The 40,849-nt window shown below is 69.2% G+C and carries 38 protein-coding genes and 1 tRNA gene (1 of these 39 cut by a window edge); 12 read left to right on the top strand and 27 right to left on the bottom strand.

What is annotated here, in order from left to right:
- Positions 1–265 precede the first annotated feature (265 nt).
- The 6 genes from ACFTWF_RS37770 to ACFTWF_RS37745 form a co-directional block, all read right to left on the bottom strand.
- Positions 266–1,231 (bottom strand): sulfite exporter TauE/SafE family protein, encoded by a 966-nt coding sequence (locus ACFTWF_RS37770; RefSeq protein ID WP_378466186.1) that lies wholly within the window; start codon positions 1,229–1,231, stop codon positions 266–268.
- A gap of 261 nt (positions 1,232–1,492) precedes the next feature.
- Complete coding sequence (locus tag ACFTWF_RS37765; protein WP_378466185.1) at positions 1,493–2,737, bottom strand: saccharopine dehydrogenase family protein; 1,245 nt, start codon at positions 2,735–2,737, stop codon at positions 1,493–1,495.
- Positions 2,738–2,773: 36 nt separating this feature from the next.
- Positions 2,774–3,184: a DUF2784 domain-containing protein gene (locus ACFTWF_RS37760; RefSeq protein ID WP_378466184.1), complete on the bottom strand. Its 411-nt coding sequence runs from the start codon at positions 3,182–3,184 to the stop codon at positions 2,774–2,776.
- Between the two features lie 75 nt (positions 3,185–3,259).
- Positions 3,260–3,676: a universal stress protein gene (locus ACFTWF_RS37755; protein WP_378466183.1), complete on the bottom strand. Its 417-nt coding sequence runs from the start codon at positions 3,674–3,676 to the stop codon at positions 3,260–3,262.
- Positions 3,677–3,781: 105 nt separating this feature from the next.
- Positions 3,782–5,236 carry an SDR family NAD(P)-dependent oxidoreductase gene (locus ACFTWF_RS37750; protein ID WP_378466182.1) on the bottom strand — a complete coding sequence of 485 codons (1,455 nt, stop codon included), beginning with the start codon at positions 5,234–5,236 and terminating at the stop codon, positions 3,782–3,784.
- A 72-nt stretch (positions 5,237–5,308) separates the two neighbouring features.
- Positions 5,309–5,394 (bottom strand) — tRNA-Leu (locus ACFTWF_RS37745).
- Between the two features lie 111 nt (positions 5,395–5,505).
- On the opposite strand from ACFTWF_RS37745, the gene ACFTWF_RS37740 reads away from it, so the two are divergent.
- Both ACFTWF_RS37740 and ACFTWF_RS37735 read left to right on the top strand, forming a co-directional pair.
- A complete protein-coding gene (locus ACFTWF_RS37740) occupies positions 5,506–6,858 on the top strand; it encodes a M20/M25/M40 family metallo-hydrolase (RefSeq protein ID WP_378466181.1) in 1,353 nt (450 codons plus the stop codon).
- Positions 6,859–6,892: 34 nt separating this feature from the next.
- On the top strand, positions 6,893–7,423 hold the full coding sequence (locus ACFTWF_RS37735) for a YbhB/YbcL family Raf kinase inhibitor-like protein (protein WP_378466180.1): 531 nt from the start codon (positions 6,893–6,895) through the stop codon (positions 7,421–7,423).
- A gap of 67 nt (positions 7,424–7,490) precedes the next feature.
- Here ACFTWF_RS37735 and ACFTWF_RS37730 read toward each other — a convergent pair whose 3' ends face one another.
- The 3 genes from ACFTWF_RS37730 to ACFTWF_RS37720 are packed head-to-tail and all read right to left on the bottom strand — an operon-like array spanning position 7,491 to position 9,828.
- The gene (locus ACFTWF_RS37730; RefSeq protein WP_378466179.1) at positions 7,491–8,561 is read right to left on the bottom strand and encodes a quinone-dependent dihydroorotate dehydrogenase; all 1,071 of its coding nucleotides are present in this window, start codon (positions 8,559–8,561) and stop codon (positions 7,491–7,493) included.
- A 10-nt stretch (positions 8,562–8,571) separates the two neighbouring features.
- The gene (locus tag ACFTWF_RS37725; RefSeq protein WP_185724252.1) at positions 8,572–8,817 is read right to left on the bottom strand and encodes a DUF5703 family protein; all 246 of its coding nucleotides are present in this window, start codon (positions 8,815–8,817) and stop codon (positions 8,572–8,574) included.
- Positions 8,818–9,828 (bottom strand): hypothetical protein, encoded by a 1,011-nt coding sequence (locus ACFTWF_RS37720; protein WP_378466178.1) that lies wholly within the window; start codon positions 9,826–9,828, stop codon positions 8,818–8,820.
- Positions 9,829–10,012: 184 nt separating this feature from the next.
- Here ACFTWF_RS37720 and ACFTWF_RS37715 point away from each other — a divergent pair, with 184 nt between their 5' ends.
- On the top strand, positions 10,013–10,366 hold the full coding sequence (locus ACFTWF_RS37715) for a hypothetical protein (RefSeq protein WP_378466177.1): 354 nt from the start codon (positions 10,013–10,015) through the stop codon (positions 10,364–10,366).
- 9 nt (positions 10,367–10,375) lie between these two features.
- On the opposite strand, the gene ACFTWF_RS37710 is transcribed toward ACFTWF_RS37715, so the two are convergent.
- From ACFTWF_RS37710 to ACFTWF_RS37690, 5 genes are all read right to left on the bottom strand, one after another.
- Positions 10,376–11,254 (bottom strand): heme ABC transporter ATP-binding protein, encoded by an 879-nt coding sequence (locus ACFTWF_RS37710; RefSeq protein ID WP_378466176.1) that lies wholly within the window; start codon positions 11,252–11,254, stop codon positions 10,376–10,378.
- Positions 11,251–12,324 (bottom strand): FecCD family ABC transporter permease, encoded by a 1,074-nt coding sequence (locus ACFTWF_RS37705; RefSeq protein WP_378466175.1) that lies wholly within the window; start codon positions 12,322–12,324, stop codon positions 11,251–11,253. Before ACFTWF_RS37705 ends, ACFTWF_RS37710 begins: the two co-directional genes overlap by 4 nt.
- Complete coding sequence (locus ACFTWF_RS37700; protein ID WP_378466174.1) at positions 12,321–13,358, bottom strand: hemin ABC transporter substrate-binding protein; 1,038 nt, start codon at positions 13,356–13,358, stop codon at positions 12,321–12,323. The genes ACFTWF_RS37705 and ACFTWF_RS37700 overlap by 4 nt, the downstream gene beginning before the upstream one ends.
- On the bottom strand, positions 13,355–14,041 hold the full coding sequence (locus ACFTWF_RS37695; RefSeq protein WP_378466173.1) for a heme oxygenase (biliverdin-producing): 687 nt from the start codon (positions 14,039–14,041) through the stop codon (positions 13,355–13,357). The genes ACFTWF_RS37700 and ACFTWF_RS37695 overlap by 4 nt, the downstream gene beginning before the upstream one ends.
- Before the next feature lie 97 nt (positions 14,042–14,138).
- Positions 14,139–15,068 carry an aldo/keto reductase gene (locus ACFTWF_RS37690; RefSeq protein ID WP_378466172.1) on the bottom strand — a complete coding sequence of 310 codons (930 nt, stop codon included), beginning with the start codon at positions 15,066–15,068 and terminating at the stop codon, positions 14,139–14,141.
- 235 nt (positions 15,069–15,303) lie between these two features.
- Here ACFTWF_RS37690 and ACFTWF_RS37685 point away from each other — a divergent pair, with 235 nt between their 5' ends.
- The 5 genes from ACFTWF_RS37685 (at position 15,304) to mshC (ending at position 19,806) form a co-directional block, all read left to right on the top strand.
- On the top strand, positions 15,304–16,149 hold the full coding sequence (locus ACFTWF_RS37685; RefSeq protein WP_378466190.1) for an undecaprenyl-diphosphate phosphatase: 846 nt from the start codon (positions 15,304–15,306) through the stop codon (positions 16,147–16,149).
- Positions 16,150–16,189: 40 nt separating this feature from the next.
- Entirely contained in the window at positions 16,190–16,888 is a 699-nt protein-coding gene (locus ACFTWF_RS37680) for a histidine phosphatase family protein (RefSeq protein WP_378466171.1), read from the top strand.
- Positions 16,889–17,088: 200 nt separating this feature from the next.
- Positions 17,089–17,682, top strand: a complete 594-nt coding sequence (locus ACFTWF_RS37675) for a DUF3090 domain-containing protein (RefSeq protein ID WP_185724242.1) — start codon at positions 17,089–17,091, stop codon at positions 17,680–17,682.
- A gap of 3 nt (positions 17,683–17,685) precedes the next feature.
- On the top strand, positions 17,686–18,486 hold the full coding sequence (locus tag ACFTWF_RS37670) for an SCO1664 family protein (protein ID WP_378466170.1): 801 nt from the start codon (positions 17,686–17,688) through the stop codon (positions 18,484–18,486).
- A gap of 72 nt (positions 18,487–18,558) precedes the next feature.
- Positions 18,559–19,806, top strand: a complete 1,248-nt coding sequence (gene mshC, locus ACFTWF_RS37665) for a cysteine--1-D-myo-inosityl 2-amino-2-deoxy-alpha-D-glucopyranoside ligase (RefSeq protein ID WP_378466169.1) — start codon at positions 18,559–18,561, stop codon at positions 19,804–19,806.
- A 39-nt stretch (positions 19,807–19,845) separates the two neighbouring features.
- On the opposite strand, the gene ACFTWF_RS37660 is transcribed toward mshC, so the two are convergent.
- From ACFTWF_RS37660 to ACFTWF_RS37635, 6 genes are all read right to left on the bottom strand, one after another.
- On the bottom strand, positions 19,846–24,003 hold the full coding sequence (locus ACFTWF_RS37660; RefSeq protein WP_378466168.1) for a TIGR02680 family protein: 4,158 nt from the start codon (positions 24,001–24,003) through the stop codon (positions 19,846–19,848).
- The gene (locus tag ACFTWF_RS37655; RefSeq protein ID WP_378466167.1) at positions 24,000–25,394 is read right to left on the bottom strand and encodes a TIGR02678 family protein; all 1,395 of its coding nucleotides are present in this window, start codon (positions 25,392–25,394) and stop codon (positions 24,000–24,002) included. The genes ACFTWF_RS37660 and ACFTWF_RS37655 overlap by 4 nt, the downstream gene beginning before the upstream one ends.
- Positions 25,391–26,842 (bottom strand): TIGR02677 family protein, encoded by a 1,452-nt coding sequence (locus tag ACFTWF_RS37650; protein WP_378466189.1) that lies wholly within the window; start codon positions 26,840–26,842, stop codon positions 25,391–25,393. Before ACFTWF_RS37650 ends, ACFTWF_RS37655 begins: the two co-directional genes overlap by 4 nt.
- Positions 26,843–27,139: 297 nt before the next feature.
- Positions 27,140–28,303, bottom strand: a complete 1,164-nt coding sequence (locus tag ACFTWF_RS37645) for a hypothetical protein (protein ID WP_378466166.1) — start codon at positions 28,301–28,303, stop codon at positions 27,140–27,142.
- Positions 28,304–28,485: 182 nt separating this feature from the next.
- Complete coding sequence (locus ACFTWF_RS37640; RefSeq protein WP_378466165.1) at positions 28,486–29,607, bottom strand: helix-turn-helix domain-containing protein; 1,122 nt, start codon at positions 29,605–29,607, stop codon at positions 28,486–28,488.
- A 131-nt stretch (positions 29,608–29,738) separates the two neighbouring features.
- The gene (locus ACFTWF_RS37635; RefSeq protein ID WP_378466164.1) at positions 29,739–30,578 is read right to left on the bottom strand and encodes a class I SAM-dependent methyltransferase; all 840 of its coding nucleotides are present in this window, start codon (positions 30,576–30,578) and stop codon (positions 29,739–29,741) included.
- Positions 30,579–30,625: 47 nt separating this feature from the next.
- On the opposite strand from ACFTWF_RS37635, the gene ACFTWF_RS37630 reads away from it, so the two are divergent.
- Positions 30,626–31,216 carry a helix-turn-helix domain-containing protein gene (locus ACFTWF_RS37630; RefSeq protein ID WP_378466163.1) on the top strand — a complete coding sequence of 197 codons (591 nt, stop codon included), beginning with the start codon at positions 30,626–30,628 and terminating at the stop codon, positions 31,214–31,216.
- A 13-nt stretch (positions 31,217–31,229) separates the two neighbouring features.
- On the top strand, positions 31,230–31,442 hold the full coding sequence (locus ACFTWF_RS37625) for a hypothetical protein (RefSeq protein WP_378466162.1): 213 nt from the start codon (positions 31,230–31,232) through the stop codon (positions 31,440–31,442).
- Between the two features lie 18 nt (positions 31,443–31,460).
- Here ACFTWF_RS37625 and ACFTWF_RS37620 read toward each other — a convergent pair whose 3' ends face one another.
- Positions 31,461–32,261 (bottom strand): helix-turn-helix domain-containing protein, encoded by an 801-nt coding sequence (locus tag ACFTWF_RS37620; protein WP_378466161.1) that lies wholly within the window; start codon positions 32,259–32,261, stop codon positions 31,461–31,463.
- Positions 32,262–32,326: 65 nt separating this feature from the next.
- Here ACFTWF_RS37620 and ACFTWF_RS37615 point away from each other — a divergent pair, with 65 nt between their 5' ends.
- The gene (locus ACFTWF_RS37615; protein WP_378466160.1) at positions 32,327–32,767 is read left to right on the top strand and encodes a DUF3224 domain-containing protein; all 441 of its coding nucleotides are present in this window, start codon (positions 32,327–32,329) and stop codon (positions 32,765–32,767) included.
- Here the strand turns inward: ACFTWF_RS37615 and ACFTWF_RS37610 are convergent.
- The 6 genes from ACFTWF_RS37610 to ACFTWF_RS37585 all read right to left on the bottom strand — a co-directional run bounded on the left by ACFTWF_RS37610 (position 32,752) and on the right by ACFTWF_RS37585 (position 40,741).
- On the bottom strand, positions 32,752–33,345 hold the full coding sequence (locus ACFTWF_RS37610) for a carboxymuconolactone decarboxylase family protein (RefSeq protein WP_378466159.1): 594 nt from the start codon (positions 33,343–33,345) through the stop codon (positions 32,752–32,754). The genes ACFTWF_RS37615 and ACFTWF_RS37610 overlap by 16 nt on opposite strands.
- Positions 33,346–33,437: 92 nt before the next feature.
- Positions 33,438–35,621 carry an acyltransferase family protein gene (locus ACFTWF_RS37605; RefSeq protein WP_378466158.1) on the bottom strand — a complete coding sequence of 728 codons (2,184 nt, stop codon included), beginning with the start codon at positions 35,619–35,621 and terminating at the stop codon, positions 33,438–33,440.
- Between the two features lie 121 nt (positions 35,622–35,742).
- Positions 35,743–36,069 carry a Rieske (2Fe-2S) protein gene (locus ACFTWF_RS37600; RefSeq protein ID WP_378466157.1) on the bottom strand — a complete coding sequence of 109 codons (327 nt, stop codon included), beginning with the start codon at positions 36,067–36,069 and terminating at the stop codon, positions 35,743–35,745.
- Positions 36,066–38,561, bottom strand: a complete 2,496-nt coding sequence (gene nirB / locus ACFTWF_RS37595) for a nitrite reductase large subunit NirB (RefSeq protein WP_378466156.1) — start codon at positions 38,559–38,561, stop codon at positions 36,066–36,068. Before nirB ends, ACFTWF_RS37600 begins: the two co-directional genes overlap by 4 nt.
- A 90-nt stretch (positions 38,562–38,651) precedes the next feature.
- Positions 38,652–39,803, bottom strand: coding sequence for an MFS transporter (locus ACFTWF_RS37590; RefSeq protein WP_378466155.1), 1,152 nt, complete (start codon positions 39,801–39,803; stop codon positions 38,652–38,654).
- On the bottom strand, positions 39,800–40,741 hold the full coding sequence (locus ACFTWF_RS37585; protein ID WP_378466154.1) for a PAC2 family protein: 942 nt from the start codon (positions 40,739–40,741) through the stop codon (positions 39,800–39,802). Before ACFTWF_RS37585 ends, ACFTWF_RS37590 begins: the two co-directional genes overlap by 4 nt.
- 51 nt (positions 40,742–40,792) lie before the next feature.
- On the opposite strand from ACFTWF_RS37585, the gene metH reads away from it, so the two are divergent.
- Positions 40,793–40,849: the beginning of a methionine synthase gene (gene metH, locus ACFTWF_RS37580; protein WP_378466153.1), read on the top strand. The gene runs 3,513 nt beyond the window's last position; the window shows 57 of its 3,570 coding nt (coding positions 1–57); its start codon is at positions 40,793–40,795; its stop codon lies beyond the right edge, outside the window.

The raw sequence follows: 40,849 nt of genomic DNA, 5'->3' as shown, positions 1-40,849 counted from the left end.
TCGTCGATCACCTTCACCGCACCCGACCAGAAACCGTCGACGTCGATCCCGGTCCCCGGCAACGCCTCCTCGTTCACGAAGTCGTAGAGCACCTTAGCGACCTGCAGACCGCCGACCTCAACACGCTCAGTCATGAAAAGCCTCACTGTTCCGTTTTCGGAGCACCGGACAGGTGCCATGAACCAGGAGCAATGTTACCCGCTGGTAGGGATGCAGTGTGGCGATGTCCGGCGGCGGAATGCCGGAGAGCGAGCGGACGGTGTGCTCAGGCCTTCTCGCCGGTAGACGGCTCGAACTCGGGGGTGTCCGACTCCACCGGAGTCTCGCGGTCGGCGTCGATCCGGTGCAGATCCCCGGCCGCCTCGGCAGCGCTGAGACGCGAACGGCGCCATGCGACGACGAGCAACCCCGCCCAGATCGCGACGAGCGCCACGTATCCGAAAGCGGCGGCGACGCCGGCAACGTCGAACGTCTTGAACAGCTTCTGCGCGTTGGTGATGATGATGATTCCGCCGACACCGGTTCCCAGCAGGGTCGCCGGCACCCGGCTGACGAGCCACGCGGCGATGGGTGCGGCGAGCATGCCGCCGAGGGCCAGGCCCGCGATGATGGGGATGTTGTCGAAGAAGTCGCTGCCCAGACCGAAAATGAACCCGATGCTTGCCGCGGCCGACACCAGAAACTCCGATGCGCTGACCGAACCGATGACGGTGCGCGGTGCAGTCTTGCCTCGCGACAACAGCGTGCTGGTGGTGATCGGCCCCCAACCGCCGCCGCCGCTCGCGTCGATGAAACCACCGAACAGCCCGAGCGGCGAAAGGAACTTCGCCGTGTGCGGCGAGGTTCGGGCGTCGTTGACGGCGGGCGGACGGATCGAGAAGCGGAGGAGGACGTAGACGCCGATCGCCAGCAGGATCGTGGACGTCACGGGCACGGCGGCGGCCGTCGACAGCTGCGACAGCACCGTGGCGCCGAGGAACGCGCCGATGGCGCCGGGGACGCCCAGGCGAAGCACGAGGGGCCAGTCGATGTTCTTGAACCGCCAGTGCGACGCACCGGAGGCGAGGGTGGTGCCGACCTCCGCGAAGTGCACCGCCGCGCTGGCATGCGCGGGTCCGACGCCGCTGAACACGAGCAGGGTGGTCGCAGTCACGCCGAAGGCCATGCCGAGAGCGCCGTCGACCAGCTGGGCACCCACGCCGACCAGCGTGAAAATCAAGAGCTTGAACATCGAGACTCCGACCGAGAGAACGAACCGTCAGGGCAGCAACACCAGCGAGCAGGCTGGTCAGCAACATCCCTGGTCGAAGGCGTGGCCTCGGCGGGAGGGCCAGAAGGGCTCGAGGGCGAGCGAGGCCGCGGGGCCTGCCTGCGCGCTCGTGCCGTTCACTCGGACTCCCGTGTCTCTCGTCTCGCGCACGGTCATCCGCGCACAAGGGTCGACATTAGCGGGAGTAGTGGGCGCGTGTCATCTTCACACGCGCCCGATCCCTCACAATTTTCGTGCGGAAATCTCGAAGCCCGCGTCCCGCAGACGTGTCACCAGCACGTCGCCGAGTGCCGTCGCGGGAGTGAGGACGCCGGCCGCGTCCGGAAGCGCGTCGCCGCCGAGGACGAGGCTCAGCGCGGATTCACCGAGCATCACGGCGGTGGCGCTGTATCCGGGGTCGCCCTTCGCCTTCACCCGTGACGTGTAGCGCGCCCCGGTGGTGGTGGTCGTGTACAGGTCGATGGTGAAGTGCCCTTTCCGCTGGGCGTCCTCGCTGGGCCCGTCGCCCGGCGAGGGCAGGACGCGGTCGAGGAGGTAGCGCGTGGGCGGGATCGCCATCCCGACCACCATCGCGCCGAGTCCGGCGGCGACCGCACCCGCGACGACCGGTGTGAGCGGCGAGCTTCCGACGTTCATGACCTCGCGGTACTTGAACTGCCTGCCGTACGCCCAGTCCCGGAGCGCATTGCTCCGCCGCACGATCCGGGTGTTGTAGGGCCCCATGAAGAAGGGCGCTTTCCAGCCCTTCAGATCGGGCGCGATGTCCGTGCCGTTGACCACGCTCATGTCCGATTGCCTACCGAGGTCCGGTTCCTTCGCGGGGGCGGGGCTCAGCGAGTACGGCGACGCTGCGAGGCGCCGCAACGCCGGATCCTTCTTCGACACGTCCACCTGGGTACGCAGCGAATCGATCGTGCCGCCGCTGACGCCGCCGCGTACGGACGTGACCACCAGGGTGGTGTCCGTGAGCTCGCCGGCGCCGTCGGCCTGGACCTTCCCGTGGAGCACGTGCACGCCGATGTCGGAGGGAACGGAGTCGAATCCGCAGGAATGGACGATCCGGGCGCCGGTCTCGCGGGCCCGGTCGTGGTTGGCGTCGATGCTCTCGCGGGCGAACAGCACCTCCCCGGTGAGGTCGACGTAGTCCGTGCCCGCCTCGGCGCAAGCGGAGGCGAGGGCGTGGCCGTACTTGGCGTAGGGGCCGACCGTCGTCGCGACCACACGGGTGCGTCCGGCCAGGGCGGCGAGCGATGCGTCGTCGTCGGAGTTCGCGACGATGACGGGCCAGTCGGCCGCCCGCGGGCCGAGCGAGGACCGCACCGCCTCGAGTTTGGCGGCGGTCCGCCCGGCGAGCGCGATCCGCACACCGTCCGGGGCGTGCTGCGCGAGATAGTCGGCGAGAAGCTTGCCGACGAAACCGGTGGCCCCGTAGACGACGAGATCCAATTCACGTGCGCTGTCTGTCATGGCACGACCCTACTCGCCGGTAGGGAGTGGGTGGGCTCAGACTCCGGCACCGCCCGGGCGGGTGTGTTCGAGGGGCGCCCTGGTACGCACGCGGAGGACGACGTACCCGACCCAGGAGGTGACGACGGCCAGCGCGACGAGCGTCTCGACCGCGCCGGCGGCCGATTCCGGGTAGACGACCCCGGTGAGGTAATGGGCGATGAAACCGGACGAGGGGAGTGGTTCCTGCCCGGCGTGCACCCGGGCCCAGCTCTCCAGGTGCGTGAGTGGGCAGTCGATACCGACGAGGAGACCGGTGAAACCCCAGGCCACGGCGGCGAGGTGGAGTGCGATGGTGCGCGGCCAGTGCCATGCGAGGAACCCGCCGCCGACGACGTACAGGATGAAGATCAGGTGCGCGACGACCGTGACGTCGGCGCCGATCTCGTAGAAGACCACGCTCCCCATCGATGCACCCCTGACATCCGAACTGTTCCCTACGCCATCGTAGGCGTCGTCCGGCCGGGTCCGCGCGGTATCGGTTCAGGCGGTGCCGCGCGCGTCTTCCTTGACCACCAGGATCGGAATGTCGACCTCCAGCAGGAGTCGCTGCAGCCATCGTTCCAACAAGAATTTGCCGACCGGCGACATGCGCCGGGTACCGACGACGAGAAGGTCGGCGCCGCTGCGGTCGACCAGAGTGCGCAGTGCGCTCACCTGATCGCCGTCGTGTTCGTTGGTGCGCAGTTCCCAGGACGACTCGCCGACCCCGCCACTCTCGAGCGTGGCCTGGATCTCGGCACGCAGCGCGGACCGGTCGGACTCGGCGTCCTGCCCGGGGTCGTCGTCGAGGACGTGGAGGACGAGCAGCTGTTCCCGTCGTTGCACAGCCTCTCGGGCCGCGTGGACGATGGCCGCCCGGCCTTCCGGGCTGTCTCGGTGGACAACGGCTATCGCCATGAAGCGCCTCCATGCTCGCGGATCGGTACGGCTCCCATTATCCCCGTGCCGGAGAGTGCTCCCGCTGTGTCGATGCTCTCGTCGACGAAACCGGGCGGTGCTCGATCACCAGGGTGAGGGCTCGTAATCCTTCAGGAAACAGCCGTGCAGATCGACGCCCTGCTCGCCCTGGACGATGGGGTCGTAGACGCGGGCGGCACCATCGACGAGGTCGAGCGGGGCGTGGAACCCCTCGTCGGCCAGGCGCATCTTGGTGTAGTGCGGGCGCTCGTCGGTGATCCACCCGGTGTCCACGGCGGTCATGAGGATGCCGTCGTCGAGCATCTCCTTGGCGCTCGTGCGGGTGAGCATGTTCAGCGCGGCCTTCGCCATGTTGGTGTGCGGATGCCCCGGACCCTTGTAGGCGCGGCTGAACTGTCCCTCCATCGCGGAGACGTTCACCACGTACTTGCGGCGGGCGCCGGCCGCCGCCATCGTGGGACGCAGGCGGGACACGAGGATGAACGGCGCGACCGAGTTGCACAACTGCACCTCGAGCAGTTCGATCGGGTCGACCTCCTCGACCGTCTGGACCCAGCTGTTCGTGTGCGCCAGATCGGGCAACAGGCCTCCGGCGTCGATCGCGAGACCCTGGTCGATGCGTTCGGGGGACGCCGACTTCGCGACCAGCGCGAGCGAGCTCACGGCGTCGGGGGACAGCGCGGCGCCCGCCATGACGGACACGTCGGACAGCGAGCCCGCGAGTGCCGCCGGGTGGGCATCGCTCGTCTTGCCGAACGTCAGGACGTCGGGCAGGTCGCCGGAGGGCAGGGCGCCGGATTCGGCATCCGCCAGTGCGCTGTAGGCACCGGGGGAGCGCCGGACCGTCTGTGCGGCGTTGTTGATCAGGATGTCCAGCGGGCCCTGCGCTGCGACGGAATCGGCGAGCGCCACGACCTGCGCCGGATCACGCAGATCGATACCGACGACGCGCAGGCGGTGGATCCACTGGTCGCTGTCCTCCATCGCCTTGAACCGGCGGATGGCGTCGTTGGGGAACCGGGTGGTGATCGTGGTGTGGGCGCCGTCGCGCAGCAACCGCAGCGCGATGTACATGCCGATCTTGGCGCGGCCACCGGTCAGCAGTGCCCGGCGTCCGGTGAGGTCGGCGCGCGCGTCCCGCTTGGCCCGGCTCTTCGTCGCGCACTCGGGGCACAGCTGGTGGTAGAAGGCGTCGACCCTGATGTAGCGCTGCTTGCAGATGTAGCAGGGGCGGGGCCGGATGAGGGTTCCTGCGGACGCGCCGTCGGCGTTCGACGTGAGTGGGATGCCCGCGGTCTCGTCGTCGATCCGATCGGGTGACCCGGTCGCGGTCGCGGCGACGACCTGCCGGTCGGCCTCGGAGACGGCGTCCCGGGCGGCGATGCGCCGACGCTTCTTCAGCTTCTTGAAGAGGTGACCGACGGCACGCTGGACCGTGACGGAATCGGGATCCGCATCGTCGAGTTCCGCCGCCTGATCGAGAACCTTCAGGCAGATCTCGAGATCCGCCGGATCGATCGTCGTCGTTGTTTCACCCATCGAACTTCGCCCTCTCACGAAGAAAGCCCCGGTTCGATGAACCGGGGCTTTTTCGTCTGTCTCAACTCAGAGTGTCCGAGGGGGGACTTGAACCCCCACGTCCGTTAATAGGACACTAGCACCTCAAGCTAGCGCGTCTGCCATTCCGCCACTCGGACTTGCCTGCCCCCATTTCCTGGGTGCTGCAAAAGATTAACCGATGAACCGCCACGGCCCAAATCGCCCCTCTCACCGGAGCGTTTCCGCTGCTCCGGTGGTAGGAAAGTGGAGTGCCAACTACACAGGAAACCCCAGGCCAGGGTCGCGCCGAAGCCGAAGTCGTGGATCTCGTCAGTTCACTGATCCGCTTCGACACGTCCAACACCGGAGAACTCGCCACGACGAAGGGCGAGCGCGAGTGTGCGGAGTGGGTGGCGGCCCAACTGCAGGAAGTGGGTTACGAGACCGAGTACGTGGAGTCGGGGGCACCCGGCCGCGGCAACGTGTTCGCGCGGCTGAAGGGTTCGAACGCCGACCGCGGCGCGCTGCTGCTGCACGGTCACCTCGACGTCGTCCCCGCCGAGCCGGCCGACTGGCGGGTCCACCCGTTCTCCGGAGCTGTCGAGGACGGTTACGTGTGGGGTCGCGGCGCCGTCGACATGAAGGACATGGTCGGGATGATCCTGGCGGTCGCCCGCCAGTTCAAGGCCGAGGGGATCGTTCCGCCCCGCGATCTCGTGTTCGCGTTCGTCGCCGACGAGGAGGCCGGTGGCAAGTACGGCTGCCAGTGGCTGGTCGAGAATCGTCCCGACCTGTTCGAGGGCGTCACGGAAGCAGTCGGCGAGGTCGGCGGGTTCTCCCTGACCGTTGCCCGCCCGGACGGCACCGACCGCAGGCTCTATCTCGTCGAGACCGCGGAGAAGGGCCTCGGATGGATGCGGCTCACCGCCAAGGGACGGGCCGGACACGGTTCGTTCCTGCACGGCGAGAACGCCGTGACCATCCTGGCTCAGGCGGTCGCCCGGCTGGGCGCGCACACGTTCCCGCTGGTCATGTCCGACTCGGTGGCCGAATTCCTCGCGGCGGCCGGCGAGGAGACCGGACTCGACTTCGACACGACGTCGCCGGACCTCCACGGCACCCTCGCGAAACTCGGCACCATCGCCAACATCATCGGCGCCACGCTCCACGACACCGCGAACCCGACCATGCTGTCGGCCGGTTACAAGGCCAACGTCATCCCGCAGACCGCGGAAGCCGTCGTCGACTGCCGCATCCTGCCCGGCAGGCAGGCCGAATTCGAGGCAACGATCGACGAACTCATCGGGCCGGACGTCTCGCGTGAATGGATCACCAAGCTCGACTCCTACGAGACCACGTTCGACGGGGACCTCGTCGACGCCATGAACGACGCAATCCTCGCGCACGATCCCGAGGCCCGGACCGTGCCGTACATGCTGTCGGGCGGAACCGACGCCAAGGCGTTCGCGAAGCTCGGCATCCGGTGCTTCGGGTTCGCTCCGCTGCAGTTGCCGGCCGACCTCGATTTCAGTGCGCTGTTCCACGGCGTCGACGAACGGGTACCCGTCGACGCACTACTGTTCGGTACACGCGTGCTTGAACATTTCCTGCTCCACAGCTGATCCGAAAACCGATACGCGACAAGAGAGGAACCGCATGTCACACGACCCGTACGAGGCCCTTCCCGACCTGCCGAGTTTCGAGCTGACCTCCACCGACGTCACCGACGGGCAGCCACTGAACAAGGACCAGGTCAGCGGGATCTTCGGCGCCGGCGGCTACGACAACTCACCGCAGCTGTCGTGGTCGGGATTTCCCGCCGAGACCAAGAGCTTCGCGGTGACGGTGTACGACCCCGACGCGCCGACGGCGTCCGGGTTCTGGCACTGGGCGGTCGCGAACATTCCGGCCGACACGACGACGCTGGTGAACGGTGCGGGCGACGACGACGGAACCGGGCTCCCGGCCGGGGCGATCACCCTGAAGAACGACGCCGGACTGCGCCGCTTCCTCGGTGCGGCACCGCCGGCAGGTCACGGCCCGCACCGGTACATCATCGCGGTTCACGCGCTCGACGTGGAGACCCTCGACGGGGTCACGGCCGACTCGACGCCGGCGTTCCTGGGATTCAACCTGTTCTCCCACGCCATCGCGCGCGCGAAGATTCAGGGGATGTACGAGCAGTAGGTCCGGAAAACGCGGGTGGCCGGCGAATCCTCGGGATTCGCCGGCCACCGGTCTCTGCGCGGACCCGTCAGCGCACGGCGCCCGCACCGACCGCGTCGGCGACGGACGAGTACCCGGCGTCGCGGACCTTCCGCGCCAGCCCCCGGTGGATGCGGCGGGCCCAGAAGGGCCCCCCGTAGATGAAGCCCGTGTACCCCTGCACGAGGGACGCGCCGGCCAGGATCCGCTCCCACGCCTGGTCGACGGTCTCGATGCCGCCCACGGAGATCAGCACCAGACGGTCACCGACCCGCGCGTGCAGACGGCGGAGAACCTCGAGGGATCGTTCGGCGACCGGGGGCCCGGACAGCCCGCCCGCACCGATCGCCGTGACCTCGGCGTCCGGGGTGTTCAGCCCGTCGCGGCGGATGGTGGTGTTGGTCGCCACGATCCCGGCGAGACCGAGTTCGAGGGCGAGATCCGCGACCGCGTCGACGTCGTCGTCGGACAGGTCCGGCGCGATCTTCACCAGGACGGGGACGGTCACGGTGTCGAGAACGGCCTGCAGGAGGGGCCGGAGGGATTCGACGGCCTGCAGGTCCCGCAGTCCCGGGGTGTTCGGTGAGCTGACGTTGACCACCATGAAATCGGCGAGCGGGCCGAGCAGTTGCGCGCTGGCCGTGTAGTCGACCGGGGCGTCCGCGGCGTCGACGATCTTGGTCTTGCCGATGTTCGCACCGATCGGGACACCGGCCCTGCGCTGCCGCAGATGGTTGGCCGCGTTGCCCGCGCCGTGGTTGTTGAAACCCATCCGGTTGATCAGGGCGCGGTCCGCGGGAAGCCGGAACAGGCGCGGAGCCGGGTTGCCGGGCTGCGCCTGAGCGGTGACGGTGCCCACCTCCGCGAACCCGAATCCGAGAGGACCCCAGGTGTCGACGCCGGTCGCATCCTTGTCGAACCCGGCGGCCAGCCCGAGCGGCGCGGGGAAGTCGAGTCCGAACACGGTGTTGCGCAGCACCGGATCGTTCACCACGAGAACCCTCTCGACGAGGCGGCGCAGCGGCGAGAACCGCGTGACCAGGCGCATCGCAGCGAAGGCCAGGTGATGAATCCGCTCCGGAGGAAAGCGGAACATCACCCTCAAGAGCAGGTGGTACAAGGAGGTCTCCCTAGATTGCGGGGTCGGGGACATGGTGCGCGGTTTTCCTTCGCTTGAGCAGGACACGGCGGCTTCCGTCGGAGTACAGACGGACCCGCGACAGTTCCCAGCCGCCGAACTCCGCCTGGATGGCGAGTCTCATCGAGGCGCTGATCCGCGTGACGTCGGGTGGCAGCCGCAGTGGCACGTATTCGAAGTCCTCGGATTCGGTCTCCCACCCCGAGGGGAGTCGACGTGAATGGGAATGCGATGCCATCTACGAACTCCTCGTCGGGATCTGTTGCAGGCCGTCTCCCGTCGCGGATCCGATCAGGAGGTCACCGTTCACGGTATCCACAGTGACAGAGTTCGGCTGCCGGACGGTCGGATAGCGTGCAGTTTCCACGCCCACGCCGCTCGACAGATCGAACCCGACCACTTCGTTGGTCCCGGTCAGCGTGACCCACGCCCGGTCGGCGGTGTCGTCGTAGGCGACGGCGTACGGCGCAAGGCCGGCGGGAAAACGCTGGCGCAGCATCAAGGTGTCGGTGGTGTACGCGAGCAATTCGTCGCCGGTGGTGTCGGTGACGAGGATGCGCCCGTAATGATCCGTCGTGAGCTGGGTGGCACCCTCGCCGGCCCGCAAGGCGACGCCTAGCGCGGAACCGGGGACGTCGATGGCGGTGACGGACGTCTGACCACGGTCGAGTGCGGTGAGGGAGTCGCCGACGACGGCTAGCCCGTCGACGGACGTCAGGCCGTCGATCACCTGTGATTCGTTCGTCGCGCTGTTCACGATGTGAATCTCGCCATTGCTCAGACCCATGGCGAGGCGTCCGTCGGGCAACTCGGCGACCGAGCGCACATCGCCGCCTGCGGGCACGAACGTCACAGCGCCCGTCCGCAGATCCAGGCGTCCTACCTGCGTATTCATGGCCAGGAGCGCGACACCGCCGCGTGCGAGCGAGACCTGCGCCACGGCACCGTCCAGCGGGACCACCCGCGGAGCGGCGGCGAAATCCCCGGCCGGGAACAGGAGGATCTGGTTGTTCTCACCCCCCAGGACGACGGTCGTACCGGTCTCGGGGTCGTACGTGGTGGAATCGATCGGCAGGCCGACGGGGTGGACGACTCCCGCTGGCGTGGTGCTCTGGGTGGGGGACTGCGCGGCGGTCGCGGGCGCGATCGTGATCGCCTGATCCTCGTCCGAATTCGACGAACAGCCCGTGACCAGTAGAAACGCCAGTCCGATACACGAGGCGACGACGCGCGCTCCCGGTCTACCCATGTGCTGCTCCTCGGGGTTCTCTCATCGACCTACACCTGCACAACTGTCCACTAGCATCCCTGATCCGCGAAACGCCCACGAATTCGGTCGGTGCCGAGCGGGTTCGGAGGCGATACCGTGAGGATCATCGACCCCGCGCCCGGCGGTTTCCCGACCACCGGCCCAGGTCATCGAGGAGAAGGCCGTGGAAATACCCGAATCGAAGACGTTCACCGTCGAAGACATCTCGGTAGGACCGCATGCGCACGGCTTCGGCCGGACCGCGGAAGGAAACTCCTACGCTTTCCGGGTGCGCAAGAGCACGATGCACGTCGAGGTCTACCGTGCCGACGTCGAAACCGAGGTGCCGGCGCCGGACGACATCGTGGCGTCGTCGCGGCGATCGGTCCGCGAGATCGACCTGACCGACGAACGGAGCATCGTCGCCGTCGTGCGAGACGCCGTATCGCACCCCGACTCCCTGTCGGCACGACCGGAGGACGGGATGACCGTGCGGGCCGTCCTCAGCAGGCTGGGGGCTGTCATCGACGGGCTCTGACCGTCGCGCTCAGCGGTGATCGCGGCGGGGGAGGACGAGAGTCGCGCCGGTCACCGGGTGTTCGATGACCTCGACGGGATGCCCGTACACCCGGGTCAGCAAGTCCTCGGACAGGACGTCGGCGGGTGGCCCGTCCGCGGCGACGCGTCCCCGTTCGAGGACCACGATCCGGTCGGCGTACGCGGCGGCGAGCGCGAGGTCGTGGAGGACGACCACCACGGCCGTGCCCCGTGCGGCGCGCGAGCGGGCGAGACGCATCACCGTCTCCTGGTGGCCGAGGTCGAGGGCGGCGGTCGGCTCGTCGAGGAGGATCGTCTCGGTCCGCTGCGCGAGTACCCGCGCCAGCGCCACGCGGGCGCGTTCGCCACCGGACAACGCGGTGAACGGACGGTCGGCGAACGGCTCGACGTCGCAGATCCGCAGCGCGTCGGCGATCGCGGCGGGGTCCTCGTCGGCGCGGGGTGTGCGCGCCCACGGGGACCGGCCCATCGTGATCACCTGTCGTGCGGTGAACGAGAATCCGACGGTGTTCTGCTGGGGGAGGACGGCCCGGCGCTGGGCCATCTCGAGCGCCGTCCAGTCGCCGAGGTCCCGTTCGTCGAGTGTGACGCTGCCCGACCGCACGTCCTGATCACCGGACAGCGCCGCGAGGAGGGTCGACTTGCCGGCCCCGTTGGGGCCGACGAGGACGAGGACCTCACCGATCCGCACGTCCACGGACACGTCGTCGAGCACCGTCCGATCGCCACGGGTCACCGCGATGCCGGTCGCGCGGAGCGTCACGGACCCGGCGGGCTGCGGCGGGGGCACCGGATCGGTCCGCCGGAACAGGTTCTGCTCGATGGCCTCGCCGATGCGGGTGCGGAACGGGTGGGACGCGGGACTCATGCCCACCCACCCTGGCTGGCCCGGGTGCGGCGCAGCAACCAGAAGAAGAACGGTCCGCCGACCAGGGCCGTCAGCATGCCGAGCGGCAGATCCGCATTCGCCACCAGTGAGCGGGCGCCCAGGTCGGCGAGCAGCAGGACGAGTGATCCGCACAGCGCGCTCGCCGGAACGAGGGCACGGTGGCCGGGCCCGACGGCGATGCGCATCAGATGCGGGACCACCAGTCCGACGAACAGGATGATGCCGGTGAAGGCCACGCTGGACGAGACGAGCAGGGCGACGATCAGCACGGCGATCTGCCGCAGCCGTTCGACGTCGAGACCGAGGTGACGCGCCGCGCTCTCGCCGAGAGAGAGCAGGTCGAGTTTCCCGGCGATCATCATGGTGGCCGCGATTCCGGCGACGGTCATCGGCGCCACCACCGCGACGGCGTTCCAGGTGGCGCCGTTGAGGCTCCCCAGCTGCCAGAAGACGATCTGATCCCGTGCCGCGGGAGACGCGATGAACGTGAAGAAGGCGATGAGACCGCCCGCGAACGCGTTGACGGCCACCCCGGTGAGGACGAGGGTGACCACCTCGGTGCGGCCCTCGTGCCGGGCGAGGACGTAGACGGCGACGGTGGTGATCAGTCCGGCGACGAATGCGGCCGCCGCGACCGTCCACCCGGCGGCGAACGCGCCACCGACCACGATCGCGGCGCTGGCGCCGACCGCGGCGCCGGCGGACACCCCGATGACGCCGGGTTCGGCGAGCGGATTGGCGAACACACCCTGCAGCAGTGCTCCCGCGCATCCGAGCGCGGCCCCCACCAGAATGGCGAGGACCACGCGCGGGAACCGGACCTCCCACAGCGTCACTTCACCGCTGGGGTGCGCGGGCATCGGCCCGACGTCGAGTCCGATGCGGTGCAGGATGCTGCCGACGACCTCTCCTGGGCCGGTGGGGACCTGTCCGATGCAGGCCGAGAACACCGCGGCGACGGCGAGGGCGATCAGCAGACCGGCGAGAACTGCGCCGGTTCGAGTGCGGGACGACGGTGTGCGGGGAGCGTCGAGGTCGGTGACCGTCATGGATTGGCGGGCGGGTAGACGGCATCGGCCAGTGCGCCCAGGACGCGACCCGTGTTGGGGCCGAAGCTGAGCAGCACTCCGTCCTCCATGTCGACGACGCGCTGATTCTTGCCCGCCGGTGTCTGCGCCACGCCGGGGATCTTCTCCAGCCCCTCGACGCCGCCGATCGAGTCGAGCCCGCCCGTCATCATCAGCAGTACGTCGGGGGCGGCGGCGATCAGTGCCTCGCTGGTGATCGGCGCGAACTGCTGCGTGATCCCCGAGGCGGTGCCGGCGTCGACGGCGCCGAGCGCGTCGATCAGCGAGTCGGCACCCGAGCCCGGGCCGCCGATCATGGTGATCGCGGTGCCGCGCAGATAGAGGAACGCGATCTTCAGCGGATCGTCGCCCTCGGGGGAGCGGAGCCGGGCGGCCGCGATCTCGTTTTCGGTGCGGGCCGCGAGTTCGCGGCCCTGCCCGGGCACGCCCAGCGCGTCCGCGACTGCCGTGATCTGCCCGGGGACGCCGTCGAGCGTGCGCGTCGGGTCGAAGTAGACCACCGGAATGCCGGCGGCCCGCAGCTGATCCTGCACGGCCTGCGGTCCGACGCTGGTGTCGGTGAGGATCACCGTCGGCGCCAGCGCGAGGACGGCCTCCGCGTTGAGCGACTGCCCGCCCGGTGTCACCACCGGGACGTCCTGCGCGGCCGGGAAGGCGGAGGCGATGTCCCGGCCCACCACGTTGCCGCCGAGCCCCAGCGCGAAGACCGTCTCGGTGAGTGTTCCGTAGCGATCCGCGGTGACGATCCGGCTCGCGTCCGTGATCGTCACGTCGACTCCGTCGAAACTACGGACGGTGACAGGCAGCGCCGGCGTGGCGGGGGACCCGAGGGGTTCGGGATTCAGGTCGTCCAGGACCGCGGTGCGCGCGCCGGTTCCCTCGCCGCCGGCGCCGGCGCCGGAACTGCAGGCCGACACCGCCACCAGGGACACGAGAAGCAGGACGAGGACGGCGAACAGTGACCTGTCCGTGCGGGTGCGGAATACCGATCTCATCGCGCGAGATACGAGTCGATGCGGGCCTCGAGGTCGGCGAACAGGTCGCCGTTGAGGCGGTAGGCCAGGTTGACCTCGTCGATCACGCGCTGCTGGTCCTCGGCGGACAGGGGTGCGGCGTCGAGCTTCGTGCGATAGGTGTCCTTGAACACCTTGGGTTTCGGGATGTCGTCGAAGGTGTAGAACTGCAGACCGTCGGCGGTGTATCCGTAGGCGCGTTCGAGCATGCGCCGGACGATCTGACCACCGGACAGATCGCCCATGTACCGGATGTAGTGGTGCGCAACGAAACCGGCGGGCCATGCGTACGCCACCTCGCAGAGCCGCTCGACGTAGCGGACGGTCGCCGGGAGCGCGGACACGCTGTCGCGCCACGACGGGCCGCGCAGGAATTCGAGATCCGCCTCCAGGGACGGGACTCGCAGCAGTTCGTCGTAGAGGAACGGAGACGCGACCGCGTTGCCGGTGTGGGTCCGCCCCGCGTCCTCGAGTTCGCGGTAGACGAGGTACGTCTGCGCGAGGAGTTCGGCGTGGCCGTCCGAGGTGAGCTCACCGGCGAGGAGTGCCACGACGAACCGGGACTGCTGAGTCTCGCGGTGCAGGGACTCCGAGCCGGACCTGATGCGCTCGGCGAGGCCGGCGGTTCGGCGATCGGCCGGGTCGGCCTCGTTCAGCGTGGTCATGGCTCTCCTGCAAGGTCAACGGACGTCGGCCGGTGGCACCAGGTTAGCCTGCCCTGCACGTGAACTGCAGGTGCACGTAGCCGGGCTCGTGCCGACGTCAGGCGCTCACGTCGTCGAGCGCCGCCGCGATCGCAGGCGGCAACACCAGTTCCTCGGCGACGAGCACGCCGGTCAGCTGGGCGATGTCGCGGGCCCCGACGACCGCACTCGCGACGCCGGGACGGTCGCGGGCCCAGGCGAGGGCGACGGCGAGCGGTGACGTGCCGAGGCCGTCGGCCGCCGTCACGACGGCGTCGACGACGCGGACGGAGGAGTCGGTGAGGTAACTCTGCACATCCTGGGCGTGCGCGTCGTCGGCTCCGCGTGAATCGACGGGGATGCCGTTGCGGTATTTGCCGGTCAGGACCCCGCGGGCGAGAGGCACCGCCGCGAACACGCCGATCCCGTGATGCGCCGCGGCCGGGACGAGTTCCTCCTCGACGCCCCGCGCCAGCAGCGAGTACTCCACCTGGGTGGCGACGAGTGTCGTGCCCCGGGAGGCGCCCGCCGCGGTGGCCAGCTGCCACCCGAGGTAACCCCGTGCCCCGACATACCGGACCCGGCCGCTCGACACCGCGAAATCGAGTGTGGCGGCGATCTCGTCGACCGGGGTGAAGGGATCCCAGGTGGCCACCTGCCACATGTCGAGATAATCGGTGCCGAGTTCGCGCAGGGTGGCGTCGAGCTGAGCGACGAGGCCTCGTCGCGAGCAGTCGATGCGCGACGGACCCGCAGGATTGATCCCGGAACTGGAGCTCAGGACGAGTTCGGTCCGCGGCACCACGTCGTCGAGCAGTTCCGCCAGGATCCGCTGCGCCACACCGTCGCCGTACGCGGGAGACGTGTCGACGAGTGTGCCGCCCGCGTCCACGAACGCCGCGATCTGCGCCGCGGCCTCGTCGCCGTCCGTGTCCCGACCCCACGTGAGCGTGCCCAGCCCGAGCCGTGACACCCGCAACCCGCTTGCTCCGACCGATCTCTGTTCCATAACCGCCTGCATCTCGTGCTGTAGCTGCAACCCGGGCTTCGCCCCCGAGACTGCTGTCGTCTCCCGGGACCGGCCACCACAGGTGCAGAGTAGTGGGGTATCGCGTGGCCGGGGTCCTGCCACGCCGGATTCTGCCGGAGGTCACCCGCCCCGGTACCGTGGCGCCGGTGAATTACGAACGCGACACGGGAAATTGGCGTCAGAACAGCACATTCGACCTCGGAGCCGGTGAGTGATGGGGGAGGCGATGACCTGGCTCCAGGCGATTGTCCTCGGTGCCGTCCAGGGATTGACCGAATTCCTGCCGATCTCCTCCTCGGGACACCTCCGGATCGTGTCGGAGATCTTCTTCGGTGACGACGCCGGTGCCTCCTTCACCGCCGTCACCCAGCTCGGCACCGAAGCCGCGGTGCTCATCTACTTCGCCCGCGACATCGGACGGATCATCGCGGCGTGGTTCCGGGGGCTGCTGCATCCCGAGCATCGCGGTGACCTGGATTACCGGATGGGCTGGTATGTGATCATCGGCACGATCCCGGTGGGTGTGCTCGGGTTCCTGTTCAAAGACCAGATCCGCACCGGTGCCCGCAACCTCTGGCTGATCGCCACCATGTTGATCGTGTTCGCGTTGGTCATCGCGGCGGCCGAGTACTACGGCCGGAAGGTGCGCCCCATCGAGGACCTGCGCGCCAGGGACGGCATCATCATGGGCTCCGCCCAGGCGCTCGCCCTCATCCCCGGTGTCTCCCGGTCCGGTGGCACGATCAGCGCCGGACTGTTCCTCGGGCTCACCCGGGAAGCCGCGGCGCGCTACTCGTTCCTCCTCGCCATCCCGGCGGTCGTCGCATCCGGGCTGTTCAGCCTTCCGGACGCATTCGAACCGGCCGGTGAGGGTCTCAACGCGAGCGGTCCGCAACTGCTCCTCGCGACGGTGATCGCGTTCGCCATCGGCTACGCGTCCATCGCCTGGCTGCTGCGGTTCGTCGTCGACCACTCGATGTACTGGTTCGTCGGATACCGGATCATCCTCGGTGTCGTGGTCCTGTCGCTTCTCGCGACCGGCGTCGTGTCGGCCACCTGAGATCGGGCGGCCGGGGACCGCGCGACACTAGGCTGGGCCAATGACAGTTGTGCTGCTGCGCCACGGGCGGTCGACCTCGAACACCGCGCACACGCTCGCCGGCCGGTCACCGGGAGTCGAACTCGACGACCACGGCCGCGAACAGGCGCAGGCCGTCGTGTCCCGGCTGGCGGGCGTGGACATCGAGGAAATCGTGCACTCACCGCTCGTCCGGTGCGAGCAGACGGTCGAGCCGCTCGCCCGGGCACGGGGCCTCACGCCCGTGGTGGAACACCGCCTCGTCGAGGTCGATTACGGAGACTGGACGGGCCGCGAGCTGAAGGTCCTGCTCGAGGAGCCGCTGTGGAAGGTCGTGCAGCAGCATGCGTCCGCGGCGGTCTTCCCCGGCGGAGAAGGGCTCGCCCAGGTCCAGGCCCGCGCCGTCGCCGCGGTCCGGGAGCACGACGCCCGGCTCGCGGAACTGCACGGCCGGGACGTCGTGTGGGTCGCGTGCTCACACGGAGACGTCATCAAGTCGGTCCTCGCGGACGCCCTCGGAGCGCACCTCGACGGATTCCAGCGGATCGTCGCCGAGCCCGCCTCGATCAGCGTCGTCCGGTACACCTCCACCCGTCCGTACGTGCTGAAGATGAACGACACCGGGGTCGACCTGTCCGGAGTGAACACCCCACCGGTGTCCGGGGACGGCGCTCGCGCCGAAGTATCCGGATCGGTGCCGGGTGGGGAGGTCCGGCTGTGAAGATGAGGCGGACCCCGGCTATGAAGATGAGGCGGACCCCGCCGGTGACGATAAGGCGGACCCCGCCGGTGACGATAAGGCAGACCCCGCCGGTCACGATTGACGGATAATGAACGCAACACGCTGCGAGGAACAGTCCGAGACGGAACAACGAGTGGGCAGTGCCGCAGTAGGGCCCGGCTCCAGCTGAAGGAGGTGCAATGTCACGCGCTATTCACGTATTCCGCACTCCTGACCGATTCATTGCCGGGACGGTGGGGGAACCCGGCGACAGGTCGTTCTATCTCCAGGCAGTACACGAGGCGCGAGTGATCAGCGTCCTGCTGGAGAAGCAACAGGTCCAGGTGCTCGCCGACCGGATGGGGCTCCTCCTCGAGGAGGTGCACCGCCGGTTCGGAACCGAAGTTCCGCCGGAGGGGGCCGAACTCGACGATTCGAGTCCGCTGGTCACTCCCATCGACGCAGAATTCCGGGTCGGCACGATGGGCCTGGGCTGGGACGCCGACGCCGGGGCCGTCGTGGTGGAACTGCTCGCGGTCAGCGAGACGGAGTTCGACGAATCCGTCGTCCTCGACGACTCCGAGGACGGACCGGACGCCGTGCGTGTCTTCCTCACCCCGCTGCAGGCACGGGACTTCTCGCTGCGGTCCGAACGGGTCATCGCCGCCGGGCGGGCGCCGTGTCCGCTGTGCGGTGAGCCGCTCGCACCCGAAGGTCACATCTGCATCCGCACCAATGGGTACCGCCGCGGCCAGAGCTTCGGACTCACCCCGGAAATGGACGAGGAGGACTGACGGTTGCCTGCCGCGGAGTCCGACCCTCTCGAATCCGGTGAGCTGACCCTCATCGGCCAGATCACGCAGGCCAGCAATGCCACGCTGGTCTGCGACGCGGTCGCGGGCGAGACCACCGTCCGGTGCGTGTACAAACCGATCCGCGGGGAGCGTCCGCTGTGGGACTTCCCCGACGGCACGCTCGCCGGCCGTGAGTACGCGTCGTACCTCGTGTCCGACAAGCTGGGCTGGAATGTGATTCCGCGCACGTTGCTGCGGGACGGCCCGTTCGGGCCGGGGATGGTCCAGCGGTGGGTGGACACTCCCGATCGGCATGAGGACGCCGGCGGTCTCGACCTGGTCGACATCTGCGCGCCCGACGCCGTGCCCGAGGGCTGGTTCGAGATTCTTCGGGCCACCGACATGGACGGCGAACCGGTCGCCCTCATCCACGCAGATGACCCGCGCCTGCAGCGGATGGCCGTCCTCGACGTGCTGATCAACAACGCCGACCGCAAGGGCGGCCACGCACTCGAGGGTCTCGACGGTTCGGTCTACGGCGTCGACCACGGCATCTGCCTGCACACTGAGAACAAGTTGCGGACCGTGTTGTGGGGATGGGCGGGGACGGAGGTGCCGGGAGCGCTCGTCGTGGACATCGCTGAGCTGATCACTTCGCTCGAAGGCGATTTCGGGGAGCGACTGGGGGAGCACATCACGTCCCGCGAGGTCGCCGCACTGTACGAGCGGGCGGTCGATCTGCTCGCGGCGCCCGTGATGCCCCGCCCGAACGGCCACCGGCCCATCCCGTGGCCCGCCTTCTGACGGACCCTGCAGGAGCCCGTCCGCCGACGGCTCCCTCCGAGGCGGAAATGCGGGTCCACTAGGCTCGCAGTCATGCAGTCTTGGTCCGAAACCGCTGTCCCGTCCGTCCCAGGCCAGGGGCCTCCGCTGCGGTTGTTCGACACCGCTGACCGGCAGGTTCGCCCGGTCACTCCCGGCCGTACGGCCACCATGTACGTGTGCGGGATCACCCCGTACGACGCGACGCATCTCGGTCACGCGGCCACGTACCTGACGTTCGATCTGGTGAACCGGATCTGGCGTGACGCGGGGCACGACGTGCACTACGTCCAGAACGTCACCGATGTCGACGACCCGCTGTTCGAGCGTGCCGACCGCGACGGCGAGGACTGGGTCGTCCTCGGCATGCGCGAGACGGCGCTGTTCCGGGAAGACATGGAAGCGCTGCGGGTGCTGCCCCCGCGCGACTACATCGGTGCGGTGGAATCGATCGGCGAAGTGATCGAGATGGTCGAGAAGTTCGTCGCGTCCGGCGCCGCTTATGTCGTCGACGACCCCGAATTTCCCGACGTGTACTTCCGCGCCGACGCGACGGAGCAGTTCGGCTACGAGTCCGGCTACGACCGCGAGACGATGGCGAAGTTCTTCGCCGAGCGCGGCGGCGACCCCGACCGTCCCGGCAAACAGAATCCGCTCGACGCGCTCGTGTGGCGTGCGGTCCGTCCGGGGGAGCCGTCCTGGCCGTCGCCGTTCGGCCCGGGACGTCCCGGCTGGCACATCGAGTGTTCGGCGATCGCCCTCAATCGCATCGGCTCGGGTTTCGACGTGCAGGGCGGCGGCAGCGACCTGATCTTCCCGCACCACGAGTACTCCGCCGCGCACGCCGAGTCGGCCACGGGAGACCGTCGCTTCGCCCGCCACTACGTGCACACCGGCATGATCGGCCTCGACGGCGAGAAGATGTCGAAGAGCCGCGGCAACCTCGTGTTCGTGTCGAAGTTGCGCGGCGAGGGCGTCGACCCCGCTGCCATCCGCCTCGGGCTGCTGTCCGGGCACTACCGGCAGGACCGGCCCTGGACCGAGCAGGTGCTCGCCGACGCCCACACCCGGCTGACGCTGTGGAAGGACGCCGCGGCACTCGAGTCGGCGCAGTCGGCGACGGACACGATCGCCCGGTTGCGTCAGCATCTCGCGGACGACCTCGACACGCCGAAGGCCCTCGACGCCCTGGACGGCTGGGCCCGTCGCGCCCTCGACAACGGCGGCTCCGACACGGCCGCGCCGAGCGAATTCGCCGCTGCGGTGGACGCACTCCTCGGTGTGCGGCTTCGCCGCCCGTGAGTACTTGTTAACCGCGGGCGGTTAACAAGTACTCACGGGTCAGGCGAACTCGAGAGCCCCCTCCGCGGGGGTCGGGACCCGTCGGCGCAGGGGTGACCCGAGCGCCTGCGCCAGGTCGGTGCCGTCGTGTTCGGCGAGCAGGTCGCCGTCGGACCATACGAGGAGGGTGGCGCTGACGCTCTGCTCGGCGGTCGAGTGCGCCAGATCGTAGTGCGCGCAACCGGGGACGCCGCCGTACGTGATCCACAGGTCGAATCCGGTCATGAACAGGTCGAGGTCGAACTGCACGCTGAGGCCGAGCAGTTCGGCCCGGCCGTTGTCGTCGACGCCGGCGAACGCCTCGTCCAGCGCGAGCAGCCGCGGGGCGTGGGGGTCGGCGGAGTCGAGCATGACGTGCGCCGCGGCGAACAACGGCAGGTGCAGCGAGACGGACTGCTCTCCGCCGGAGAGGGCGCTGTGCCGGGCGACCGTCAGCCGGTCCTCGTTGCCGGCGCCGCTGATCAGGGTGAACGAGAACACGCGCCACCGCCGGTAGTCGAGGGCGGACGCCAGGATCTCCGGGTACGACCGTTCCGGGTGGGCGGCGCGGGCGGTCCGGATCTGGTGGGCGAAGTGCGCGCGCATCGTGGCGAGTTCGTCCGGGCCCAGTGCCGAGGTGTCCCGCTCGAGCAGTTTGGAGATCGCTTTCGCGCTGTCGTCGAGGTTGTCGGCGAGAACCCAGTGGACGCCGATGGTGTTGCCCGACGACATCCGCCGCTCCCGCATCTCGGTGCCCATCCGGGCGATGAGTTCGCGGGCGTCGACGGTGCGTTCGTGAATCTGCTGAGCGAGTCCGGTGAGCAGCGCGTCCTCGAGGATGCGACGTTCGGATTCGGTGAGCAGCAGCTCCTGATCGGAGCGGGCGGCGGCGATGCGGGCGGCGAATTCGCCGATCGACGAGTAGCCGTCGTCGTCCTGTACCTGCACCACGGTCACGCCGTCCGGCGCATCCCATTGCAATCGGTAGTCCTGGCCTGCGGCCGCCAGCTGGGCGTCGAAGTCCTGGAGAGCGGTGGTGAGCGCGGACCGCGTCGATTTGCGGGCCGCGTCGCTGACCCGCACCGATTCGGTGGCGCCGTCCAGTGCCCGGAACAGGGCATCCACCTCGGGCGGAAGAATCGGGGTGTCTTCGGCGGCGTTCTGGATGCGGTACACCAGCTGATCGGCGCTCATCCACGCGGCCGTGCTCGCCGGCCAGGTGTGACCGCCGTCGACACCGAGGAGTTCGAGGAGGTCGCGCCGGGCGTACGGTGCGAGCCGGGCGGCGTCGGAGTGCGTTTCGGTGAGCGCCAGGCGGAGGGTCTGGACCGCGGTGTTGTATGCGCCCTCGGCCTTGCCGATGGCCTCGCCCGCGTCCTTGTCCGCCTTGCGGGCGTCGCGCTGCTCCTTCTTGCACGCCTCGATCCGCGCATGCGCTTCCTCGAGTTGCCGGTCCAATTGCTCGGCCCCCGCACCCAGCGTGTCGCGGAGCGTGTCGAGCCGCTGGACTTGTTGCGCGAGAACTTCTTCGGCGACGGCGGCCTCCTCTGCGAATTCCTCCGCGTTGCCCCGCGCCTCGTGCAGGCGGTCCTCGGACGCGTGGGTGTGCTCCACTTCCTTGGTGTGTTCGCGCCTGCAGCGCTGCACCATCTCGCCCTGCTTCTCGAAATGCCGGACGGCGGCGGCGAGCGAATCGATCTCCCTGGCGACGTGCGGGGTCCGGTGGGTGGACGCGGTGGCCCGGAGCTGCTTCTCTTTCGCGGACAGGTCCGCGATGGCCTGATCGAGCTCGCGGCCGACGGCCGTCGCGGTGTCGGACCGACTGCGGAGGGCGCCGGCCGATTCGGTGACCTTCTTCAGCGCCGTGAGGATCGATCCGGTGCGGGGCAGGGCCCGCGCCGCGGCGGTCACCCGCGTCAGCAGTGCGTCGGCCGCGTCCGCGGAAGCCCGGGCCGTGGCGAGTGCCGCCCGGGTCTCGTCGAGGATGCGGTCGAGTTCGGCGATCCGAGCGGCACGCCTGCGGGTGCGGGCGGTGGTTCCGATGTATTCGGCATCCGGTTTCGTGTGACGTCCGCGCTGGATTCCCTGCCGGTACCCGCCGTCCTCGGCAACACCCACCTGGCCCCCGGACAGGTCCAGGGATTCGAGGGCGATCGACTCGAGGATCCCGCGCACCCGCCCGTCCGGGACTCCCGCGTCCTGCTCGACCTCGAGAACGTCCGCGAGGGTCCGGCCGGTGGGCCGATCGTCGGCGGGAAGTGCCACGAGGAATTGTTCGGACTCGACGTCGGGGAGGGCGTCGTCGACGGGGACCCAGCCGTCGAGGAGGTTCGCGGCCTCGAGGGCGGCCTCGATCCCCGCCGCCGAGGCGGCGTCGACGCCGTCGGCGAAGCGGACCAGGCGCCACAACGGTGCTCCGGCCAGCCGTGAGCGGGTGTCGTGCCGGGCCGCGGACACCTCCGGGGCATCGTCGTGCTCGGATTCGATTGCCGTGCGCACCGATTCGTGTTCGGCGATCGCCTCCGCCGCGGCCGTCGCGTCCCGGTCGTACTGCTGACGACGCAGCCGCAGCGCGTCGACGGCGTCCGTGATCTGTTCCGTCAGTGTCTCCGACAGGGTGGGGGCGTCGTCTTCGCCGACCCGGCCTAGTGCGGTGTCCAGCGCGTCGAACAGCGAAGGGGGCGCGTCGATCTCGGCGTAGAGGGACGACTGGTCCGCCCACCAGGACCGCAGTTCGGTGGCGCATTCGCTGCGGGCCGACTCGACCGCGGTCTCGGCCTCGAGGACGGTCACCTTCGCGGTATCGAGTTGCTCCTGGCCGCGCCGGGCCGCGTCCTCGGCGCGGGTCCGCTCGGTGGTGGCCTTCTCGACGGTCGCGAGCGCGGCCCGGACCGCGCGGATGTCGCCGTCGCGCTCCTCGGTGTGGCCGCGCAGGGCCGCGGTCAGCTGATCGGTGCGCGCATCGGCAGGCAGCGCCGTCCAGGTGATTCCCGCGTCCTCGGCGGCGAGGTGGAGTTCGTCCTCGGCGTGTGCGAGCGCCTCGGCGGCTCGGGTGACCGCGTCGCCCGCTCTGTCGTGCTCCTCGGTCCGCTGTTCGAGGGTCGCCTTGGCCTTGCGCGCCTTCTCCGCCTGCAGTTCGGTCGACTTCTCGAGGGTCGCGACGGCCTGCGCGAGGTCGTCGAGCTGTGTCCGGCCCTCGTAGGCCGTCGACCTCTTCAGCGCGTCGAGGGTGGCATTGGCCTGATCGAGTGCGCGTTCGGCCGTGGTGAAGCGTTCTTCGGCGGCCTCGCGGCTCTCCCGGCTGCGAGCCCGGTCGGCAGCGGCGCCGTGGACTGCGGAGATACCCGAACGCACGGCCCCGAGCCGGGTGGCGAGGTGGTCGACATCGGTGCGTGCCTGCTGGCGCAGGTATTTCGCGTACACGCCGACGAAGCTTTGCGCCGCCTGATCCGCGGCAGCCAGCCCTTCGAGTGCCCGGCCGACCTCCTCCATGTCGCTGAACGAGCGCGCCGCCTCGAGGACCAGTTGCTCGTCGAGGGGGCGCAGACCGTCGGTCAGCGCCTGGGACAGTCCCTTGGGGTCGAGGTTCTTCGCGAGCTGGGGTCGGCGCAGCGTGAGGATGAGGTTGATCAGCTGGTCGTAACGCTGGACACCGAGTCCGAACATCCGGGCGTCGATCGCGGCGCGGTAGTCGAGCGGCCTGTCGGTGATGGAATCGGTGCCGATCTGCTCGCCCAGTTGCTTCTTCGTGAGCGGACGGTCGTCGCTGCCGAGCAACGAGAAGTCGACGCCGACGCGACCGTCGGCCACGAAGTACCAGCGGGTGACCTTGTCGTTGGTGCGGCTGGCACGCATGCCGATGCCGACGGTGACGGCCTCGGGGTCGTCCTTCGCGCCGCGGCAGAATTCCATCCAGACGTAGGAGTACGCACTCTCCTGCCCCCGGTACAGGAGGTTCGACTTCATGGTGCGTTCCTCGCCGGCGAACGGATTGAGCCGTCGAGGTTCGATCCGGCCGTCGAAGACGAAGGGGAACAGCACTTCCAGCGCCTTGGTCTTCCCGGAACCGTTGGGACCGCGGAGCACGAGCCGACCGTCGGCGAAGGAGAACTCCTGATCCCGGTAGTCCCAGAGGTTGATGATTCCGGCGCGGGTGGGCCGGAAACGCGCACTCGTCATGCTGTGACTTCCTCGCTGTCGTTCGCTGAGCTCTGGAACAGGTCGATCTCCGGGGTGCGGTCGCGGATCGTGACCACCACCCCTCGGTAGCGGGCGAGCGCCGGGAGAGCGAGCACCCCGCCCGGCACCGCCGCGGTGAGTCGTAGCCGCTCGAGCAGGGCCAGCGCCGCGCGTCCGAGACCGTCGGGGTCTGCCTGCCATCCGGCGGCGAACGTCCGCCCGAACCGCTCGGTCAGTGTCCGCACCGTGCCGGTGATCCACTCGTCCTCGACGACGGGGAAGATTCGGTCCGACGGGGCCGGGTCCGCGGGTTCGGCGTAGTCGTGGCCCGCGAGGCTGTCGAAGATCCCCGACTGCGGGACGGCGCTGTCGACCTGCTCGATCAGGTGATCGACACGATTGTGCGGCAACGGCATCCGAGCCGGCTCCGGCAGATCCGGATCGAGCACGCGATCGGCGATCTCGCCGGCGAGGAGGAGCGCGACCTGCGCGACCGTGCCGGTGCCGGGGAACCGGATGTCGGAGAGGCGCCCGGAGGTGTCGATCATCGCGACACCCTCCTCGCGCCGCTCCGCGACCAGTCCGGTGAGCAACTCGACATCGGCCGCGGTGCGGGGGAGCGCGAGCTGGACCAGCTCGTGGTCGTCGAGGTCGGCGGCGTAGACCACGGGCCGTTCGACGAGAGCTCGCCGGACCCGCCGAGCCGTCTCCTTCACGTCGACCGGCCGGGTCGACCCGGATTCCGCGGTGTCGTCGTCGGCCACCGCGTCGGCGCCGGCGAGCAGTCCGCGGATCGACCGGAGGTGCTGCAGTGCGCGCGACGGCCGGAACAGCGCGATGACCACGGATCGGTCGATGTCGTACAGCGCTTCTCCCGCATCGGGATTGGCGGCCCACCCGCCGGCGTCACCGTCCGCGAGGGCGATGGCGCCGCGGGCGGCGAGCCAGCCGACGGCGTCGACGAACGCGTCCCGGTCGGATGCGCGTTCGGTGGACAGGTCCACGCCGTCGACCTGCGCGGCGTCGGCGGCCACGTGATCGGCGAGTTCGGACAGCGTGATCTGGTTTCCCGCGCGGCCGAGCGCGGCCAGTGCCAGCGCCAGATAGGCGTAGCGGTAGCGGTCGAACGTGCGGTCGGTGGCCGTCTTGGCGGGCGTTCCGGCGTCCAATCGGTCGCTCACGGTGAACAACCGGGCCGTCGTCTCGGTGACGTCGAGGCGGTACCCGAAGAGGGTCATCAGGTCGTCGCGCAATTCGGTGGCCCACCGGCGCAGCAGCGGAAGTGCGATGCGGTCCGGATACGTTTGTGTCACCAGATGATTCGACAGAATGACGCGGGCCGCGCGCTGATACGAATCGAGGGCGAGCGGCGAAATCTCCCGTGCTTTCACCGAACTCTCACCTGCAGCCCGTCGAGGTGCAGGCGTCCTCGGGCGGTGCGCACCACCGTCGACTCGGTGTGCGGGCTGAGGGTGAGTTTCACGCCGTTCTCCGATCCGGTGCTGCTCTTCACGCGGCCACTGACCGGAACCCGCGCGGTGAGTGCGGCATTGAGCAGGCTCAGCAGGACGTCGGTTTCGGCCTCGTCCAGTTCGCGCTCGTAGACGCCGCCGCGGGCCAGTGACTGGGCGGCGGCGGCGCGGAGCCGCTGCGCCGCCAGCTGTTCCTCGCGGAGGCGGCGCACGCTGCCCTCGTTGCGTTGCACCCGTGCGGGCAGACCCGGGGACGGCGGACGTCCGGTCTCGGCCAGCGTGCGGGAGATCTCCACCGGCGGGGCCTCCCACCACGACCGGGTGTCCGGGATGATGTCGGCGTCCGGGTGCACCATCGAGAGGTGGCGCGGCCGTCCGAGATCGAACACGGCCTGGAACAACGCGTGCGCGGCGTCCTCGGTGGGGGTGGCGGCGAACCAGCCTGCGAGGTGGCGCAATTGGCTTTCCCTGCTCACACCGCCCTTCCGGGTCTCGGTGACCCGGCGCAGCAGCGACAGCACCGCGGCGATCGCGCTCATGGTGCCCTCGCGCAGCCGTTCCGACTCGCTGAGACCCCCGTCCGAGCCGACGAACCAGTGCGTCAACCCCGCCCACCTCGCGCGCCAATCGGATTCGCGTTCGCCGACACCGAGGAATACCCGCTCATCGCTGGCGGCGGCGCGGGCCACCATCGCCTCCACACCGGTGCTCTCGACGAGCGCGATGGCGGCCGCGAGTTTCGGCGCGTACCGCGACAGGTCGGAGCTGAACTCGCGCATGTGGGTGAGGAGTGCGTCCTTGTGGGACATGAACGTTTCGGGGGTGATCTCCGTGGTGCGGACCAGGTCGCCCAGCGTCAGATAGAACTGCGCCGCACGTCCGGCCATGTCGGACAGTGTCGCGTCGAGCCGGTTGAGTTTGCGGTACACCAGATCGTTGTCGGCTGCGCGGTTGGCGGCGGCCAGATCGTTCATGTCGGCGAGGAGGTCGGGCAGCGCCAACCGGGACAGGGACGCGTCGTCGAGGCGTGCGGCGAGCGCGTCCTCGACGGCTCGGAACACCTGGTAGCCGGCCTGGCTGAACTGATACACGAAGTGCCGGTTCCGGTATTCGGCCAGCGTCGCGGCGCGGGTGCCGTCGTAACTGCGCTCGAGCACCTCCCACACGTGGAGTTGCTCGAGCAGCGGGGTGACGTCCGCGGCGCCGAGTTGCCCCGCCGGGTCGTCGACGGCCAGGCCGTCCAGGATGCGGGCGACGTCGCCGGCATGGAGCAGCACGACGTAGTTGGCGCGGGCGTGGTCGAACGCCCGCAGCACCCACAGATACTCCGCGCGCTTCTCCGCAGTGGTGAAGGCGAACAGTTTCAGCCGATCGTCCCGGAGTGGGGGAGTGACGGCCGGACGCGGTGCGCGCAGTCCCGCCGGGGACCGACCTGGATCGCTGCCTGATTCACTCACCGTGACAGGTTATGCGGTCGTGCAGCCGCCGAGCGAACGCCGTGCCGACCTGCATCGACAACACCGAGCTTGAATCGGTTCGTGACGGAATGCCAAAATTTACCGAATAGTCGGGGATGATTCGGGTCCGCACCTATGGGGGTCGCCCATGTTCGACCTTCCGTATCACGATCTCTCACCCCGGCCCGACACCTATGGGCGGGACGCTCAGAGAACGAACAGGACGAAGACGATCGCGACCAGGACGAGCGCCAGCCCGACCGCGGCGGCGACGAGCCACGAAGCCCGGGACGTCGACTCGGGGGACGCGTCGGTCTCGGCCTGCGCGATGCCACGCGGCTCCGGCGGCGTCGCGACTGCGGTTCCGCCGGACACCCGCGCGGGCGAGGCGCCCACCGCCGCTGCGGACGCGGGTTTTCCGGTGGCAGTCGCAGGTTTGGCCGGGGTCGAGGGACCGGAGGGGACGGGTTCGCCGACGACGGCGTCGATCACCTCGGTCACGTCGTACGAGGGCGGCAAGCCGATCGGGGTGACCCTGTGGGTGGTCGGGTTGAATCCGGCGGCGCGGATGGCGGCGCCCAGTGCGGCGGTCTGCTCCGGTCCCGGGCCGACGACGCAACGCACACCGAACTTCTCGCTCACGGTGTTCGCGTAGTCGTGGATGGCCGCGGAGTCCCGCGCGATCAGGCCGTCCCCGGTGACCACGACCGCATCGAGGTTACCGGGCAGCCACCCGAATGCACCGAGTGCGGTGGCGATCTGGGCAGTGGGGGAGCCGCCGGTGGAGAAGCGGAACGCCTTGCCCGCCTCGACGCCGGAGCGGATGAGTGCGACAGTCGAGCCGGTGTCGTCGACGTGATAGATGCCGACCAGCTGTCCGGGGCGCTCGGCGATCTCCGATTCGAACCAGGCCGCGGCGGCTTCGGCGTCCGAGACGAGCGACAGGTAGGACATGTCGGCGTAGTCGAGCGCGTCGCGGAGCGCCGCGACGGCAGCCGAGTCCCAGCGGGTGGGGTACGTGGCCATGATGTCGGGGGCGCCGCCGGTCCGGCCGCCGTGGTCGGGGAGTGGTTCACATTCCCGGAGCAGGCACCGCATCGCCCCCGCCACGAGGTCTTCGGCGCGATAGCGCGTTCCGTCGCCCACGAGGACGCCTGCGGGGTCGCCGACACGGGGGAGGAATCCCGACGTCGTGTGGGTCTCGCCGATCGTGTGCGGCGCCGAACCGCCGAGGATCGCGGTGCCGTCCGGGCACATGTGCAGGACGGTGTCCCGGACGATGACGATCGGATCCGGCGACCCCGGATCGTTCGACGCCACGACCGCGGTGGATACGACACTGCCGATCCTGAGCCCGACTCCCATGGACATGCAAGTACCTCTATTCGTTTGCGAACGGATTGCGACTTCCGTCAGGCCCGTTCCGACTCACTCGGTGAGGCCACAAGATGTACATCCTGCTACCCGAGCACGCTTGTGTGCGCCATCACGCGCGGCGTGGCGTGGTCGTGTCGCGCACATTCGGTCGGATTCGGCCTGCCGACGGTGATCGGTCAGGTCACCGTCGGTGCGCCGAGGGCTGTTCTCCACTCGGGCACGTTCTCCGTCATCCACGTGAGGAGATGCTCCGCTTCCTGCGGATGCCGCCCGGTGCCGGCGAGCAGGTCGGCGAACGCCTGCGCGGGCGCGACCACTCGGACGTTGTCCCGGTACAGGGTGCGCTCGAACACCGCCGCCGATCGGGGGGTGGCGACGAGGACATTGGCGCCCTGGTCGACGGGGCGGAGTTCGAGTGCGGCGGCCAGCGGCTCGCCGTGATCGGCATAGATCTGGACCTGATGCGCCGGCGCGTATTCGACGAACGCGGCGGCCGCGACCGATCCCGTGACCGCATACAGGTGGTCGGCGACCTTCCCGAGTTTCGTGAGGAAGGACTGCACGCCCTCGGGTGCGAAGTAGCCGACGGTGGGGCAGTCCGTGAAACTGGTGTCGCTGCTCCAGGCGCGCAGCATCTGCTGCCACCGCACGCTGGTGATGGGTCCGCGGGGGAGCCGTTCGAGCAGATCCCGCTCTTCGAGGGTTTCGACCACCCGGTAGGTGGCGCCGGTGGACGCACCGGACAACCGGATGAGTTCGGGGACCGTGAGTTGACCCGAGTGGTCGGCGAGTGCGCGAACCACTCGCGCGGCGGGGTCGCCGGTCAACTGGGCGGCGGGACGGCCGGGACCGCGCCACGGGTCGGCGTCCGCGCCGCGATCGCGCACCCAGATCGCGGGCCGGTCGGCGGACAGCGAGGTGTTGCCCGTCGCGTCGGCGTAGGAGAGGCCCCTGGCGTCGAGTTGCCGGCGTACCGGTTCGGAAAGGTAACGAGCACAAACGAATCCGCGGTCCGATTCGGACAGGCTGTCCGCGAAACGGGCGGCGTCGCCGGCGAGCACCCCCCGGGCGGGAATGACGGAAAAGGACGCCACCTCGCCGCCCGGGGCGCCGACCAGTAATCGTTCCGGGGCGTCGGCGAGGGAGCGTGACTTCCCGGACGTCAACGTCCAGCCGTGGGGGAGTGCGGCTTGCAGCGTCGCGATCGCCCGGCGGTAGAGGTCGATGTCGCGTTCCGGCTTGGGAAACGGCACCTTCGGCTCGCTCCCGGCGAATTCGGCGTTCTCCTGTGTGGCCACATCTCGAGCGTAACTAAATCGGTCACCTACGGAAGGCAGAAATAACCCGAATCTGCCTGCCGCGGTCGCGTGCCCGACCGACACACCACATCAGATCCGAACTCACCACGATCACACCGTCGTCGAGCTCATCACGTACGCCGAGCCGCCCAGGCCGTCCGGCTGCCACGGGGGACCAGATCCGTGCGGAGTAGAACGCTCTGCGGGTCGTCGTCCGACAGGAGGAGGTCGAGAGTGCTGCGATCGTCGGCGGCCAGTTGACCGTCGAGGGCGGAGCGGACGCGGCGCAGGTGGGCATGTGCGTAACGTCCGGTGCTCGGCGGCGCCGGGGTCGCATCGCTGACGAAGGTGCGTTCCTCGACGACCTCGAAACCGGTGTGCTCCAGGTGCGACCGCCAGTTCGGATGCGAGTTCCAGTTCATCCGGGCCAGTGCGTCGTGGCAGCGTGACTCCAAACCCGGACGGCCCACGCCGACGTCGTCGGGCAGAAGGCGTGGCAGGGTGTCCATCTCGACCACAATCAGCACGCCGTCGGGGTTCAGCGCGCCGTGCATGTCGCGGAGCACGCGATCGGGGTCGGATACCTCGTGCAGCGACGAGGCGGCCCACACGACGTCTGCGTCATCGACCGCCGGCCATGCGACGTCGAGATCGGCCTGCACGACGCTCACCCGGTCGGCGAGACCCTGCTCGAGCGCGGCAGTTCGGACGCGCTCGAGCATGAACGCCGACCGATCGATCGCGATCACCTCGGCCGAGGGGAACCGCCGGGCCAGAGTCAGGGTGCCGACACCCGTTCCCGCGCCCACGTCGACGATCCTGCGCGGGGTCTCGCGGGTGTGCTGTCCGGCCCATTCGGTCAGCGGTTCGAGGTAGGACCCGAGGACTTCGGCGTCCAGGTCCAGGAGGTCTGCCAATGCGGGTCCGTGGTGGTGGGCGTGCGCGGTGTGGTGATGCGAATGCTGTGCCATGTCTCCAGGCTAGCGAGACAATGCGCTGGAAGCATATGATCTTGCGTATGACGCAAGAATTGGGGTTGGACGCCGTGATCCGCCAGCGCATCCGCGGCCTGAGGGTGGCGCGGGGATGGTCGCTCGACGCTCTCGCGGCGCGTTGCTACCTCAGTCCGTCCACCCTCAGCCGCATCGAGACCGGGCATCGCAGGATCGCGCTCGATCAGCTGGTCCCCATCGCGCGGGCACTGGGCACCACGCTCGATCAGCTCGTCGAGTCCACGGAAGACGACGATGTGGTGATCCGACCACAGCCCGAACACACCCGAGGGCTGACGACCTGGCTGCTGTCCCGCGAACGTGCGCTCCACGGTGCCACCGTCGCGAAGATGCGCATCACCCCCGAACGGCCCGCCGGTCCGGAGCACGTCAGCGTGCACCCCGGCCACGAGTGGTTCACCGTCCTGTCGGGGACCGCCCGCCTGCACCTGGGGGAGCGCACCATCCTGATCGAAGAGGGTGCGGCAGCCGAATTTTCGACCATGGTGCCGCACTCCATCGGCGCCCACGACGGTCCCGTCGAGATCCTCACCATCTTCGACCACGACGGCGAGCGTGCCCACCTGCACGCCGTGGACGCGCCTGCGCAGCCGTGATTGGCTTACCGGCATGTCCCCTTCCGAGGCCTCAGATCAGACGGAGTTTCCCGCGAGCATGGGAAAGGTGTCGCGACGCGAACTCGCGGCGCACGGCTACACGCGTTTCGATCAACTGACGACGGTCACCGCCAGAGAGCTGTTGAAGATCCACGGCGTCGGACCCAAGGCGATCCGGATCCTCGGGGAGGAGCTTGCGGAGCGGGGACTCGGCTTCGCAAGCTGATCGGCGGCGCCGGACGCGCTACAGCAGGCCGTTCGCGCGCTGGTAGGTGGCAGGCGGTGTACCGACGACCTCGGTGAAGACCCGGGTCAGGTGGGCCTGGTCACTGAACCCCAATTCGTAGGCGAGCGCAGACCAGTCGATCCTCTCGCCCGAGTGGGCGGCGGCGGCCGCGTCGAGGACGCGAAACCGCTGGATCACCCATTTCGGTCCGATGCCGACGTACTCGGTGAACAGTCGTTGCAGGGTGCGCAGGCTGCAGCCGGCGTGTGCGGCGAGTTGGTCTGCGCGGACGATGTCCCGGCGGCGCTGGGCGTCGCCGACCAGGGCCGTGACCTCCCGTCCCGTGGGATCCGGAACGGGATCGGAGCGCAGAAGGTACCGCTCGAAGGCGTCGATCATGTCCGCGCTGTCCGTGCCGGCGAGGATCCGTTCCGCGACCGGGCGGTCGTCACCGGCGAGCAGATCCCGTCCGGGCTGGACGGTTCCAGAGATCGCACCGAGGCTGCCCTTCAACAGCGGCCGGAACCCCCCGGCGTGGAAGGCGACTCCCAGCACGTGGCCGTGTCCCGTCAACGTTCGGTAGAACGGCGACCGGGAGAGCCCGTGCACCAGCAACTGTCCGTCCTCGGCGGCGATGTGAACGCGCGGCTGGGGGACGACCTGCTGCCGATGGGGCTTCGGCACCGACCACCTCACCAACCAGTGGTAGTCGACGAACTCGGCCAAATCCGTTCGGGGAGCTACTCGTTCGACCTCGAAACCGGGTGCGTCGGCGGTCGGGCGGACGATCGCCTCCGGGTGTCCTGGCACATTCGGCACTCGCCCATCCTAGTGTCGCGAATGTTCAAGAACGCCACGGCGTCGCGTACCTAGAGTCTCCTGACATGAGCTACTCACACACTGCTCGAAGCAAGTTCACCATTGCGTCGTGGTCGGAATCGGTGATCACCGACGTCGACGGCGAAGGTACGACCGCCGGCGACACCTATTATCCCGCGCGCGGCGCCACCCGGGCGGCCGTCGAATACTCGTACTCCGGGGACGTCGAGGGAACGAGCACGGTGGCCTACTTGATCGCATACAAGGCAGATGCCGCGCCGGTGCTCGGCCTCGAGCGCTTCGAGGGCTCGATCGGCGGGCACGACGGAACGTGCGTGTTCCAGCACCTCGGCATCCAGGACCAGGGTTCCGTGTCGGCACGGATCGAGGTGGTGCCGGGCATGGGCACGGGCGGTCTGACCGACCTGCGCGGCAGCGCAGACCTGTCCATCACCGGACCCGGCGACAGCGGCTACGAATTCGTCCTGTCCTACGACGTCGGCTGAGTACGGGTCGTGCGTGTGCTCAGCGGCTTCAGGCCACACGACGCCGCGAGGCCCTGCGACTCGATGCCGAACGCGGTGTTGGAGCGGGTCATGAAGTTCGTCAGTGCGATGAACGCGGTCAGTTCCACCATCGCGGCCGGGCCGAGTGCCCCCAGCAGCCTGGCCGACAAGTCGTCGGTAACCGTCGGCGGGGTCAGCGTCATCGCCTCGGCATACTCCAGCACGTCGCGCTCCAACGGGGTGAAGACGTCCGACTCGCGCCACCGGGGCACCTCACGTGCCTTCGTCTCGTCCAGTCCCTTGTTGTGGGCTTGGAAGTAGCCGTAGTCCAGGCAGAAGCCGCAGCCGACCATGCTCGCGACCGCCATGTGGGCAAACGATTTCAGATTCTCGTCACACCGGTCCCACTTCTGTGCCTTGCGGCCGACGGTGAAGCTGAAGTTCAGCACCTTGCGGTTGTGCCACACGACCCCCACCCCGTCGGGCACGTCGCCGAGCATCTTGCGGGACATCCGCTTGACGACCGCACCGTAGATGCCGGTCAATTCTGCCTGTGGGATCCTGGTATTGCCGGTCATGATTCCTCCTCCGGTCGGAATGTTCTCGGCATAGAGACACCGGCCACGAGCCGAATGTGACATCCGAACCGGATTCTTTTCGCCGGCCGCCCTCAGCCCGGTGCGAGTGCGAGGTCGGCGAGCGCCGCGACAACGGGAGTGAGCGCCTGCGCGTGTTCGAGGGTCAGGTGGTTGTCGTCACGGAACACGAGGTCGTTGCCGACGACCACCGGACAGCGGTCGGTGGTACAGAACAGCGAGGTGAGGTCGGCGTACCGCCCGCCCCCGGCGGTGGTGGCGGCCGCCTCGGCCGCGACGCCAACGCCGTCGATCGCCACCTGCCGCGGCGGCGAGCAGGCGGTCGCGTCGTCCAGATGATCGGACAAGCAGGTCGGAACGGTCGACTTCGGATCCGGAATCGGCCCGAGCACGAGAACGGCTGCGCCCGTGGCCCGGATCTCCGTGACCAGGCGGGTCAGACTGTCGAGCCAGGCCTGACCGTAGACGGTGAAACCGAAATCGGCGCCGTACCGCCGGGACATGCTCAGCACGACCAACCGCGGCCGCTCCGTCTGCAGGCGGTCGACGATCTCGCCCCGCCATTGCTCGCATTCCGTGTACTCCCGGCCGAGATACGGGCTGGTGAGAGGCAGGTCGAGAAGCGGGCAGGTGACCTTGCCCATGGTCTCCAGCCGCCAGTGACGCTGCTCGGCGGCCTGCTCGAACGCCGGCGCCCACATCGCGGCGTGTGAATCGCCGACCAGGGCCACCGTCGTCGGTGAGGTCACGTCCCCGGACGCGCACTCGTCCTGCCCGACCTCGCGCCACGAGCGGACGCAGCCGTTGACGAACACCGCCGGCTTGTCCGCCGGAGCGTCGGCGAGCGGTGGCGACAGATTCGACGGGACAGCCTGGAGCCCGGCCGATTCCGCGACCGCGGCCTGCACCTGTGCGGTCACCGCCTGCACCGCGGCCTCCTGCGGATCGACGACCGCCGCCGGGACGGGTGGCGCGGCGACGGTCAGCGCCGCGGCCTCGGCGCCGTGCCCGACGGGTACCGGCCGCAGCACGAGCAGCACCAGCGCTGCGCAGACGGCAAGCGCGGTAACGGTGCCGCCGACCGCGAGACTGCGCGCGGTCGAGTGCCGCAGCGGGGTCGCGAAGCGGACGGGGTTCTCGATCAGGTGCAGAGTCAGGAGGGCGAGTCCGGCGGACACCAGAAGGATCGCCAGGCGGTCGGTCACGACGAGTGAGCGGCCGAGGACGATCGGGGCGAGCAGCAGCACGGGCCAGTGCCACAGGTACCACGAATACGACATCCGGCCGACGGCCCGCATGGGCGGCAGCGACAGGCTCCGCCCGACGCCCAGTCGTGGTGCAGCGCAACCGGCCCCGATCACCAGCACCGTGCCGGCGACGGGCAGCAGGGCGGCCGTCCCGGGATAGGGTGTCGTCTCGCCCAGCCGAGTGCAGGCGACGACGATCAGGGCGAGGCCTGCCCACCCGGCCGCCGCGGCGACCACCGCCGGCAGGCGCCGCCAGTGCCGGATCGACAGCGCCACCAGCCCGCCGGCCGCCAACTCCCATGCCCGCGAGGGGAGCGAGAAGAACGCCCACGGCGGGAGGTTTCGGGTCCAGTCGAGCGAGACCGCGAACGATGCTGCCGCGACCGCGGCGAGGAGCAGCAGGTACGGCGTCGCCGACGGTGGGGCGTCGGACTCGGTGCGCCGGGTCCGGCGCCGAACGAGCCAGGCGACTGCGATGATCAGCGCCGGCCACAGCAGGTAGAACTGCTCTTCCACGCCCAGCGACCAGTAGTGCTGGAACGGCGACGGGGGCGTGTCGGCGGCCAGGTAGTCGGTGCCGTGCAGCGCGAAACGGTAATTGCCGACGTAGAGCGCGCTGGCGATGCCGTCGCCGAGAACCTGACGCGCCTGCAACGGCGGCAACAGGACGGCGGCGCCGATTGCGGTGGCCACGAGCACGACACACCCGGCAGGAAGGAGCCGACGTGCCCGCGCACCGTAGAACTGGGTGAGCCGGACGCGGCCGGTGGACGCCACGTCCCGCCACAGCAGCCCGGTGATGAGAAACCCCGAGACGACGAAGAAGATGTCGACGCCGGCGAACCCCCCGGCCACTCCCGGGACGCCCACGTGGAACAGGACCACGGCCAGCACCGCGACCGCCCGCAGGCCTTCGATGTCCGGGCGGAAGCCGATGCCTGCCTGCGGCACGCCGTTCGGGTGCCGCCCCGCGGACAGCGTCCCCCGTTCCGGACTTGCGACGGCATTCATTCGACCAACGACCTGTCCATGCGACGAGCTCCTTCGGCTGCAGCCCTGGCCTCATGATGACAGCGGAGCCGTCGTTTTCCGGAAGCCACGCCGTACCGGAACGCCCCGGTTGTGAGCGTTCTCAGACGTGTACGACCACCGATCCGTCGTGGATCGATGCGGCGTAGGTGCGCACGGACCCTACACTTTCGGACGGGCAGGCGCCGGTGTCGAAGGCGAACGCGTACTGGTGGAGGGGGCACATCACGCCGCCGGCATCGATCTGCCCGTCGGCGAGGGGGCCGCCCCGGTGGGGACACACCGCGTCCATCGCGCGCACGGTGCCGTCCGACAACAGGAACACGGCGACCTGACGGTTCTGCACCACGTACGTCCGTCCTTCGCCCGGGGTGAGGTCGCTGACCGGCCCCACTGCGACGCCGGAGGGACCGTCGATCAGGGCGGTCATCGGACCGGCACCCGGGGGAGCGGCAGCAGGGGGAGTGAGGGGGCGAACTGCGCCGGCGACTTCGGTGCGGTGCGTTCCTTCCACGGGTCGCGGTAGCCGTCCACGGCCGTCTGGATCCGTTCGTCCAATCCCGTCACGATGTCCTCCTCGTCTCGGACCAGCAGCGCCTGAAGGTGTTCGAGCCCCACCCGCGGCACGAAGTCGTAGGTGCGCTCGAGCCATTTCGCGTTCTCGCGGTAGTACTGGATGAATCGCCCGCCGAGTTCCAGTACCGCTTCCGGTGATTCGACCGTGGCAAGCAGGTCGCCCTTGCGGATGTGTGCTCCGGCGGCGCCGCCGACGTAGATCTCCCAGCGGCCGTCACCGACCGCGACCACGCCGAAGTCCTTGCACAGGGCCTCGGAACAGTTGCGGGGACATCCGGCGACGGCGAGTTTGAGCTTCGCGGGTGTCTCCAGACCCTGGAACCGCTCCTCGAGTGCGATGCCGAGGCTCGTCGAGTCGCCGAGGCCGTAGCGGCAGAAGTCTGTTCCGACACAGGTTTTCACCGTGCGCATGCTCTTGCCGTACGCGAATCCGGACGGCATGTCGAGGTCGCCCCACACCCGGGGCAGATCCTCCTTCTTGATGCCGAGGAGATCGATGCGCTGCCCGCCGGTCACCTTGACGAGCGGGACGGCGTACTTGTCGGCGACGTCGGCGATCTTCCGGAGCTGATCCGGCGTGGTGACGCCGCCCTTCATCTGAGGGACCACCGAGAACGTGCCGTCGCGTTGGATGTTGGCGTGCACGCGGTCGTTGATGAACAGCGCGCCGCGCTCGTCGACCCAGTCCGGACCCCAGATGGTGCGGAGCAGCGACGCCAGCGGCATCTTCGCGGACGCGTCCTCCTCGCCGCCGGTCGCGAGTTCGGTGAACACCTGCGACACGGCGCGGAGGTCGCGTTCCCGGATGGTCGCGACGAGTTCGGGCTTGCTCAGGGGGATGCACGGCACGTACCAGTCTGCGGACGGATCGGCCTCGAGTTCGCCGCCCGCGGCGCAGGCGACGATGTCGGCGACGAGGCCCTTGCACGAGCCGCAGCCCTTGCCCGCCCGGGTCTGCGCGCAGACGTCGGTGAGGGTCTTGGCGCCGGAATGGACGCAGGCCACCAGATCGCCCTTGCTCACGCCGTTGCAATTGCACACCTGCAGATCGTCGGGAAGGTCGGCGGCACTCGCCGCGGTAATCGGGGCCCCGACGTCGAAGAGCATGCTGATCCGCTCCTCCGGCAGCGGAACCTTGCCGTCGAACGCCTGGGTGAGGAAGCCCGCCTTGCTGATGTCGCCCATCAGGGTGGCGCCGATCAGCTTGCCGTCCCGGACGACGAGGCTCTTGTAGGTGCCGCTGCGGGGTTCGTAGTACTGGACGAACTCGTCGTCCGCCGTCTCCGGGCCCTTGACACCCATCGCAGCGACGTCGACGCCCGCGACCTTCAGCTTGGTGGTGGTGCGCGAACCCACGTAGGCCGCTTCCGGATCGGAGCCGGTGAGGACGTCGGCGAGGATGACAGACTGTTCCCACACCGGTGCGACGAGGCCGTACGTTTCCCCACGGTGCTGGGCGCACTCGCCGACGGCGTACACGGAACCCTCGTCCTCGCAGCGCATCTGGTCGTCGACGACGACCCCGCGCTCGACCACCAGTCCCGCGGCGCGCGCCAGTTCCGTGTTGGGCCGGATTCCCGCGGTGACGACGACCATGTCGGCGTCCAGGGTGGATCCGTCGACGAACGACACCCCGGTCACCAGGCCGGCGTCATTCCGCAGCACGGCGGTGGTCCGCATCGACGTGTGGACGCCGACGCCCAGCTTCTCGATCTCGGCGCGCAGGACGCTGCCTCCGCGCTCGTCGAGCTGCTGGTTCATCAAGTGCCCGGGGGAGTGCACCACGTTGACCGTGAGCCCTTGCGTGCGCAGCCCGTACGCGGCCTCGAGTCCGAGCAGTCCGCCACCGATCACCACCGCCGACACGTCGTCGCGGGCCTGCGCCATCTGCAGCATGCCGTTGGTGTCGGCGATGTTCCGGAATCCGAACACACCGCGGGCCAGGCGTCCGTCGTGCTCCCGCAGTCCGTCCATGTTCGGGAAGAACGTGTTGCTTCCCGTGGCGATGATCAGCACGTCGTAGTCGACGACGCGGCCGCTCTCGCACGTGACGGACTTCGCGAACCGGTCGAGCGCGATCGCGCGGTCACCGGCGTGCAGCTTGACGCCGTTCGCGGTATACCAGCCCATGGGATTGAGGATCAGGTCCTCGTCGTCGATGGCCGCCTCCCCGGACAGCACGTGCGAGAGCATGATCCGGTTGTAGTTGCCGTACGGCTCGTCGCCGATCATGGTGATCTCGAAACGCTCGCCTCCACCGCGATTCAGGATCTCCTCGACGGTGCGCGCGCCGGCCATACCGTTGCCGACGACCAGCAGCTTGCTCGAACTCGGTGTGTGGGCCATGCACCGAGGCTCCGCCTCCGGAGTGTCGTAACGGCTGCGTGCGCGTTACGTGGGAATCAGGAACACCTCACAGCCCTCCCGGACCTCGTGTCAGGCAGGTGAGCGGTCGCGGGGCATCAGCAGTGGGGCCAGCACGGCGAGGAGCGCGGCGGGCAGAAGGAAACCGGCCGCGGGCGACACCGCGTACACCGGGGTGAGGGTGATCGGGGCGAGCGCGTTGCCCATGAACCGCAACGCCTGCACGACGGAGACCGCGCCGCCCCGGTTCGGGCCCGGCGATCCGAGCACCGCGGCATTGACCCCGACCAGGATGAACTGACCGGCGGTTCCGGCCGCGAACCACGCCACCGCCACCACTGCGAGGAGCGACACGGTGCCGGCGGCCGCGACGAGAATCGCCCCCGCGAATGCGCCGATCAGCACGGCGGCCCGGGCGCCGATCCTGTCGATGACCCCGCCGACGAGCCGTGCGGTGAGGATGCCCGCCACCCCGAATCCAGTGAGCAGTAGCCCGCGCTGCGTGGGGCTCAGCCCGAACACGTCCTCGGCACGGAACGCGACCAGGAAACTCAGCCCACCCAGCGCGCCCCAGCCCAGGAGTGCGACCATTCCGATTCGCAGAACCGACGGGGTGAGAGCGTCGCGCAACCGCGGGCTGGCGGCACCGGTTTCGGCGGGAGCGCTGTCGGGCACACCGACCGCCCCCAGCACCGCGGCGACCAGCGCGATGACGAGGAAGGCGAGCCGCCAATCGACCTCGGCCGCGAGTCCGCCGACGAGAGGCGCGCTCGACTGCCCCGCGGCCTGGAAGGCGCCGAAGATCCCCAGCGCGCGGCCGAGATGCTTCTGCGGCGTCGACGCTGCGAGCGCGGCCAGCAGCAGTGGCGTCGTGAACGAGTTGGAACACCCTTGCAGCACGCGGGCGCCGAGAAAGAGCGGGAGCGTCGGCGCGAGGAAACACGCCAGCGACGACAGGAGGTAGACCCCGTAGGCGATGCGCACCGTCCGTGTCTGCCCCCACCGGGCGCCGAGCGTCCCCGACACCAGCATCAGCAATGCGAACGGCAGCAGGTAGGCCGTCAGCGAACTTGCGGCGGCGGACGCGCTGACGCCGAGGTCGTTCCCGATCTCGGGGAGGATGGAGGCGACGACCCCGCCGCCGAACGGACCGAGGAAACCGCCGGCGTAGAGCGCCGTGCGCTGGAGCGAGGAACGAAGCGACCCGGATGAGTTCTTCGTCACAGCCCGAAGCTGCCGGGCCCGCGCCTGCGGAGGTACCGCTCGAACTCGGCCGCGAGCGCGTCTCCGTCGATCTTCGAGATGGCCTCGGAGATGTCGGTCTCGGCATCGCCGCGCTCTTCGAGGGAGCGGACGTACTCGCCGATCTCTTCGTCGTCCGCGGTCATCTCCGTGACGGCTTCCTGCCAGTCGTCGGCCTGGGACGGCAGCTCGCCGAGGGGGACCTCCATGTCCAGGACGTCCTCGACGCGCTGCAACAGCGCGACCGTCGCCTTGGGGTTCGGCGGCTGGGACACGTAGTGGGGTACGGCCGCCCAGAACGACACGGCAGGCACACCGGCCCGGACGCACGCGTCCTGCAGCACACCGGTGATCCCGGTCGGCCCCTCGTACCGGGTCTGCTCGAGGTTGAACCGCTCGGCGGCCTCGCTGCTGTAGGCGCTGCCCGTCACCGGGACCGGCCGCGTGTGCGGGGTGTCCGCGAGCAGCGCTCCGAGGATCACCACCGTGTTGATCCGCAGTTGGTCGATCAGCTCGAGGAGGTCCTCGCAGAAGCTGCGCCAGCGCATGTTCGGTTCGATCCCGCGCAGCAGCACCACGTCGCGGGCGCTGCCGGGAGGCGAGCACACCGACAGCCGGGTGGCGGGCCACACGATCTCCCGGGTGACGCCGTCGACCTGACGCACCGTGGGACGATTGACCTGGTAGTCGTAGTATTCCTCGGAGTCGAGCTCGGCGAGCGGCTGGGCGTCCCAGGTCAGCTCGAGATGCTCGACGGCGCCGCTCGCGGCGTCACCGGCGTCGTTCCAACCCTCGAAGGCGGCGACCAGGACAGGGTCACGAAGTACGGGCACGCCGTTGTCCGCCGCACCGGCATCCACGGTGTCGGGGGCGTCGTCGTCGCGGCCCGCAGGCGTGACAGGGAACTCACTGGAACTCACCCACCCAGCCTACGGCCAGCGTTGGTTCGCGCGCCCACTAGTCTGGACGGCATGTCTGCGCCATTTCACTCTGCCCTGCTCGATGCGTTGAACCAGCGCGTTGTCATC

It is taken from the genome of Rhodococcus sp. NPDC056960 (genome assembly GCF_042674125.1).
In the GTDB taxonomy this organism is placed as follows: Bacteria; Actinomycetota; Actinomycetes; order Mycobacteriales; family Mycobacteriaceae; genus Rhodococcus_F.
The sequence above is the reverse complement of the archived record's forward strand: the minus strand, read 5'-3'. Positions and strand labels throughout refer to the sequence as shown.

What these genes read in the sequence shown, in the direction of transcription:
- ACFTWF_RS37635 (WP_378466164.1), bottom strand. Translation starts at nt 30,578, where the DNA reads ATGGCACAGCATTCGCATCACCACACCGCGCACGCCCACCACCACGGA.
- ACFTWF_RS37630 (WP_378466163.1), top strand. Translation starts at nt 30,626, where the DNA reads ATGACGCAAGAATTGGGGTTGGACGCCGTGATCCGCCAGCGCATCCGC.
- ACFTWF_RS37615 (WP_378466160.1), top strand. Translation starts at nt 32,327, where the DNA reads ATGAGCTACTCACACACTGCTCGAAGCAAGTTCACCATTGCGTCGTGG.
- ACFTWF_RS37685 (WP_378466190.1), top strand. Translation starts at nt 15,304, where the DNA reads ATGGGGGAGGCGATGACCTGGCTCCAGGCGATTGTCCTCGGTGCCGTC.
- ACFTWF_RS37765 (WP_378466185.1), bottom strand. Translation starts at nt 2,737, where the DNA reads ATGACAGACAGCGCACGTGAATTGGATCTCGTCGTCTACGGGGCCACC.
- ACFTWF_RS37605 (WP_378466158.1), bottom strand. Translation starts at nt 35,621, where the DNA reads ATGAATGCCGTCGCAAGTCCGGAACGGGGGACGCTGTCCGCGGGGCGG.
- ACFTWF_RS37610 (WP_378466159.1), bottom strand. Translation starts at nt 33,345, where the DNA reads ATGACCGGCAATACCAGGATCCCACAGGCAGAATTGACCGGCATCTAC.
- ACFTWF_RS37690 (WP_378466172.1), bottom strand. Translation starts at nt 15,068, where the DNA reads ATGGAACAGAGATCGGTCGGAGCAAGCGGGTTGCGGGTGTCACGGCTC.
- ACFTWF_RS37720 (WP_378466178.1), bottom strand. Translation starts at nt 9,828, where the DNA reads ATGGGTAGACCGGGAGCGCGCGTCGTCGCCTCGTGTATCGGACTGGCG.
- ACFTWF_RS37600 (WP_378466157.1), bottom strand. Translation starts at nt 36,069, where the DNA reads ATGACCGCCCTGATCGACGGTCCCTCCGGCGTCGCAGTGGGGCCGGTC.
- ACFTWF_RS37755 (WP_378466183.1), bottom strand. Translation starts at nt 3,676, where the DNA reads ATGGCGATAGCCGTTGTCCACCGAGACAGCCCGGAAGGCCGGGCGGCC.
- ACFTWF_RS37770 (WP_378466186.1), bottom strand. Translation starts at nt 1,231, where the DNA reads ATGTTCAAGCTCTTGATTTTCACGCTGGTCGGCGTGGGTGCCCAGCTG.
- ACFTWF_RS37700 (WP_378466174.1), bottom strand. Translation starts at nt 13,358, where the DNA reads ATGAGATCGGTATTCCGCACCCGCACGGACAGGTCACTGTTCGCCGTC.
- ACFTWF_RS37760 (WP_378466184.1), bottom strand. Translation starts at nt 3,184, where the DNA reads ATGGGGAGCGTGGTCTTCTACGAGATCGGCGCCGACGTCACGGTCGTC.
- ACFTWF_RS37735 (WP_378466180.1), top strand. Translation starts at nt 6,893, where the DNA reads ATGTCACACGACCCGTACGAGGCCCTTCCCGACCTGCCGAGTTTCGAG.
- ACFTWF_RS37725 (WP_185724252.1), bottom strand. Translation starts at nt 8,817, where the DNA reads ATGGCATCGCATTCCCATTCACGTCGACTCCCCTCGGGGTGGGAGACC.
- ACFTWF_RS37675 (WP_185724242.1), top strand. Translation starts at nt 17,089, where the DNA reads ATGTCACGCGCTATTCACGTATTCCGCACTCCTGACCGATTCATTGCC.
- ACFTWF_RS37750 (WP_378466182.1), bottom strand. Translation starts at nt 5,236, where the DNA reads ATGGGTGAAACAACGACGACGATCGATCCGGCGGATCTCGAGATCTGC.
- mshC (WP_378466169.1), top strand. Translation starts at nt 18,559, where the DNA reads ATGCAGTCTTGGTCCGAAACCGCTGTCCCGTCCGTCCCAGGCCAGGGG.
- ACFTWF_RS37625 (WP_378466162.1), top strand. Translation starts at nt 31,230, where the DNA reads ATGTCCCCTTCCGAGGCCTCAGATCAGACGGAGTTTCCCGCGAGCATG.
- ACFTWF_RS37705 (WP_378466175.1), bottom strand. Translation starts at nt 12,324, where the DNA reads ATGACGGTCACCGACCTCGACGCTCCCCGCACACCGTCGTCCCGCACT.
- ACFTWF_RS37660 (WP_378466168.1), bottom strand. Translation starts at nt 24,003, where the DNA reads ATGACGAGTGCGCGTTTCCGGCCCACCCGCGCCGGAATCATCAACCTC.
- ACFTWF_RS37645 (WP_378466166.1), bottom strand. Translation starts at nt 28,303, where the DNA reads ATGTCCATGGGAGTCGGGCTCAGGATCGGCAGTGTCGTATCCACCGCG.
- nirB (WP_378466156.1), bottom strand. Translation starts at nt 38,561, where the DNA reads ATGGCCCACACACCGAGTTCGAGCAAGCTGCTGGTCGTCGGCAACGGT.
- ACFTWF_RS37695 (WP_378466173.1), bottom strand. Translation starts at nt 14,041, where the DNA reads ATGACCACGCTGAACGAGGCCGACCCGGCCGATCGCCGAACCGCCGGC.
- ACFTWF_RS37680 (WP_378466171.1), top strand. Translation starts at nt 16,190, where the DNA reads ATGACAGTTGTGCTGCTGCGCCACGGGCGGTCGACCTCGAACACCGCG.
- ACFTWF_RS37710 (WP_378466176.1), bottom strand. Translation starts at nt 11,254, where the DNA reads ATGAGTCCCGCGTCCCACCCGTTCCGCACCCGCATCGGCGAGGCCATC.